The organism is Flavobacterium sp. LHD-85, from assembly GCF_030929595.1.
Classification (GTDB): Bacteria; Bacteroidota; Bacteroidia; order Flavobacteriales; family Flavobacteriaceae; genus Flavobacterium.
Window position 1 is genome coordinate 115,343 of the sequence record NZ_JAVFVR010000007.1, and the last position, 57,671, is coordinate 173,013.

General features: G+C 33.5%; 41 protein-coding genes (2 of these 41 running past the window's edge). 25 read left to right on the plus strand and 16 right to left on the minus strand.

The genetic code is table 11. From position 1 onward, the window contains the following. Both RB618_RS13495 and RB618_RS13500 read right to left on the minus strand, forming a co-directional pair. Positions 1-358, minus strand: partial view of an RsmD family RNA methyltransferase gene (locus RB618_RS13495; RefSeq protein ID WP_111377221.1) — the 5' portion only. Its footprint begins 248 nt before the window's first position; the window shows 358 of its 606 coding nt (coding positions 1-358); it begins with the start codon at positions 356-358; its stop codon lies beyond the left edge, outside the window. Continuing rightward, positions 355-1,176 (minus strand): DUF3822 family protein, encoded by an 822-nt coding sequence (locus RB618_RS13500; protein WP_308069206.1) that lies wholly within the window; start codon positions 1,174-1,176, stop codon positions 355-357. Before RB618_RS13500 ends, RB618_RS13495 begins: the two co-directional genes overlap by 4 nt. A gap of 347 nt (positions 1,177-1,523) precedes the next feature. Between RB618_RS13500 and RB618_RS13505 the strand changes: the two genes are divergently transcribed. Then, positions 1,524-2,933 (plus strand): AAA family ATPase, encoded by a 1,410-nt coding sequence (locus RB618_RS13505; RefSeq protein ID WP_308069207.1) that lies wholly within the window; start codon positions 1,524-1,526, stop codon positions 2,931-2,933. 85 nt (positions 2,934-3,018) lie between these two features. Then, on the plus strand, positions 3,019-3,849 hold the full coding sequence (gene ygiD, locus RB618_RS13510; RefSeq protein WP_308069208.1) for a 4,5-DOPA dioxygenase extradiol: 831 nt from the start codon (positions 3,019-3,021) through the stop codon (positions 3,847-3,849). Between the two features lie 53 nt (positions 3,850-3,902). On the opposite strand, the gene RB618_RS13515 is transcribed toward ygiD, so the two are convergent. Beyond that, positions 3,903-5,243: a PQQ-binding-like beta-propeller repeat protein gene (locus RB618_RS13515; protein ID WP_308069209.1), complete on the minus strand. Its 1,341-nt coding sequence runs from the start codon at positions 5,241-5,243 to the stop codon at positions 3,903-3,905. 131 nt (positions 5,244-5,374) lie between these two features. On the opposite strand from RB618_RS13515, the gene kdsB reads away from it, so the two are divergent. Both kdsB and RB618_RS13525 read left to right on the plus strand, forming a co-directional pair. Beyond that, positions 5,375-6,109: a 3-deoxy-manno-octulosonate cytidylyltransferase gene (gene kdsB / locus RB618_RS13520; RefSeq protein WP_308069210.1), complete on the plus strand. Its 735-nt coding sequence runs from the start codon at positions 5,375-5,377 to the stop codon at positions 6,107-6,109. A gap of 212 nt (positions 6,110-6,321) precedes the next feature. Further along, entirely contained in the window at positions 6,322-6,741 is a 420-nt protein-coding gene (locus RB618_RS13525; RefSeq protein ID WP_308069211.1) for a hypothetical protein, read from the plus strand. 83 nt (positions 6,742-6,824) lie between these two features. Here RB618_RS13525 and RB618_RS13530 read toward each other — a convergent pair whose 3' ends face one another. The 10 genes from RB618_RS13530 to RB618_RS13575 form a co-directional block, all read right to left on the minus strand. Beyond that, entirely contained in the window at positions 6,825-9,239 is a 2,415-nt protein-coding gene (locus tag RB618_RS13530) for a thiamine pyrophosphate-dependent enzyme (RefSeq protein ID WP_308069212.1), read from the minus strand. Positions 9,240-9,429: 190 nt separating this feature from the next. After that, complete coding sequence (locus RB618_RS13535; RefSeq protein ID WP_308069213.1) at positions 9,430-12,177, minus strand: aminopeptidase; 2,748 nt, start codon at positions 12,175-12,177, stop codon at positions 9,430-9,432. A gap of 300 nt (positions 12,178-12,477) precedes the next feature. After that, positions 12,478-13,206: a TIGR00730 family Rossman fold protein gene (locus RB618_RS13540; protein ID WP_111377213.1), complete on the minus strand. Its 729-nt coding sequence runs from the start codon at positions 13,204-13,206 to the stop codon at positions 12,478-12,480. A 10-nt stretch (positions 13,207-13,216) separates the two neighbouring features. Next, positions 13,217-13,396 carry a hypothetical protein gene (locus RB618_RS13545; protein WP_308069214.1) on the minus strand — a complete coding sequence of 60 codons (180 nt, stop codon included), beginning with the start codon at positions 13,394-13,396 and terminating at the stop codon, positions 13,217-13,219. A 252-nt stretch (positions 13,397-13,648) separates the two neighbouring features. Next, positions 13,649-14,515: a hypothetical protein gene (locus RB618_RS13550; RefSeq protein WP_308069215.1), complete on the minus strand. Its 867-nt coding sequence runs from the start codon at positions 14,513-14,515 to the stop codon at positions 13,649-13,651. A 24-nt stretch (positions 14,516-14,539) separates the two neighbouring features. After that, positions 14,540-17,371, minus strand: coding sequence for an excinuclease ABC subunit UvrA (uvrA, locus tag RB618_RS13555; RefSeq protein ID WP_308069216.1), 2,832 nt, complete (start codon positions 17,369-17,371; stop codon positions 14,540-14,542). 101 nt (positions 17,372-17,472) lie between these two features. Beyond that, the gene (locus RB618_RS13560; protein ID WP_308069217.1) at positions 17,473-18,426 is read right to left on the minus strand and encodes a Fic family protein; all 954 of its coding nucleotides are present in this window, start codon (positions 18,424-18,426) and stop codon (positions 17,473-17,475) included. A gap of 63 nt (positions 18,427-18,489) precedes the next feature. Beyond that, on the minus strand, positions 18,490-20,274 hold the full coding sequence (locus tag RB618_RS13565) for a chloride channel protein (RefSeq protein WP_308069218.1): 1,785 nt from the start codon (positions 20,272-20,274) through the stop codon (positions 18,490-18,492). A gap of 73 nt (positions 20,275-20,347) precedes the next feature. After that, the gene (ggt, locus tag RB618_RS13570) at positions 20,348-22,036 is read right to left on the minus strand and encodes a gamma-glutamyltransferase (RefSeq protein ID WP_308069219.1); all 1,689 of its coding nucleotides are present in this window, start codon (positions 22,034-22,036) and stop codon (positions 20,348-20,350) included. Positions 22,037-22,057: 21 nt separating this feature from the next. Next, positions 22,058-22,642, minus strand: coding sequence for an ACP phosphodiesterase (locus tag RB618_RS13575; RefSeq protein WP_308069220.1), 585 nt, complete (start codon positions 22,640-22,642; stop codon positions 22,058-22,060). 204 nt (positions 22,643-22,846) lie between these two features. Between RB618_RS13575 and glmM the strand changes: the two genes are divergently transcribed. Continuing rightward, on the plus strand, positions 22,847-24,235 hold the full coding sequence (glmM, locus tag RB618_RS13580; RefSeq protein ID WP_198856239.1) for a phosphoglucosamine mutase: 1,389 nt from the start codon (positions 22,847-22,849) through the stop codon (positions 24,233-24,235). Positions 24,236-24,873: 638 nt separating this feature from the next. On the opposite strand, the gene RB618_RS13585 is transcribed toward glmM, so the two are convergent. Beyond that, a complete protein-coding gene (locus RB618_RS13585; protein ID WP_308069221.1) occupies positions 24,874-25,746 on the minus strand; it encodes a lysophospholipid acyltransferase family protein in 873 nt (290 codons plus the stop codon). A gap of 112 nt (positions 25,747-25,858) precedes the next feature. Between RB618_RS13585 and RB618_RS13590 the strand changes: the two genes are divergently transcribed. Next, positions 25,859-26,497, plus strand: coding sequence for a rhomboid family intramembrane serine protease (locus tag RB618_RS13590; RefSeq protein ID WP_308069222.1), 639 nt, complete (start codon positions 25,859-25,861; stop codon positions 26,495-26,497). A 51-nt stretch (positions 26,498-26,548) separates the two neighbouring features. Continuing rightward, positions 26,549-27,241, plus strand: a complete 693-nt coding sequence (locus RB618_RS13595) for an SIMPL domain-containing protein (protein ID WP_308069223.1) — start codon at positions 26,549-26,551, stop codon at positions 27,239-27,241. 172 nt (positions 27,242-27,413) lie between these two features. Here RB618_RS13595 and RB618_RS13600 read toward each other — a convergent pair whose 3' ends face one another. Further along, positions 27,414-28,784 (minus strand): HAMP domain-containing sensor histidine kinase, encoded by a 1,371-nt coding sequence (locus RB618_RS13600; RefSeq protein WP_308069224.1) that lies wholly within the window; start codon positions 28,782-28,784, stop codon positions 27,414-27,416. A 249-nt stretch (positions 28,785-29,033) separates the two neighbouring features. On the opposite strand from RB618_RS13600, the gene RB618_RS13605 reads away from it, so the two are divergent. After that, a complete protein-coding gene (locus RB618_RS13605; protein ID WP_308069225.1) occupies positions 29,034-30,011 on the plus strand; it encodes an alpha/beta fold hydrolase in 978 nt (325 codons plus the stop codon). Positions 30,012-30,018: 7 nt separating this feature from the next. On the opposite strand, the gene RB618_RS13610 is transcribed toward RB618_RS13605, so the two are convergent. Continuing rightward, positions 30,019-30,786: a DUF2490 domain-containing protein gene (locus tag RB618_RS13610; protein WP_308069226.1), complete on the minus strand. Its 768-nt coding sequence runs from the start codon at positions 30,784-30,786 to the stop codon at positions 30,019-30,021. A gap of 258 nt (positions 30,787-31,044) precedes the next feature. Between RB618_RS13610 and RB618_RS13615 the strand changes: the two genes are divergently transcribed. From RB618_RS13615 to RB618_RS13695, 17 genes are all read left to right on the plus strand, one after another. Beyond that, entirely contained in the window at positions 31,045-31,671 is a 627-nt protein-coding gene (locus RB618_RS13615; protein ID WP_308069227.1) for a TetR family transcriptional regulator, read from the plus strand. 28 nt (positions 31,672-31,699) lie between these two features. Further along, entirely contained in the window at positions 31,700-32,941 is a 1,242-nt protein-coding gene (locus tag RB618_RS13620; protein WP_308069228.1) for a TolC family protein, read from the plus strand. Between the two features lie 12 nt (positions 32,942-32,953). Next, the gene (locus RB618_RS13625; protein WP_308069229.1) at positions 32,954-33,856 is read left to right on the plus strand and encodes an HlyD family efflux transporter periplasmic adaptor subunit; all 903 of its coding nucleotides are present in this window, start codon (positions 32,954-32,956) and stop codon (positions 33,854-33,856) included. A gap of 11 nt (positions 33,857-33,867) precedes the next feature. Beyond that, positions 33,868-34,818 carry an ABC transporter ATP-binding protein gene (locus RB618_RS13630; RefSeq protein ID WP_308069230.1) on the plus strand — a complete coding sequence of 317 codons (951 nt, stop codon included), beginning with the start codon at positions 33,868-33,870 and terminating at the stop codon, positions 34,816-34,818. Then, positions 34,808-35,551 (plus strand): ABC transporter ATP-binding protein, encoded by a 744-nt coding sequence (locus RB618_RS13635; protein WP_308069231.1) that lies wholly within the window; start codon positions 34,808-34,810, stop codon positions 35,549-35,551. Before RB618_RS13630 ends, RB618_RS13635 begins: the two co-directional genes overlap by 11 nt. 1 nt (position 35,552) lies before the next feature. Beyond that, positions 35,553-36,659, plus strand: coding sequence for an ABC transporter permease (locus RB618_RS13640; protein ID WP_308069342.1), 1,107 nt, complete (start codon positions 35,553-35,555; stop codon positions 36,657-36,659). After that, on the plus strand, positions 36,656-37,780 hold the full coding sequence (locus tag RB618_RS13645; RefSeq protein ID WP_308069232.1) for an ABC transporter permease: 1,125 nt from the start codon (positions 36,656-36,658) through the stop codon (positions 37,778-37,780). Before RB618_RS13640 ends, RB618_RS13645 begins: the two co-directional genes overlap by 4 nt. 333 nt (positions 37,781-38,113) lie before the next feature. Continuing rightward, positions 38,114-40,102 (plus strand): fibronectin type III, encoded by a 1,989-nt coding sequence (locus RB618_RS13650; RefSeq protein ID WP_308069233.1) that lies wholly within the window; start codon positions 38,114-38,116, stop codon positions 40,100-40,102. Positions 40,103-40,106: 4 nt separating this feature from the next. Next, positions 40,107-45,260, plus strand: a complete 5,154-nt coding sequence (locus RB618_RS13655) for a T9SS type A sorting domain-containing protein (RefSeq protein WP_308069234.1) — start codon at positions 40,107-40,109, stop codon at positions 45,258-45,260. A 3-nt stretch (positions 45,261-45,263) separates the two neighbouring features. After that, the gene (locus RB618_RS13660; protein ID WP_308069235.1) at positions 45,264-50,012 is read left to right on the plus strand and encodes a fibronectin type III domain-containing protein; all 4,749 of its coding nucleotides are present in this window, start codon (positions 45,264-45,266) and stop codon (positions 50,010-50,012) included. Then, positions 50,009-50,452, plus strand: coding sequence for a hypothetical protein (locus tag RB618_RS13665; protein ID WP_308069236.1), 444 nt, complete (start codon positions 50,009-50,011; stop codon positions 50,450-50,452). Before RB618_RS13660 ends, RB618_RS13665 begins: the two co-directional genes overlap by 4 nt. Positions 50,453-50,633: 181 nt before the next feature. Then, positions 50,634-51,263: a hypothetical protein gene (locus tag RB618_RS13670; protein WP_308069237.1), complete on the plus strand. Its 630-nt coding sequence runs from the start codon at positions 50,634-50,636 to the stop codon at positions 51,261-51,263. Between the two features lie 212 nt (positions 51,264-51,475). Further along, on the plus strand, positions 51,476-51,889 hold the full coding sequence (locus tag RB618_RS13675; RefSeq protein WP_308069238.1) for an SMI1/KNR4 family protein: 414 nt from the start codon (positions 51,476-51,478) through the stop codon (positions 51,887-51,889). 139 nt (positions 51,890-52,028) lie between these two features. Continuing rightward, positions 52,029-52,871 carry a hypothetical protein gene (locus RB618_RS13680; protein WP_308069239.1) on the plus strand — a complete coding sequence of 281 codons (843 nt, stop codon included), beginning with the start codon at positions 52,029-52,031 and terminating at the stop codon, positions 52,869-52,871. 30 nt (positions 52,872-52,901) lie between these two features. Beyond that, entirely contained in the window at positions 52,902-54,203 is a 1,302-nt protein-coding gene (locus tag RB618_RS13685) for an IPT/TIG domain-containing protein (protein ID WP_308069240.1), read from the plus strand. An 80-nt stretch (positions 54,204-54,283) separates the two neighbouring features. Beyond that, entirely contained in the window at positions 54,284-55,627 is a 1,344-nt protein-coding gene (locus RB618_RS13690; RefSeq protein ID WP_308069241.1) for a PKD domain-containing protein, read from the plus strand. A gap of 7 nt (positions 55,628-55,634) precedes the next feature. Continuing rightward, positions 55,635-57,671, plus strand: partial view of a hypothetical protein gene (locus tag RB618_RS13695; protein ID WP_308069242.1) — the 5' portion only. It continues 420 nt past the right edge of the window; only the first 2,037 of its 2,457 coding nucleotides appear in the window; it begins with the start codon at positions 55,635-55,637; the stop codon falls past the right edge of the window.

Genomic DNA, 57,671 nt, shown 5'->3' on the forward strand with positions numbered 1-57,671 from the left:
AAGGCGGGTCTGCGAAAATAATATCGTAAGTGGTTTTAGAATTTTCTAAGAATTTAAAAACATCACTTTTAGTTGCAGCAATATCAAAATCATATTCTGATGAAACTTGTTTGATAAATTTAACGCATCCAAAATCGCCATCTACAGAAGTAATTGGTGCGCTTCCGCGTGAAGCGAATTCATAGCTTATGTTTCCAGTTCCCGAAAAAAGATCTAAAACCTTTAAACTGTCAAAACTAAAATGATTATTCAAAACATTAAACAATGCTTCTTTACTCATATCAGTCGTTGGTCTTACAGGTAGATTTTTTGGCGGAAAAATTCTGCGTCCTTTGTATTTTCCTGAAATGATTCTCATGATTGAAATAAGATATAATGTTTTTGATTTTGAGCGGTTGTAAAGCTGTTTCTTTCTTTTAGGTTTGAGACATCCATGAAAGAAATATGGCGCACGTATTTGTAAGCTATGGCATAAAATGGATCGTTTTCTGAAATTGTTCCTAATAATTCTAATTTAAAACTTTCCGGATTCATGCTCATTTGCTCTGCCGTAAATAAAATATAGTAGATAAAATCTTCTGGGGTATTGTATTCAAATGAATTAAACAGCAAAAGTTTTTGATTCTGCACGACGATAATCTCGAAATTTCCTGAATTGAAGTTGACAATCATTTTTTTGTCGTCGTTATTTCTTGAGCTATCTAAGATTTTTTCAACCAAAATACTATTGGCGTGTTTAGAATTAAAAGAACCTACATTATCAATCAGAAAATTGTTGATATTTACATACGGAATATAAACGGAATTCATTTGATAATTAGGGATTTGGTCAAAAGTAAAGTGATCTGTTTCAAATACTTTTGTAGTATATTGCAGATAACTTCCTAAATAATTCTCATCAAATAAAGCAGTTGGAACAAAAGTCGAAAGATTATTATTGTGAATAACCATTACCTCGTCGTAAGTTTCTTTTAATTCAGGATTAGTCTTGAAAGCGTTGCTGAATAAATCTTCAATTCGAGCTGTTTTACTAGTGGTGTCAAACTTTATTTCTTTGAAAGAAGTGATGATATTATTTAAAGTGTCAAAACAGCAAAATGAAAATCCAGTCAGGGAAACCTGAATAGAAAGTTTTTTGTAATTTTTTGAAGTAATGTTAGTATTTTGTAATGACATAGTTGATTTACAATTCGTTACCTGTTTTAAATCAAGAAAGAATTTAAGCGACCACAAACTTACAAATAAAAAAAATAACAATGTCAATTTCAATATCAATGAAAAGGACTTAAACAATATGCAATTTCAAAATTTAATATTGCAAAAAAGTTAGCAGAATGTTATCATTTTGTTTATTGTCAGTTATTTATGAGTATAATTAAAATTTAAGTTTAGAGATTGTTTTTAATTTTCATATTAAACTTGATTTTGTCATTGAAATTGATTTTTGCTGTTGCAATTGCAATTGCAATTGAATTTTGTCATTGCCATTAAAAAGAACGACCTTTGTATTTCAATATTACTTTATGAATTCTGCACAGTTTTACGGTACTTTACAAAAACGATTTCCTTTTGCTCCAACTTACAAACAGGATATTTTTTTTCAGAAAATTGCAATTTTCCTAACCGAACCCCAAAACGACACTATTTTTGTTTTGAAGGGATATGCAGGAACGGGAAAAACTACCGTTATTTCTACTATCGTAAATAATCTTAGCGATATTAATAAAAAGTACGTTTTGCTTGCCCCAACAGGGCGTGCGGCAAAAGTAATTGCCAATTATTCTAATAATCCAGCATTTACAATTCATAAAAAAATATATTTTCCGAAGAAATCATCGGGCGGAGGAGTCGCTTTTACCAAACAAGTCAACAAACACAAAAATACCATTTTTATCGTCGATGAGGCTTCGATGATTTCCGATAGCACATTAGACAGCAGTTCACTTCTAGATGACTTGATTAATTATGTGTATTCGGGGCAAAACTGCAAAATGATTCTTTTGGGAGATACGGCTCAGCTGCCTCCAGTAAATTTAGATATCAGTCCTGCGCTTGATATTCAGACTTTGGGTATTCATTATGATAAAGAAATCGAGCATATCGAGTTGGACGAAGTAATGCGTCAGGAAGAAAGCTCAGGAATTTTGTACAATGCTACAGAATTGCGTGAATTGCTGAAAGAGAGTTTTATAACCGAATTCAAATTCAATGTAAAGAAATTTAAAGACATTGTTCGTCTGACAGACGGTTACGATATTCAAGATGCGATTAACACGGCATACAGTAATTATAGCATTGAAGATACCGCTTTTATTGTTCGTTCTAATAAACGTGCCAATCAGTACAATGAGCAAATCAGAAGCCGTATCTTATTTAAAGAAAGCGAACTTTCGGTTGGTGATTTCTTGATGGTGGTTAAGAATAATTACTTCTGGCTGAAAGAAACTGATGAAGCTGGATTTATTGCCAACGGAGATATTATTGAAGTTTTGGAACTTTTCGGAATCAAAGAATTGTACGGATTTAAGTTTGCGAAAGTAAAAATCAGAATGGTCGATTATCCAGAGCAGAAGCCTTTTGAAACGGTTTTGATTTTAGATACTTTAACAAGCGAATCACCTTCTTTAACGTACGAAGAATCGAATCGTTTGTATGAAGAGGTGATGAAAGATTATGAAGACGAACCGACTAAATACAAGAGATTCCAAAAGGTAAAAGAAAACGAATATTTTAATGGACTTCAAGTTAAATTTTCATACGCTATAACCTGCCATAAATCGCAAGGTGGACAGTGGAATACGGTATTTATCGAACAGCCATTTTTGCCAAACGGCATTGATACTGATTATATTAGATGGTTGTACACCGCTATGACACGTGCCAAAAATAAGTTATATTTGATAGGATTTAAAGACGAGAGTTTTGAGGAATAAAAACACTAATTTCACGAATTAGCACGAATTCTTTTCGATTTAGATTTGTGTAAATTTGTGTAATTCGTGTTTAAATACTTTTACAATGACAACACTAAACGACTTACATTCGATTTCATCAACGTTTTCGAACACAGATAAAATGCCAGTTCTGTTTCTAGGACACGGTAGCCCAATGAATGCTATTGAAGAAAATCAGTTTGTGACTGGTTTTCGCAATCTGGCCAAAACACTGCCACAGCCTAATGCTATTTTATGTGTTTCTGCACATTGGTTTACAAAAGGAACAAAAGTGACTTCTATGGAAATGCCAAGAACCATTCATGATTTTGGAGGTTTCCCGCAAGCGCTTTTTGATGTTCAATATCCGGCAAAAGGTAGTCCTGAATTAGCAGTTGAAACGCAGAAGATTTTAGATCCTGTTATGGTTGAATTAGACGAGCATTGGGGTTTAGATCATGGCGCTTGGAGCGTAATTAAACATTTATATCCAAATGCAGATGTTCCGGTAATTCAATTAAGCATCGATTATACCAAATCGGGACAATATCATTTCGATTTGGCTCAAAAACTGCAGGCACTTCGTTATAAAGGCGTTTTAATTATTGGAAGCGGTAATATTGTCCACAATCTAAGAATGGTTGATTTTAGAAATTTTGATAAAGACAATTACGGTTACGATTGGGCAATTGAAGCACGAGAAACAGTAAATAATTATTTGCTGGATGGAAATTTTCAGCCTTTAATAGATTTCGAAAAAATGAATAAAGCTGTTCAATTGGCGGTTCCAACACCAGAACATTATCTTCCGTTATTATATACTTTAGGGCTAAAAGATAAAACAGACGATTTAAGTTTGTTTAATGATAAATTGTTGGCAGGGTCATTAAGTATGACTTCGGTAAAACTTATGTAATAATCTTTGCGAATCTCTGTGTTATAATTTTTTCAGAGAGATTTGCAAAGGGATTATTTTTCTTTTTTCAAATTATAAGCATAAAGATAGCCATCTGCACTTCCATAAAAAATAACATTATTGCTGATGAATGGAGAAGAAAGAATTGAACCTAATTTGTAAAACTCATCCATTACTTTTTGATTTTCGGCATAAATGGACAAGTCGGCTTTTTTGGCTGCGAATCCAAAATCTAAAAGATTGTTGTTTAGAATGCTTCCAGCAAATTTATTTCTATTTTCTGTTGGAATTATATGCGATTCTTTACCATCAGAAAGCAGATTTAAGTCAAAGAAATTCCCTGAAAAATCTCCAAAATATATTGTGTTTCCAGCAATTGCTGGCGAAGAATAAACATATCCGTTTCCTTTAAATCTATATTTTTCTTTTCCTGTTTTGGCGTCCAATGCTAATAGGGCATATGTGTCTGAAGTTCCAACATAAACTGTATTATCTTTGATAACAGCAGAACTTAAAATCCATGAATTTTCGGCATTATATTTCCAGATTAATTTTCCTGTTTCGATATCAAGCGCAAAGAAATACGGATCTCTTGCACCAAAATAAACGATACCGTCAGATATAGTTGCAGAAGCTTGAATTCCAGTGAAACCTGTTTTGATTTCAGTAGAAAATTTCCATTTCTCTTTGCCAGTTTTACAATCCAAAGCATAAAAAACACCGTCCCATCCGCCAAAATAAACTATGTTTTTTTCTAAAATAGGAGTGCTGTGTATGGCAGCTTTGGTCTGGAAATTCCATTTCAGAGTTCCATTTTTAGCGTCAACAGCGTACAGATTCCCGTCACTGCTTCCAAAAATTGCCAAAGCCGATTTATTATCTAAATAAATAACGGGTGTTGAAAGATAAAAGTCCCATAAATCGGCCATGAGTAAATCGTTGGGTTTCATGCCCCACATTCCAACTTCGCTATACCAATGTTCGCCTTTGGTTTTAAAACGCCAAATTTCTTTACCTGTTTTAGCATTTACAGCATAATAATGGCCATCAAAGCTTCCGAAATAAACAATGTTATTGTAAATACTTGCGGAACTGTGAACAGCTCCATTGGTTTTAAATTTCCATTTTAAGCTTCCAGATTTTTCATCGACAGCATAAAAATAACCATCTTCGCTGCCAATACAGGCGATTCCGTTTTGTACAATTGGAGATGAAAAGATTTTGCCTTCAGTCTTAAATTTCCATTTTAAATCTTGCAAAGGCTGATATCCTTTTCCTGAAAAAAATCGATTAGAAAATGGATTTAAGGCATTTGAATTTTCAGTTTGTGAGAAAGCATTCGAACTTAGAATTAAAAAGAAATAGAGCAGAAGTGAAGTAAAGTTTCTTTTCATGTTTTTCTTATAAAAGTAAAAAATCTATAAGAGATTAAAATGCAGTGCTTTAATAAATATGTTATAAATATATTTTTGAAAGCTCTTGGTGTATAGTATATTTGTTAGACTCTTTAAAATTGAATAATCAAATGAAAATAATAGCTGTAATTCCGGCGCGATATGCTTCAACTCGTTTCCCTGCCAAATTGATGCAGGATTTGGGAGGCAAAACAGTAATTCTAAGAACTTATGAAGCAGCAGTTTCGACAAAGCTGTTTGATGATGTTTTTGTAGTAACCGATTCTGACTTGATTTTTGATGAAATTGTTTCTAATGGCGGAAAGGCGATTATGAGCATCAAAGAACACGAATCTGGAAGCGACCGAATTGCTGAAGCAGTTGCAAATCTAGACGTTGATATTGTGGTAAATGTGCAAGGTGACGAACCTTTTACAGAAGCAGAGCCTTTGGCGCAGGTTTTATCTGTTTTTAAAAATGATCCAGATAAAAAAATAGATTTGGCTTCGCTAATGCGTGAAATTACAAATGAAGACGAAATCAATAATCCGAATAATGTTAAAGTGGTTGTAGATCAATCACAGTTTGCATTGTATTTTTCAAGATCTGTAATTCCATATCCTAGAGAGAAAAATGTTGGAGTAAGATATTTTCAGCATATCGGAATCTATGCTTTTAGAAAACAAGCATTATTAGACTTTTACAGCCTTCCAATGAAATCTTTAGAAGCTTCTGAGAAGTTAGAGCAATTGCGTTATTTAGAGTTTGGAAAACGTATCAAAATGGTTGAAACAACTCACGTTGGAATTGGAATTGATACGGCTGAGGATTTGGAAAGAGCGAGAGCGATGTTAAGAGATATTTAATTACTCATAGTCTGAACGCGGATTAAACAGATTCGCTTTCGCGAAGACGCTGATTTAAACGGATTTTTTATACTTGCAAAGTTGTTATCCTGAGGAACGAAGGATCATACTTGTAAATCGACAACGGTTGCATAATGATATGATAAAGGATTTAAAAAATGCAAGGGCAATTTTGCTTCTAAAAAAAATATTAATTACTTTAATTCTGTAAAATGACTTCTATAATTTCAATATTAATTCCGTTTTTATCTGCTATTTTTGGGGGTTATATTACTTTTTATTTTGCTTCTAAATCTAAAAAAGAAGATGCAATAATTAAATTCAGAGAAGAAAAATATGCTAATCTTTTAATTCTTCTAAAAGGTTTTGTTGGAGAAACAGCTAATTATCAAACTAAATTAGATTTTTTTGATGAACAATATAGATCTTGGATTTATTCATCAGACGAAGTTGTTATTGCACTCAATGAATTAGTGCAGTTAATAATTGATCAGGATGGTAAAGCGCCTGATGTTGATAAAGGGAGGAAAGCTATAGGGAAGATTGTTTTGGCAATGAGAAAAGATTTGTTGAAAAACACTTCACTAATAGAAAAAGATTTTAGATATACTGATGTGAGAGTTAATACATAATTTTATAATCTTTCATAATTCTCTATACAAAAAAAAAAGCTCCAAATTCTTGGAGCTTTTTTTAATATCTAAAACAATCAAAATTATTGATATAAAGCAGGATATTTTGAAGGATTAACTTCGTGCATCATATCGTAAATTTTCTCGTAAATATCTTCTGCAGAAGGTTTAGAGAAGTAATCACCGTCAGTTCCGTATGCTGGTCTGTGTGCTTTTGCAGCTAAAGTCTGTGGTTTGCTGTCTAAATGTTTGTAAGCATCTTGCTCTTCTAAAATCTGCTGTAAAATGAATGCTGAAGCTCCTCCAGGAACATCTTCGTCAATTACTAAAAGACGGTTTGTTTTAGCAATACTTTTTACGATGTCTTTGCTAATATCAAATGGAAGTAAAGATTGAACATCAATAACTTCGCAATCAATTCCTTTTTCTGCTAATTCATTAGCAGCTTGCATAACCAATCTTAAAGTTGATCCGTAAGAAACTAAAGTAATATCAGAACCTTCTCTTAGCGTTTCTACAACTCCAATTGGTGTTTTGAATTCACCAAAATTCAAAGGCGTTTTTTCTTTTAAGCGGTATCCGTTCAAACATTCAATAACCAAAGCAGGTTCGTCACATTCTAACAAAGTGTTATAAAAACCAGCCGCTTGTGTCATATCTCTAGGAACCAAAACATGGATTCCACGAATAGCGTTGATGATCATTCCCATTGGAGAACCAGAATGCCAGATTCCTTCCAAACGGTGTCCACGCGTTCTAATGATTAATGGCGCTTTCTGTTTTCCAACAGTTCTATATTGTAATGTAGCTAAATCGTCACTCATGATCTGAATAGCGTACAGTAAATAATCTAAATACTGAATTTCAGCAATTGGGCGCAAACCTCTCAAAGCCATTCCGATTCCCTGACCAATAATAGTCGCTTCACGAATTCCGACATCGGCAACACGAAGTTCTCCGTATTTTTCCTGCATGCCTTCAAGACCTTGATTTACGTCTCCGATGTTTCCAACATCTTCACCGAAAATTAAAGTTTCAGGATATTTTGCAAATAACGCATCAAAGTTATCACGAAGAATCATTCTTCCATCCAAATCTGGTTTCGCATTTTCTGCATATTTAGGAAGAACTTTTTCTACTGAAAATACATTTTGAGCAGATTCAGAATGAAGATTACTGCTAAATTTTTCTTGAGTTTCATTCAAGAAACTTGTAATCCAATTTGATAAAAGAACTTTGCTATTTGGAACTTCAATAAAACGAAGAATTTTTCTAGCATAAACTAATAATTCTTTCTTTAAAGGCGCTTTAATTGCGGCCAATTCAGAAATTAATTTTTTGATTCTTTCTTTATGGTTGATGCTTGCTTCAGCAATTTGCTCCAATAAAGCTAAAAGATTCTTTTGCTCATCAATAATTGGATTAATGAAGTTGTTCCAAGCTTCTTTTTTAGCTTCTAAAACTTCTTTCTTTAATTCGAAATCAAGTTCTGCCAATTCTTCAGGAGAAGCAATATTAATTGCAATCATCCATAAACGCATTTGACGAATACAGTCAAAATCTCTTTCCCAAGCTAGTCTTTCTGCACTTTTGTAACGTTCGTGAGAACCAGAAGTAGAGTGTCCTTGCGGTTGAGTCAATTCGTTTACGTGAATTAAAACTGGTATATGTTCTTCGCGTGCAATGGCTCCGGCTCTTTCATAAGTAGAAACCAGTTCGGCATAATCCCAGCCTTTAACTCTAAAGATTTCATAACCTTTAGAATCTTCATCGCGCTGATATCCTTTTAAAATTTCAGAAATATTTTCTTTTGTAGTCTGATGTTTAGCATGAACAGAAATTCCGTATTCATCATCCCAAACACTCATTACCATCGGAACTTGTAAAACTCCCGCAGCATTTATGGTTTCAAAAAATAAACCTTCAGAAGTACTCGCGTTACCAATAGTTCCCCAAGCTACTTCGTTTCCGTTTACCGTAAATTTATCTTTAATTGTAATTCCGTCAACGTTTCTGTAGATTTTTGAAGCTTGTGCTAATCCCAATAATCTTGGCATTTGACCAGCAGTTGGAGATATATCTGAACTTGAATTTTTTTGTTTGGTTAAGTCTTTCCAAGAACCGTCTTCATTTAAACTGTGCGTTACAAAGTGTCCGCCCATTTGTCTTCCTGCAGACATCGGATCAAAAGCTAAATCGGTATGACCGTATAAACCGGCAAAAAACTGTTTAGCATCCAATTCACCGATAGCCATCATAAAAGTTTGATCGCGATAGTATCCAGAACGGAAATCTCCGTTTTTAAAAGCTTTTGCCATTGCCAGCTGCGGAACTTCTTTTCCGTCGCCAAAAATTCCAAATTTAGCTTTTCCTGTTAATACTTCTTTTCGACCTAAAAGACTACATTCACGGCTTGTTACCGCAATTCTATAGTCATTCAATACCTCAGTTTTGAAATCTTCAAATGTCAGTGTAGTATTGTTTTTTTCTTTTATCATAATCTTGTAGGGTCATGTTGTTTATGTCGCGAAATTACTTAAAAACAATCAATAATCATAATTCTTTGAAATAAATATAATTTAATTATTTGTATTCAAATCTATAAACTAAGTATTTTATTTGTGTTATTTTTATGTGAAGTTTAATTTTATTAATAATTTCGCAAGTTTTTGTTTAAAATTCATTTGATTAAAACCATTTTCTAGTAAAAAGTGTGACTAATGTTTTTGGTGAGAAAGTGATTATAAATCGTATTTTTTCATTGTATTTTGGTTGAGATATTTCCCATCCATTATTAGAATAAACAGGGAAATAGAGTTCAAAGTAGTCAGGAACTAGATTTAAACGTACGCCAGAATCGTAAGCAAAGAACTCGCTTTGATGTTTATTTTTCAAGAAACCAATATCTCCGTAAAGTTCTACCCAGTTCCATATTGCGTAGCTAGCATTTAAGGTCGTCATCCATTGGTTAGCGTATGAAGGTTCTAATTGCGATTTAAAACCTCCTTCAGCAATAACGTATTGTTGGCTGAAAAATCCTGTACTTTCAGATCTTCCAAATAAATTATAATCAAATAAATAATCAGTTGGGCGGTCTAAACCAAAACTAAAATAATCTGAGTTTGTTGTGTTATACAAGAAGCTTCCAACGTATAATCTTAAATTTAGCTTTTTATTATTCTCAAATAACCTTCTATACTCTACTTCTCCAGAAACTTTTCCAAATCCGCTAGAAAACTGCAAATCGGTCATAAAACTAAAATGATCGATTAATTCAGTTTTTGTGTTAGAGTAGCGGGCATTAAAAATAGAATAATTAGGAGACGAATTGTCCGTAATATAATCGCTCGCTTCACGGTTTACAATTACCTGTCGGAACATAAACATTTGCTTTCTATTGTCTCTAAAATCTTTTTCGCGAATGCGGAACACTACCATCGGATTTAATCTCAAATAAGTAGCCTCTGGGGCATAATGAAAATAATTCTGGCTAATAGAATATCGAACATTATATAAGGTGCTATTTCTATAATACTGATTCCATGAAAATGCTGATGAGCCTGAAATCGTTCCTGCTTTTATCGAATAAGCCGGATTGATGTCAAAATTGAATGGTTTGTCTAAAATGGTTTTATTGTGAAAACGAATTCCAGGAGTAAAACCATCATAATAATTATAATTTAATGTGGGGATGTATAAAATCTGATTGTAATCTGGATCTTCTAAATCTTTAGCAAAATTAAATTTGATAGGACGATTTAGTGAAACATTTTTTAAAGATCTCCAGTTGTTTCGCTGGTTGTATTCTGGAACTTCGTTATTGTAATTAATGACGATTTTGTCAGCATTTTTTCGACTGAACTCATAAACAGAGTCTTTTTTAGTAGGCTCAATCCATTCTTTAAACACGACTTCTTTCTTTTTAATTCCGTAAATAGGAATAGGAGCATAGATTCCAGTTTTATTTTTAACCGAAAACGTAATGCTGTCTGCAGTTCTCGAAACATTCGAAAATTTATAATCGATAATATCTCTTGAATCAATAATGGTTTTAAAGAACCAGTCTATATTTTTTGGACTTTTTTGAGTTAAGATTTTTTCGAAATCATATCTGTTGGATTGCCCAATTTGGTTTAGGTTGTAAAACTCTTTTACACTTTTAGGAACAATATCATGATTAAGATAATCATCTAAATAGCTCAAACTTAAACCAGCGCGATATTTGCTGGCAATTTGCTCGTTAAATTTTATTAATGTGTTTTTTGGATCTCCCAGTGGCTGGTCTAGGTTTTTACGCGCCATCAGCATATAATAATAGCTGTATTGCTCATTAAAAGTCAGATTTGTGATATTATAACTTTTAAAGAGCTTCATATCCGAAAGTCTTCCCAGCATTTTTTCATCCTGATGATGTTCTTCCATGTATTTCATCATGGTATAGATCTGGATTCCGTCATAAATCCAATTGTCTTTTCTTGGATCTAAACGCAGACTGTTTTTGAGATAATTATTTAAAAAAGTCTTTAAAAATTGAATCTCAAACATAAAATCATCTTCAAACGGACTGATAAACGATGGCAATTGATTTAAACCATAAAATGGATTTCTATCATAATCTGCTTGAGAAACCGTAATTTTTTCATGCGGATATTTGCCAATAAATTTCTCAGCATAAGAAACCACACGGTTAATGATAATGGCCTTCTGAAATTCGTCTATTCTTTTGTTTTTTAAATTGGTTTCAACCTGTAGCGATCCGTTATCATAGGTTCTAAAACTATTTTGTTTTTCGATGTAAAGGCTAAAATCAGTTCTGTTTCTTCCAGAAAAAGAGTAAATATTGTAGCTTTCGTTGCTTGTGTCTTTGGCAACCGAATTTAAATCTGTAGTAATAAAATACTGATTTGGGATTTTAATTTCGACTTCATAATCACTCACTGCATTGGCAATATCATCTAGATTGTAATTGTTGTATTTTACAAAAAATCCATTTTCAAAACGGGCAGGACTTAAAAACCAGTTTTTTAATAACATGCCACCATTTTGATCAAAGCCAAAATGAGTAAACTTATCATTTGGAATTTTTACAATATAATTAAGGTGCAGATCTATTTTTTCGTTTGGAAGAAGTTTGCGATTCAGCTTAACTATAATGTAATCGGGATCTTGAACATTTCTTTCCCATTCTAGAGCAGAATAATTGGTTTCAGTTAAATTTATGATGGTTGTTTTTCCTCTGTCAGCAGCCTTTGCCAAATGAAAACCTCTGTAAAATTCATCCGAAAAGCGTTTTGCCAAAGGCGTATTTTTGTCAACAAAAGCGTTGTTCCAGTCGTTTAAAACAATCGAAACTAAAGTATCATTTGTAGTATTATGATACGTAATATCCTGTTTTACGTTCAGTGTTTTAAGTTCAAGATTAACCGCCACTTCCATCTTAGATTGATGTTGTGCAGCTAGTTTTATCGAAAAGGATAAAACTAAAACGAGGCAAATAATTTTATAAAGTGCTTTCAAATAGTGGCTTAAAAATTATCAGAAATGCTTATGTTGCGGACATATTGAAGTTACGGATTTTTGTAAAAATAGTATAAAAAAAGCTGTTTAAAAAAACAGCTTACAATTTTTGTGTATTTGCAGTATAATTTAACCATATAAGTGATATAAGTGTATTTAAACGCAAAGCTTAAAATAATGCTTTTAGATGAACTTATATCACTTATCTGGTTTTGAAAATTAGAAATTCGGACTTAAATCGTACTTTTTGTAGAATTTATCTAATGCCTCAACAACTTCGTCTTCTGTGTCTACAATTTTAAATAAATTCAAATCTTCAGGGCTTACCGTATGCATTTTTTCAACCAAAACAGTTTTAACCCATTCAATCAAGCCAGACCAGAATTCAACTCCAACCAGAATAATCGGAAACTTTCCAATTTTCTTAGTCTGAATCAAAGTGATCGCTTCAAACATTTCGTCTAAAGTTCCAAAACCTCCTGGCATAACCACAAAACCTTGCGAATACTTTACGAACATTACTTTTCTCACAAAGAAATAGTCGAAATTCAAGTTTTTATCATGATCAATATACGGATTAAAATGCTGCTCAAACGGAAGCTCGATATTTAAACCAACCGAAGTTCCTCCGCCCAAATGTGCGCCTTTATTTCCAGCTTCCATAATTCCGGGACCACCTCCTGTAATCACACCGTAACCTGCTTTACTGATTTTATAAGCAATTTTTTCTGCCAATTGATAGTATTTGTCGTCTGGTTTAGTTCTTGCAGATCCAAAAATAGAAACGCAAGGACCAATACGTCCCATTGCTTCGTAACCATTTACAAACTCAGACATAATCTTAAAAATTGCCCAGCTGTCATTGGTTTTAATTTCATTCCACGTTCTTTGTTTCAAACGATCCTGAATTACTTTATCTTCATCATTATCAAAATCTTCTAATCTCATTTTAGGTATTTTAATTTATTATTTTATTTATGTTTTTGTCCCATTTTGTCATTCTGAGCGTAGTCGAAGGATTAGGAGCTGATTCCTGCTGTCCGCTATATTCCCGATAAACAAAAACTACGGCTAAAAAGCCTTGTTTTTCTAAATCGGGAGATGCCGCTCCCATCAGGGCTAGGGCAGTTGGTTTCAAATAAACAATCAGTTTAATCGAAACATGATTTCTTTAAAAAGCTTGATTTTTTCAGAAAAAGCGGATACTAAATTAACGCTTTTTTCTAGAATTGTTATAAAAAACGGGAATTATAATCCAAAAGTAATGTTGTGATAATAATCAAATTCTGTTTTTTGATTCATTATCAGTTGATTGGGTTAAATAATTTTCTTAAATTATTATAAGAATCCACGAAACTTGTACAATAGCTTAATTGTTTGAAGCTACAATTTAATCTAGGTTTTCTTCTGTTTTTTTTCCATTCTCATCCCATTGTGCAAATGTATTTTTGACAGCATCTCGGATAAAATAGATTTTTCCATTTTCGTAATATTGTTTGTAGTAAAGCTCTTTTCCATTTTCGACTTTACTTTCAAATTTTAAAATTCCATTTCCGTAATAACTATAAAATTTGCCAACTGGAATTCCATTAAGAAACTCTTCAAAATGTGATATTTTACCATTCTTGAAATAGCAAATTATTTTTCCGTCGAATTTTTTATTTTCCTTGTATAATAGATTTTGTTTGTATTTTCCCGAGAACTTAATTTCTCCGTTTTCATCATAATATTTAACGATGTATTCGTCTTTATTAATTGGATCGAATTTTTCCTTTAAACTACCGCTCTGATAGAAATAATAATGCGAACCATTTTCGATAAATTTTAATTTTGGCTTACCATTTTTCCAATAAGTTGTTGATTCGTTTGTTGTATTGTCAAATTGTTGTTTGAAATTTCCATTTTCATCGTATTCAATGCTTTTTCCAATTTGATTTCCGTAATTGTACTCTCTTGTCCATTTAAGTTTGCCATTTTCATACCAATCAATGTATTTTTCGTGACACTGATGATTTTTTACAGGACCAATTGATTTTTTCTTTCCAGACTCATAAAACGACATATCGATATATTCAGTTGGTGTTGTAATTAATCGTAAAGATTTTATGTTATGATTTTTATAGAATACCGTATCTATATTAGTAAAATTCGCAGGTCTGATTTCTAAACTTTCTATTTCTTTATCAATGACGGTTTTTTTATTGCACGAGATGAATGTAAATATCAGAAAGAAAATTAAAGCTATATTTTTTTTCATATTGATGTATTGGGTGTCTAATTTTTACTCCAATTCTTTTTTCAAAAACTTAGCCGTATAGCTCTTTTTATTTTGCGCCACTTCTTCTGGTGTTCCTTTTGCAACCAATTGTCCACCGCCTTTTCCGCCTTCTGGACCAATATCAATAATATAATCAGCAAGTTTAATAACATCCATATTATGTTCAATAACTAGAATCGTATTTCCTTTATCAACCAGTTTATTGATTACTTCCATCAAAACGCGAATGTCTTCAAAGTGTAGTCCTGTTGTCGGTTCATCCAGAATATAAAATGTATTTCCAGTATCTTTTTTAGACAATTCTCCTGCCAGTTTTATACGCTGCGCTTCACCACCAGAAAGCGTTGTGCTTTGCTGACCAAGCGTAATGTAACCTAAACCAACATCTTGAATGGTTTTGATTTTTCTATAAATCTTTGGAATATTTTCAAAAAACGGAACAGCTTCATCAACCGTCATATCCAAAACATCAGAAATTGATTTTCCTTTGTATCTGATCTCTAAAGTTTCTCTATTAAAACGTTTTCCCTGACACGTTTCACATTCTACGTAAACGTCTGGTAAAAAGTTCATTTCGATAGTTCTCACACCAGAACCTTCGCAGGTTTCGCAACGTCCGCCTTTTACGTTAAAACTGAAACGACCCGCTTTATAACCACGAATCATACTTTCGGAAGTCATCGTAAATAGATTTCTAATTTCGGTAAAAACCTCCGTGTATGTTGCTGGATTAGAACGTGGCGTTCTTCCAATCGGACTTTGGTCAATATCAATTACTTTGTCGATATGTTCTAGACCTTCAATCTTTTTGTAAGGTTGCGGTTTTTTTACGCCATTAAAATAATACGCATTTAAAATAGGGTACAATGTTTCGTTAATCAAAGTCGATTTACCGCTTCCAGAAACTCCCGTAACGCAGGTCATTTGTCCTAACGGAATTTCTATGGTAACATTTTTAAGATTGTTTCCTGTTGCACCAGTCAGTTTCAAGAATTTGCCATTTCCTTTTCTTCTTTTCTTCGGAATATCAAATTTCATTTTACCATTCAAATATTGAGCGGTAATAGTGTTTGAAGCTAAAGTTTCTTTCGGAGTTCCGATACTGATGATTTCTCCACCATATTTCCCTGCTTTTGGTCCAATATCAATTACATAATCAGCCGTTTCGATCATGTCTTTATCGTGTTCCACTACAATTACTGAGTTTCCAATATCGCGTAATTGTTCTAAAGAATGAATTAACTTCTCGTTATCTCTTTGGTGCAAACCAATACTAGGTTCATCCAAAATATAAAGAACTCCAACCAATTGTGAACCAATTTGTGTTGCCAGACGAATACGCTGTGCTTCACCACCAGAAAGTGATTTTGAACTTCGGCTTAAAGCCAAATAATTCAAACCAACATTCATAAGGAAGTTCAAGCGGTCTTTGATTTCTTTTACGACTTCAGAAGCAATTAAAAGCTGCTTGTCTGTTAAATGGCTATTTAAATCTTGAAACCAAGCTGTTAAATCTGAAATATCCATATCACACAATTCGGTGATATTTTTTTTATTTACTCTAAAAAACAAAGCTTCTTTTTTAAGGCGTGAGCCATCGCAAACAGGACAATTAATTTCGTCCATAAAATCTTTTGCCCAACGTTTTATGCTGGTTGTAGCGCTTTCATCATATTGATTTTTGATGAAATTAGAAATTCCCTCAAAATCGATTTTATATTCTCTCGTAACGCCAAGATCTTTTGAGTTGATTGAGAATTTATCTTTTCCGCCATACAAAATCATTTGCATTGCTTCTTCATGGATTTTCTCAATCGAATCGGTAATTTTAAATCCGAATTTTTCTCCAATAGTTTCCAATTGTTTAAAAATCCACGAAGATTTGTATTCGCCAAGCGGAGCAAAACCTCCAGCTTTTATAGATAATTTCGGATTCGGAATAATCTTCTTGACGTTGATTTCGTGCACAGTTCCCAATCCGTTGCAATGCGGACAAGCTCCTTTTGGAGAGTTGAAAGAGAATAAATTCGGTTCTGGATTCTGATAAGATATTCCAGTTGAAGGACACATTAAATTTCTACTGAAATAACGTACTTCGTTAGAATCTTGATCCAAAATCATTAAAACATCTTCACCATGATGCATGGCTGTATTGATGCTTTCAGATAATCTTTTTTGTGTATCTGGATTATCTTCAATCACCATCCTATCTACTACAATCTCAATATCGTGTGTTTTGTAACGATCCAATTTCATTCCAGCAACCAAATCCTGAACTTCTCCGTTTACGCGAACTTTCAAAAATCCTTGTTTGGTTATTTGTTGGAAAAGTTCCGCATAATGACCTTTTCTGGCTTTAATAACCGGTGCTAGAATATTGATTCGTTTTCCGTTATAATCCTGAATAATCAGATCTTTAATCTGTTCGTCAGAATACGAAACCATTTTTTCGCCAGTGTTATAACTGTAGGCATCTGCACCACGTGCGTACAAAAGCCTTAAGAAATCGTAAATTTCAGTAATAGTTCCAACTGTAGAACGCGGACTTTTACTGGTTGTTTTTTGTTCAATCGCAATTACGGGAGAAAGTCCGTCGATTTTGTCAACATCAGGACGTTCCAATCCGCCAAGGAATTGTCTTGCGTAAGCTGAAAAAGTTTCAACATAACGGCGCTGTCCTTCAGCATAAATCGTATCAAAAGCCAAAGAAGATTTTCCCGAACCTGATAAACCGGTAATTACAACCAGTTTTTCACGCGGGATAGATATATCGATATTTTTTAGATTATGAACTCTTGCACCAAGAACTTCAATAGTATTGTCTTTATCTAGCATAATTTTGAGCAAAAACGCAAAGTTACCACTTTGATTTGTTCTTTTAGTGCTCGATAGCAAAACTTTATGTTACAATTAGTAACAAAAAACGCTAGTTTAAACTAGCGTTTTCTTTTTCGAGTTGCCATATAGTTTTCTATAGCTTCTTTTGTAGTGTACCAATTTCGACCTTCTTTGTAAGCGTCGATTTTTCCTGTTCGAGCCAATAAACTGACATATTCTTGGCCGTAAGGCGTGTCAGGTTCACTAACGATGTTCTGAATCGATTGATAATCATAAGGGCTTCCTGGCATTGCGCCTAGATAAATATTAAGTGTTCTTTCTAGCGCTTGGCACATTAAAAGAGTTAGTTTCTGATAATTGCCATTATTAGCTTGATTGAGTGCTTCGTAATATTTTTTTCTGTCATTTTTTAGAATAATCGCTGGCGGAAAACCACATCGCATCAATAGTAAATTCATGCTTAATCGAACCGTGCGCCCATTTCCATCAAAAAAAGGATGAATCCAGACTAATTTGTGATGATAAATTGTTGCGAGTTCAATATCGTTTAACCCTAACGGATTTGTATTGATAAACTCGATTAATTCGTCTAAATAATCGGATACTTTATTAGCATTTGGTGGCATAAAATTAGCTCCTGAAATTCGAACACCTCCATTACGAATTCTTCCTGCAAAATCTTCCTCGATAGAACGCATTACCAAGCCATGAACAGAAAGGATGTCTATACTTCTTAGTTTATAATTTTCGTCAACGATGGAGTAGAGATAATCGATGGCTTTGTCATGATTATGAGTTTCAAAATGTTCACGCAGCGATTTTCCTTTAATGGTAATTCCTTCTTGAATAACCATTTGGGTTTCTCTCAAACTAAGTGTATTTCCTTCAATGCTATTTGAGTTATAAGTCCATTCTAAAGAAAGACTTTCTCGTATTTTATTCAAGGCAATATTAGGCAATGGTCTGCTGTTTTGCAGTTCTTGCCTTTTTTGGTACAATCGATCAAAGGTTGATTGAAATTCTTCTCTGTATGTTAGGTCAATATTAAACATAATCCTACAAAGATACTTCTTAATATCGGATAAATAAAATTTTTAACGTATCCGATATTAAGGCTATTCAATAGTCATGGAGCGAAGTTTTGTTCTATAAGCTTCAAGTGCTATCGATTTGGAAATGAATCCGTGGTATTTTCCGTCTCGTAAAACAGGAAGAAAAGCAGATTTTGTGGTTTCAAATTTACGCATTACAATTTCCATGCTGTCGAGTGTAGAAATTGTGGCAGCAGGCGCTTTCATAACATCTTTAATAAAAGTATATTTAACTCGATAAGAGTTAAAAATGATCTCTCGAATATCATTAAAATGGACAACTCCAACCAAATCTTTATCATGATTTACAACTGCAAAAACGACTTGGTTAGAATGTGAAATAAGATCAACCAGTTTAGTCAAGTTTTCATCTGGATGCACTGTTAAATAGTCGCATTGAATAATTGAGTCGATATCTAAAGTTGATAAAATGTTTGAATCTTTGTTGCTTGTAAAAGCGTGGCCTTTTTTCACCAATCCTTTTACGTCAAGCGAATATTTTTCGTAGCGCTTAGAAATGGCAAAACTGATTGAAGAAACGATCATAAGCGGAATCATTAATCCGTAACCTCCTGTAATTTCTGCAATTAAGAAGATTGCAGTTAAAGGCGCATGAAATAAACCGCTTAGAATTCCAGCCATTCCGACCATTGTAAAATTACTGATAGGAAGTTTAGATAAACCTATCATCGTAACTAGTTTAGAAAAGAAATATCCCAAATAAGATCCCAAGAATAGAGAAGGAGCGAAGTTTCCTCCATTTCCGCCGCTTCCAAGAGTTAACCCCGAAGCAAATACTTTAACCATCATAGTAGCGCCAATGAATAAAAGCAAAACCCATTGGTTGTTTCTAAAATCGGCAAATAAAGTATTGTCTAGCAATTGTCCCGGATCTGTATTAGACAGGGTTTTGATGCTCTCATATCCTTCACCAAAAAGTGTTGGAAAAATAAAAATCAACAGTGCCAGTAACGATGACCCAATCAACGCTTTTTTATATGGATTGATTTGCTGTTTGGCAAAATAATGCTCTACTCTCTGAAAATTTCTTGAATAGTAAATAGCAGCTAATCCAGTTAGCACACCTAAAATAACATAAAAAGGGATGTTGTGATAATCAAACGTTTCTTGCTTTTTGAAACTTAAAAGTATGCTTTCGTCTAGCACAATTGCAGAAACCAAAGCACCTGTTGCAGCCGAAATCATTATTGGGGTAAAAGCAGAAATGCTGACATCTACCAATAAAACTTCAATAGCAAAAAGAACGCCGGCAATTGGAGCGTTAAATGCTGCTGCGATTCCAGCTGCGACTCCGCATCCAATTAATAAAGTTCGATCTTTATATTGCATCTTATAATTCTGGGCATAATTTGAACCAAATGCTGCTCCAGTAATTACGATGGGACTCTCTAAACCTGCCGAACCTCCTAAACCAACCGTTAACGAACTGGTCACAATCTGCGCGTACATTTGTTTTTTTGGGATAATGCTGGCTTTTTTGGCAACAGCATAAAGTATCTGAGAAGTTCCTTTTTGTATACTTCCGTTAAGAACTTTGTTTACAACAAAAACGGTTAATGTAATACCAATAATGGGCAAAATACTGTTAATGAAGCTTAGTTTTAGAATTCCATTGATGTATGTGGCAAAAGAGAAGACGCTGTGTGCGAATGTTTTAAGGGCAATCACGGCAAAAGCACATGATATTCCAGTTAAAACGCTAGATAAAAAAAGGAACTGTTTTGGAGTCATTAAAGATTGAGCCAAAGCAATTATACTTTCAAGTCGTCTGAAATATTTTTTTATCATTATGTTTTAAAAATTATCTGTCTTACAAAATTAGATTATAATGTTAGATTAAAAAAATAAAAACTTCGGACTATTAAAAACCAATAGCTTTATCATCGCCTCTAAAATCGGCTCCTCCTTCTAATGTATTGTCTGGCAAAACCAAAATAGCATCTACTTTTCCGATAATTGGAGTTGGTTTTTCGTTGATAATGTAACTCTTAGCTTTTAACTTGTCAATAGTTTTGGTTTCAAAAGTGTTAGGTTCGAAAGTAATTAAATCTGGCAGCCATTGATGATGAAAACGCGGTGCATTAACCGCTTCCTGCATGCTTAAATTGTATTCGTAAACATTTAGAATCGTCTGTAAAACAGAAGTAATAATCGTTGAACCCCCTGGAGTACCCACTACCATAAAAAGTTTTCCGTCTTTTTCTACAATGGTTGGCGTCATTGAGCTTAGCATTCGTTTTTGCGGAGCGATGCTGTTGGCTTCATTTCCAACCAAACCGAACATATTTGGAGAACCTGGTTTTGCACTAAAATCGTCCATTTCGTTATTTAAAAAGAAGCCTAGTTCGTCACAATAATATTTAGAGCCGTAACCGTCATTCAGCGTTGTTGTGGCTGCAATAGCATTGCCGAATTGATCTACAATTGAATAGTGAGTAGTTTCTGTACTTTCGGCATAATTTACTTTTCCTTCTTTTATTTCGCTAGATAAAGTTGCTTTTTCCGGATTAAAACTGGCCATTCTTTCACGAAGGTAATTTTCGTCCAACAATTCTTTCATAGGAATTTTGACAAAATCTGGATCTCCTAAAAAGTAGCTTCTATCAGCATAGGCTCTTCTTTCTGCTTCAACAATTACCTGAATGGCATCTGCGGAATTATGACCCATTTTGGCTAAATCATAAGGTTCTAGCATTTTTAAGATTTGAGCCAGACAGATTCCGCCGCTGCTTGGGGGAGCCATTGATGTAATTTTTAAACCTTTATAAGTAAACTGTAATGGTTTTCTCCATTTGGCTTCGTATTTGGCTAAATCCTGCATCGTGATAATACCGCCTTTTTCCTTAAGATAATTGACTAAGATTTTTGCCGTTTCACCCTTATAAAATTCGTTTCTTCCTTTCTTTTGGATTCTTCTTAAAGTTTTGGCTAAAGCTGGATATTTGATGGTGTCGTTTTCTTTGAAACTGCCAGATAAGAGCGAGTTTTCTCCATTTATTTTCACAATGCTTTCATGATAATCTTTTAGGCTTTTTTCTTGTTTTTTGGTCACGACAACGCCCCTTTCTGCTAAGACAATTACAGGCTCAAGGATTTTAGAAATAGGCATTGTGCCATATTTTTTATGTACAGCAAAAACGCCTGCAATAGTTCCAGGAACGCCAATGGCAAGTGCTGTTTGAGTGCTTTTTCCTTTTATTACATTTCCTTCGCTGTCCAAAAACATATCTTTTGTAGCAGCCAGGGGAGCTTTTTCACGATAATCCAAAGAACCGACTTCGCCATTTGCTTTTCTATACACCATAAATCCGCCACCGCCGATATTTCCTGCAAACGGAAAAGCAACTGCAAGAGCTAATTCTGTTCCGACCATGGCATCAAAAGCGTTTCCTCCATTTTTCATAATATCAGAACCAATTTTTGAGGCTTCTTCACGAGCAGAAACCACCATTGCTTTTGTAACAACTAGTCCAGTCGGATTTGGCGTTGTCTGTTGTGCATTGCTGCTGCTTATATATAAGAGGGCGATTAAAATCGTAATTTTTTTCATGTGTAATAAAATTAAATTCGCTTAAAGAGAAAGTAGTTTTTCTTTGGCTTGTGCTCTCATTTCTTCAAAGAAAAGTGTGAATTCTTCTTCAAATTCATCGTAGAATTCAGTTAGCTCTTCAACAGCAAACTGCATTTGAGAGATATTTTTAGATCTTCTGTCCATTTGGGTCAAAATGTTCTGGATTCCTTCAGTGGTTCGATAACTCAAAAGCCAGTTTCTTTCAATCATATAAGGCATTAAACCTTGTGTTTTTTCGGTTAAAATATCATAATTATCGTGTAAGGAATGATAAAACCGTTTAACAAAAAGCTCTAATTCTTCGTCAGAATATTGCGTCCAGTTTTTGGCTAAGAAATGATCGTAAACAATATCTACAATAACTCCCGCATAATGATGGTATCGCTCGTGAAGGCGTTTGGTGCTTTTTCTAAAAATATCGTGAGAATCAGTATAAGTGTCAATGAATCGATGGAGTAAAATTCCTTTTTGTACATCTTCGGGAAAATGCTCAAACTGTTTACCGCGAATTCCATCCGCCATAAAATTCCCGATTTTAATTAAATCATTGTCTCCAGAAAGATATATATGGGCTAAGAAATTCATTTTTTGTAAGTTTCTAAGAATCGAAATTTCTAAGATTCTGAGTTATTTTAGTAAATGTATAAAAACTTTTTTAAATCATTTTGTTATAAAATTGAGTCTTTTTGGCCTGAAACGGTATTATAATTTGAAAATCTTAGAGTCTTAGTAACTTAGTAACTCAGCAACTTTTTTATATTTGTAAAAAAATAACCCTAACTCACAAAAATGACTCTAATAAAATCTATTTCTGGAATCCGTGGGACGATCGGAGGAAAAGTAGGAGATAATCTAACTCCTGTTGATGCAGTAAAGTTTGCGTCGGCATACGGAACTTTCTTAAAAAACAATATTGCTAAAGATAAATTGACTGTTGTAATTGGCCGCGATGCTAGAATCTCTGGGCCAATGATTCATAATTTAGTTGTGAATACTTTAATTGGTTTAGGAATCGATGTAATTGATCTTGGGCTTTCTACAACACCAACTGTTGAAGTGGCTGTTCCGTTGGAAAAAGCTGACGGAGGAATTATCTTAACAGCATCTCATAATCCAAAACAATGGAATGCTTTAAAATTATTAAATGCTAAAGGTGAATTTTTAAGCGGAGCTGACGGAGCAAAAATCCTTGAGATTGCTGAAGCAGAAGCTTTTGATTTTTCTGATGTAGATAGTTTAGGCGAAGTGATTTCAAATGACGCTTATATGGATATTCATATTGATGAAGTTTTAAACTTGCCATTGGTTGATATTGAAGCGGTTAAAGAAGCTAAGTTTAAAGTAGTTGTTGACGGTGTAAATTCTTCGGGAGGAATTATCATTCCGAAACTTCTAAAATTAATGGGAGTTGAAGTGGTTGAGTTATACTGTGAACCAAACGGACATTTCCCACATAACCCAGAACCATTAAAAGAGCACTTAACTGATATTTCTGAGCTTGTTGTAAAAGAAAAAGCTGATTTTGGTATCGTAGTAGATCCAGATGTAGATCGTTTGGCTTTTATTAGCGAAGACGGCGAAATGTTTGGTGAAGAATATACTTTGGTTGCCTGCGCAGATTATGTTTTAAGTAAAACTCCAGGAAATACGGTTTCTAACATGTCATCTTCTCGTGCTTTAAGAGATGTTACTAAAGCGCATGGCGGAAGTTATGAAGCAAGTGCAGTAGGAGAGGTGAACGTGGTAGAGTTGATGAAGAAAAATAACGCAATAATCGGTGGTGAAGGTAATGGAGGAATTATCTATCCTGAATTGCATTACGGACGTGATAGCTTGGTTGGAGTTGCTTTGTTCTTAACGCATTTGGCAAACAAAAAAATGCCAGTTTCTGCTTTGAGAGCTTCTTACCCAGAGTACTACATGAGTAAAAATAAAATCGAATTGACTCCGCAAATTGATGTTGATGCAATTTTAACTCAAATGACAGAGAAATATAAAAACGAAGATATCTCGACAATTGATGGTGTAAAAATTGATTTTGCTACAGAATGGGTTCATTTAAGAAAATCGAATACAGAACCAATTATTCGTATTTATACTGAAGCGCCTTCTCAAGATGCAGCAGATAAATTAGCACTTAGAATTATTGATGAAATTAAAGTAATTGCTGGAATCTAATATTTCAGTTTTGAAATAAATAAAGCCTCTTTGGAAATTTCTAAAGAGGCTTTTTTATAAAAAACATTCCGTAGGAATGTCTCGTTGGTAGAAAAAAAATGGCGATGTTTGAATTTGTGTCCTGTAGGGACACCTGATTTTATGAATGGAATTCATTTCGTAATTAATCAGACGTTCCTACGGAACGATACCTGATGTGTATAATCTGGTTCTACCAACGAGACATTCCTATGGAATGAATTTATTTTCAATATCTAGGGAGTTTTTTTATAAAAACATTCCGTTAGGAATGTTTCATCGGTAGAAAAGAATGATGTTGTTTGCGTTTACCAACGAGACATTCCTATGGAATGAATTCGTTTTAAATATCTAGAGAGGTTTTATAAAAAAAAAACATTCCGTTAGGAATGTCTCGTTGGTAGAAAAAAATGGCGATGTTTGAATTTGTGTCCTATAGGGACACCTGATTTTATGAATGGAATTCATTTCGTAATTAATCAGACGTTCCTACAGAACGATACCTGATGTGCATAATCTGGTTCTACCGATGAGACATTCCTAACGGAATGAATTTTAATAAAAAATCCGAAAAAGCAAATGCTGCTTTTCGGACTTTCGATTAAAATATTTTCAAAATATTATTCAATTCTGTGCTTCCATCTTTTGTGCGTCCACAAATAAAATTCGGGAGCTTCTAGAATTTGTTTTTCTACTTCTTTAAGATACATTTCAGTAATTTTAAAGTTTTCAAATTCTTTCGGATTATCAGCAAGAGGAATAAATGTAGCCTCGTAATAACCTCTTCTAACTTTTTTAACCTCTACAAAAAGTACCGCCAAATCATATTTTTTTGCTAATGTTTCGGCGCCCGTATGCACAGGAACTTCAACACCCATAAATTTCATCGAATGAAAAATTCTTTCCATCTTTGGCGATTGGTCGCTTGCTAAACCATACAGACTTAAAATACCCTCACGCTGGTTTTTGGCCATTGTTGGAATTGCTTTTCTGGTTTCGATCATCTCGGTGTTGTATTTAGAACGAATTTTTCGAACCAATTTATCAAAATACGGATTAGCCAGTTTTTTATAAACAGCAACTCCTTGAAATCCAAGTTTAGGATTAATTGTTAAAAGCCATTCATAACTGGCATAATGAGAAGCCACAAGAATCACGCTTTTTCCTCTTTTAGCATAATCAAGCACAAGATCAATGTTTGTTACATGAAATCTTCTTTCCATTTCCTCAGGAGACATGCTCATGGTTTTTACCATTTCCAGAAACAGGTCGCACATATGTTTGTAAAATTTCTTTTCGATTGCTTTTCTTTCCGCATCATTTAAATGAGGTAAAGTAAGCGCAAGATTCTCGCGAACTACTTTTTTACGATATCCGATCACTCTGTATACCAGAAAGCAGACAAAATCTGAGAATAAGTAAAATATCGGAAAAGGAAGTATAGAGATAAGCCAAAGTATTGGGTAGGCTAAAATATAAACAAGAAACTGCATGCAAATTTTTTTTACAAAGATAAATTAAAAATGATTAGCGATCGATATTTTGCATTCTTGCTAACTTATCTTTAAGAATGACTATATTTACAATTCACAATAATTAATACTCATGAATATTATTTTAATAGCGATTATCGTTGCGAACGTTGTTATTAGTTACAAAGGTTTTAATGATCTTTATTTTTTTAGAAAATACGAGTTTCACGTAGGAAGCATTCGTTCCGGAGAGCAAATCAGAATGTTGTCTTCTGGTTTTCTGCATGTAGACATGATGCATTTGATTTTTAACATGCTGACTTTGTATTTTTTTGCGCCAGTAGTTTTTAATTGGCTTGGTAATTTTTCTTTTGTTCTGGTTTATTTTGGAAGCTTAATTTTCGGAAGCCTTCTTACTATGTTGTTTCATAAAAACGATTATAGTTACAGAGCCGTTGGAGCATCAGGCGCTGTCACTGGTGTTTTGTATTCGGCAATATTGCTGCAGCCTGACATGATGCTCGGAATATTTTTTGTCATTCCGATGCCGGCTTATATTTTCGGAATTTTGTATTTATTGTACTCAATTTACGGAATGAAAGCCAAAAATGACAATATTGGGCATACAGCACACTTTGGAGGCGCTATAGGCGGTTATTTGATTACTTTGATAAAAGATCCATCATTGTTTACAGACCATACATTGATGGTCATACTTCTTGCGATTCCGATTTTGATCCTTTTTGGAATGGCAAAATTGGGGAAACTGTAAGCTTGGCACAACTTTTGGAATGCTCTTGTCAAACATTAAAATTTAACAAAAATGAAAAAACTAGTATTATTTTTAACAATCATGTTTATGACTATGTCTTACGGCCAAGAAATCAAACAAGTTCCTTTAATTAATGTTAATGGAGAAGGAAAAGTAAAAGTAGCACCTGATCAGGTTTGTATTTCAGCTTCGGTTGAAACAAAAGGGAATAATGCTAAAGACGTTAAAAAACAAAATGACGAAAAGATGGATGCTGTTTTAAAATTCATCAAAAAAATGAATATCCCAACAGCAGATTTCAAAACAAAACAAGTAGCTCTTAATCCGCAGTACGATTATGAGAAAAAGAAAACTTCTTATAATGCTACACAAACGGTAGAAATCGTAGTAAAAGATTTGGCTAAGTATGATGAATTAATGGAAGGTTTGGTTCAGCAAGGAATTAACAGAATCGACAAAGTTTCTTTTGAAACATCTAGATTAGCGCAATACGAGTCTGAAGCTAGAAAATTGGCGATGAAAGATGCTAAAACAAAAGCAGAAGAGTACGTTTCTGTTTTAGGACAAAAAGTGGGTAAAGCGTTTACAATCTCTGATAACTCTCAAATTTACCGTCCACAGCCAATGTACGCAGCTATGAGAATGAAAGAAGCAGACTCAATGGGAGGAGCTTCAAATGAAACTTTAGCAATTGGTGAAATCGAAATTACAGCAAATGTTAGCGTAAGTTTTGTGTTAGACTAAACGTTTCTAAAATTCCAAATATTTTAAATTCCAAATTCCAAGTTTGAAATTATAAAATCCAATATTTAAAATCCAAATTCCAATTTATACTGGGATTTGGATTTTTTTTATTTTGTTATTGCGCTTGGAATTTGGAATTTCAGCATTGGAATTTAATTTAAAATATTGGAATTTAAACAATCTTTAGTGGAAGTGTAAACCTAAATGTACTTCCTTTTCCTTGTTGGCTTTCTACCGAGATTTCTCCTTTATGGATGTTTACAAACTCTTTGCAAAGTAGCAATCCGAGTCCGCTTCCAAGTTCGTTTTCAGTGCCTTTCTGCAATACCTTTCCGTTGATTTTAAATAATTTTTCTTTGATGTAATCAGGAACTCCGATTCCGTTGTCTGTAATAGAGATTTCTGCTTTCTGATTGGTTTTGATCAGTTTAAGTTTAATTTCTCCATTCTTATCTGTAAATTTAATGGCATTGCTCAATATATTACGCAAAATGGTGCTAATCATATTTTTATCGACTTCTGCCTCAACTAGAAAAGCCGATTCAAATGTGATGTTTATATTTTTATTTAAAGCTGCATTTCTGCTTAGTTCTATATTCTCCTCAATTAAAGCATTTAGCAGTATATTTTTAGGATGAAAAGTAATCATTCCGGTTTGGACTTTAGACCATTCTAAAAGATTTTCGAGCAGTTTATAAATGTTTTTATTAGAATCATGGAGCAGTTCTGATATTTCTTTAATCTCTTCACGGCTGTATTGGTCAATATTTTCGAGCAGAATTTCAGACAGAGAAACCGATGATCCTAAAGGACCTCTCAAATCGTGTGAAATAATAGAGAAAAACTGGTTTCTATCACTTAAAAGTTTCTTGATTTTATTATCCTGTCTTTCTTTAACCAAAAGCAAAAAACCTACGATTCCGATTAAAGTCAAAAGAAACAAACAGATGCTGTATAAGCTATCGAAAGTATCATTGGAAATAATAAGATTTTGAGGATGCAAGTATCTGTGAACTATTCGTATTGCAATTAGAATTTCAAATCCTGTATAACACAAAACATAAAAAGTTTTGAAAAAGCTTTTTTCCTTCTCTATAAAATAAATAATTGTAGGCAATAAATAGATGGCAAAAACACCAATACCGCCAATGATAACACGAGTATTCATTGAGGCATCAAAGAGTGTCGAAATATTAAAAAGCAATATTGACGCAACTGTAATAGCTATTTGGATTTGAAATTGCCTTTTTGCATGTGTTTTAATGAGCGACAGCATTGCAATGGTTTCAAAGCAACAGGCGCCAAAAATCATAGAATTGGCAATATTGATAGAGGCAAAGTCTGGGATGATATTTCGTAGAAGGGCCAATATCCAAGCAAGAGTCAGCATTAATTTACCTAATCCAAACCATTTTAATATTTTTTTGTTATCACTATTGGCATATGAAAAAGAAAAACTGAAAATGAGGAGGCAGGTAAAAAAATTACCCCAGAAATAAAGCAGAAAAATGGTTTTTGGATCTACTGGTAAAAGTTCAAACATTAAAAGGATTTTGCTTTTTGGAAATCGATTTTACAAATATATAAATAAACTAAACATTTAGACCAGAGTTGGTGCTTCAAGAGCTGTGTTTCTGCATATTTAACAATTAGTTTTCTTTAGAATTGTTCCTGTTTTTTTAAATTTACATAAAGTTAAATTATTCAAAAAAGGAAATAATTAAAAGAAAGAATTAAATTACATATTGAATGATTTCTTAGATTTGTAAAAAGTACCACAAAACTCTTTGTTATGCCACTAATTGAACAATCAGAATATAATTCTCCTTCGATTATTCATCGCAACAGGCATGTTTCTACCATTTATGCTGCCTTGATAAAAAAGTTCGAAGTGCCTGAATATACAAGAGAAAAGCATGAATTGAGTGACGGAGATTTTATCAACATCGATTATATTTTAAATGATTCTAAGAAAGCGGTTATTTTGTGCCACGGTTTAGAAGGTGATTCTCGCAGAACGTATAATAACAGCTGTGCGGCTTATTTTCTGCAGAAAGATTTTTCGGTTTTTGCTTGGAACAATCGTACTTGCGGAGGAGAAATGAATCGTCTTCCGAGATTGTATCATCATGGAGCTGTTGACGATCTTGATGAAGTGGTTCGATTTGCTTTGAGTAAAGGGGTTGAAGATGTTTATTTAATAGGATATTCAATGGGAGGCGTTCAGCTTCTTAATTATCTCGGCTGGACAAAAATCGATCAGCGTATAAAGGCAGCGGTTTCTATTTCGGTGCCAACTCATATTGCTACAAGTGCAGAAGTGCTTAAGCAAGGTTTTAATAGGGTTTATCTAAAGAATTTTACAATAGATATTAAAAAGAAACTGAAATACAAAGCGGCGCAGTTTCCTGATTTTATCAACCGTGATCAAATTGATAATATTTCTACTTTTGATGAAGTCGATCAGTATTTTACGGCACCGCTTCACGGTTTTGCGAGCCGTGACGATTATTACGAACGTGTTTCTCCAGAGTTTTCACTTAAAAACATTACAACTCCAGTTTTAATAATTAATTCGTTAGACGATCCTTTTTTGGGCGAAAGATGTTATCCGAGAACTATTGCCAAAGACAGCGCCTATGTTTATCTGGAAACGCCTAAGTATGGTGGGCATTGTGCTTTTCCGCTTCGTGATTCTGAATATTCTTATGCCGAGAAAAGAGCTTTTAAGTTTTTTGAATCTTTCAGATCAAACAATACTTTGGTTTAAAAAAAATTTATTCATCGCCAGAATTCTCAATTTCAGAAGGCGCTTTTTTTCTAATGCTGGTACTCAGATAAAAAAACAATCGTATCGTATGATTCATGTCATATTGATATCCGGTATATTTTTGCTGATAGACATTCATATAGCCAAAATCGTAGCTCCATTTCGGATTAATATTTTTTTTGATTCCGATGAAAAAACGGTTTTGATCAAAAGTATTGTAGACAACTTCTTCTCCAAAATGCAGCAAAATCTCATCTGAAAGAACCATTTGCGGCCACGATTTTTTATCAGAAATTCGGAAAGTGAAACTCATCAGATAGCGAATTCGATTGGTAAAACGCCAATCGCCGCTGGGTTGATCATTGACTATTTTTTCCTGCCAGCGCTGTTCATTTCGTAAACGCTGTAAAATGCTAACATTTCCAAATTTTGTATTTAACTGTGCTTGTTGATAAATCCTGTTTTCATCAGAAAAAGTGCTCCAATCTGGATTTGACGGAGCAAGCCACATATGCGCATATCCTAGATTCAAGGAAATATTTGAATTTGGAATATAGCTGATACCTCCTCTTATAAAATAAAAACTCGGGTCGGAGACAAAATCATTCCGTCTGATATGGAAATCGCCAATCACGCCCCAATGGTCTGCAAATTTGGTAACAGTATTTATAGAAACCCAGGTTTGAAGCTGCTGGTTAATTTCTTTTTCCTGTCCTTGTCCAAATACACTTATAGAAAGCAAGAAAATCAGGATTCCGATAAAATATGTCTTCATAAAAAGCACGATAGAAATTAATTAAAAAAGGTAAATTTCTTTAAAATCGGTAATAAGCAATCAATTGTTAGAGTAAAGATATTCTTTTTTAACGAGAAATTATATCGTATATTTAAGTTTTAATTTGTTTTATATCAGGTTTTTATGTGTTTTGAATCAAGAAGTTGAATACGTTAAACAAAATTTTTAATCAAATGATTAAAAATTTTGTTTAACGTATTTATAAAAAACTTAAATTTGCCTTTAAAAATAATAAATATGAGTGCTTCAGCATCTGAGAAAAAAGATTCTTCTACAGAAGAAAAGATAAAAACAGCAGCTAAAACTGTTTTTTATAAAAAAGGTTTTGCAGCAACGCGAACGAGAGATATTGCTGAGGAAGCAGGTTTGAATCTTGCTTTGCTTAATTATTATTTTAGAAGCAAGGCTAAACTTTTTGAAATCATAATGGCAGAAACTTTTTCTGGTTTTATAGGAAGTATGAAAGTGATTTTGGATGATGAGAAAACTTCTTTGGAACAAAAAGTAATAACTATTGCCGAGCGATACATTGATTTTATCACCGTAGAACCTGAAATTCCAACCTTTATTTTAACTGAAATTCGTAATAATCCAGAAGAACTTTTAAAAAAACTGCCCATTAAAGAAATCGTAAATGATTCTGTTTTTATTAAACAATTTCAAGAAGCAGTTCAAAATAAAGAAATAACAGAGCCTAATCCGTTGCATTTTTTGATGAATCTGTTGGGGTTGGTCGTTTTTCCATTTATAGTCAAACCTATTATTATGGGAAGCAGAAATCTGGAGACAGAACAGTTTCATGCGCTAATGCAAGAGCGCAAGAAAAAAATTCCGATCTGGATCAATATGATGTTTAAAGCCTGATACTAACCAGAAGTTAATTTATACTGTAATGAGAAGGAAATTATACTTTAAATATATTGGAATCTTGTTTTTTATAACAGCTCAAGCTCAGACTTTGACAATTGACCAAAGTTATCAGTTGGCTGTTGAGAATTATCCTTTAATAAAACAATATGAACTTATTGAAAAAAGTAAAGAATATACTTTGAGTAATGCCAATAAAGCTTATCTGCCTCAAATAAGTCTAACCGCAATTGAAGGATACGTTTTTGGAGATTTTCCGACTTTGGGAAGTTCAGGAAACGACAGCAAATTTAAGTTTATTGGTCTCGGGCAAGTCAATCAGACTATTTGGGATGGAGGCGCTACTAAAACGCAGAAAAAGATTATTGAGGCATCTTCAAACGCAGATAAAGCTTCTGTAGAAGTTTCGCTTTACGATTTACGTTCTCGAGTAAATCAGCTTTATTTTGGCGTATTGCTTATTGACGAGCAATTGAAACAGCTTCAAATTCAAAATGCCATTATTGCCAATAATATTGATAAGGTTAAAAAACTTCATGAAAATGGTTTGGCATATAAAACGGATGTTGATGAAATGAAAGCCGAACAGCTAAATCTTAGCAGACAGAAAAAAGATTTTGAATATACTAAGAAAGGTTATCAAACGATGCTTTCTTATTTGATAGGGAAAAACATCAGTCAGGAAAAATTTGGAAAACCTTTTAATTCTTCTAGTCTAGACACTATTATCAAACGTCCAGAACAATTGCTTTTTGCTAGTCAGCGCAATCTGGTAAATGCACAATCCGAAATGCAGAAAGTAAGTCTTATGCCTAAAGTTGGATTATTGGGTGCAGGCGTAGTTTTGGCACCTGGAATTAATTTGGGAACCAATAAAATTTCTACTGTTGGAGTTGCAGGAGTAAGTGTTGGCTGGGATATAAAGGGATTGTATAAAAATTCAAACGAAAAACAGCTGACACAGCAGAATTTGAAAAAAATAGAAGTTCAAGAAGAGACCTTTTTATTTAATACTAGATTTCAGATGAATCAAAAAACGGCTGATATAGAACGACAGAAAGCTATTTTGAAAGATGATGATGAAATTGTAAAACTTCGTCAGACTATTCGCGAAGGATATCAGCTGAAATACGACACTGGAGCAGGCCCACTAATAGATTTATTGAATGCGACAGAAAAAGAAGGAAACGCGCGAGCAGAAAAAGCCTTGCACGAAATTCAGTTGCTTATGGCAGAATACGAGTATCAAACAATCAAAGGAAATTAACACTTATACACTATGAAAAAGATAACGCTTTTATATTTTCTTATTCCAGCAATATTCATGTTTTCATGCAATAATAAAGAAAATGATTTTGATGCTTCGGGGTCTTTTGAAGCTGTTGAAACCATTCTGTCAGCAGAAGCAAACGGTCAAATTTTACAATTGAATGTAGAAGAAGGTCAGCAATTAGAAGCAGGACAAAAAGTAGGTTTTATAGACAGTACACAGCTTGCGATAAATAAAATGCAATTACGCCAGAATGAAAAAGCAATTCTGAGCGGAAAACCACACATAGAAATTCAGACTGAAAGTTTAAAACGACAGCTTGATAATGCCATTTTAGATCGTAATAGAACTGAAAAATTAGTAAAAGGCGGAGTAGCTTCTCAAAAACAATTGGATGATATAAATTTTAAAGTTGCCGCTTTACAGGCTCAGATAAAGGCTCAGAAAAGTTCGTTGGAAACTACAAATGAAAATTTGACTCAACAAGGAAATACAGTTGGAGTTCAGCTAAAAGGAATTGAAGATCAATTGAGTAAAAGCGTAATTGTAAATCCGATAAAAGGAACTGTTTTGGCAAAATATGCAGAACAGTATGAAATGGCTGTAATTGGAAAACCATTATACAAAATTGCCAATCTAGAAACACTTGATTTGAGAGCGTATATAACAGGAACGCAACTGCCTCAAGTTAAAATCGGTCAGCAGGTTAAAGTGCGCATTGATCAAGGCGAAAAGAAACACAAAGAATATCAAGGTACAATTGCTTGGATTTCAAACAAATCTGAATTTTCTCCAAAAACAATTCCGACCAAAGATGAAAGAGCCAATTTGGTTTACGCCATAAAAGTACGAGTGAAAAACGATGGCTATCTGAAAATTGGCATGTACGGAGAAGTGCTTTGGACCAAATAAAACAATAGTTTATGCCTGCAGTTACATTAAAAAATATTACTAAAAAATATGGTGATTTTGTCGCTGTTGATGAGGTGTCTTTTGAGGTGAAGAAAGGAGAACTTTTTGGGTTAATTGGTCCTGATGGTGCTGGAAAAACTTCTATTTTCAGAATCTTAACGACATTGCTACTTGCCGATAGCGGAACTGCTTCTGTTGAAGGACATGATGTTGTAAAAGAGTTTCAGCAAATTAGGAATAAGGTAGGCTATATGCCTGGAAAATTCTCCTTATATCAGGATTTGACAGTAAAAGAAAATCTCGAGTTTTTTGCTACTATTTTTGGAACTACAATTGAAGAAAACTATGATTTGATTAAAGATATTTACGATCAGATAAAACCTTTTAACGACAGACGTGCTGGAAAACTTTCTGGAGGAATGAAGCAAAAATTGGCATTATGTTGTGCCTTGATTCATAAACCTGAGATTTTATTTTTGGACGAACCCACAACAGGTGTTGATGTAGTTTCAAGAAGTGAATTTTGGGAAATGCTGGCAAAACTTAAAAAGCAAAATATCACAATAGTAGTTTCGACTCCGTATATGGACGAAGCAAAATTATGCGATCGAATTGCGCTTATCCAAAACGGAAAAATAATGACTGTCGATGAACCGCAGCAAATTATAAACAGTTTTCCAAAGCCGATTTTTGCTGTAAAAGCAAAGAATATTTATAAGCTTTTGCAAAATCTTAGAACTGAAAAAGAGGTGGAGAACTGTGATGCCTTTGGAGAATTTCTTCATCTTACTTTGGTTACAGAAAAGGCAGATGAAGAGAAAGTTCAAACTATCGTTCAAAAATACAATCCCGAAGATTTAGAAGTAAAAAAAATAGAGCCAACAATTGAAGACAGTTTTATTCGTCTAATGCGGGAACAAAATCATTTGAATGAACCAAAAGAAATGCTGAATGGAAAATAAAGCTATAGTTTGTAAAGACCTAACGAAACAGTTTGGTGATTTCAAAGCGGTTGACAAAATTAGCTTTGAAGTGAGCGAAGGCGAAATTTTTGGATTTCTAGGAGCAAATGGTGCTGGAAAAACAACCGCTATGCGCATTCTCTGCGGACTTTCTTTTCCAACTTCTGGAGAAGCCAGTGTAGCCGGTTTTGATGTGTACAAACAACAGGAAAAAATCAAGAAGAATATTGGTTATATGAGTCAGAAGTTTTCGTTATATGATAATCTGACCATTCTAGAAAATATTGAATTTTTTGCCGGTGTGTATGGAGTTTCAAGACCTGAAATAAAGGAAAGAAGCAAGGATTTGATTTTGACTTTAGGTTTAGAAAAAGAAGCCAAAAAACTGGTTGGTGGATTGCCTTTAGGATGGAAACAAAAACTGGCTTTTTCTGTTGCGGTATTTCATCGTCCTAAAATTGTATTTTTAGACGAACCCACAGGCGGTGTTGACCCAATAACAAGACGACAGTTTTGGGAAATGATTTATCAGGCAGCAGCTGACGGAATTACGGTTTTTGTGACCACTCATTATATGGACGAAGCCGAATATTGTGATCGAATCAGTATTATGGTTGATGGACATATAGCCGCAATAGATTCTCCTTCGGCCTTAAAAAACCGCTTCAATGCTGTTTCTATGGATGCCGTTTTTTATGAATTGGCGCGAAATGCCCAAAGAACATCAGATTAGTATGAAAAGATTATTGGCTTTTATTCGAAAAGAATTTTATCATGTTTTCAGAGACCAAAGAACGCTGCTGATTCTCTTTGGACTTCCTGTTGTGCAGATTATTCTTTTTGGTTTTGCTTTGAGCAGCGAAGTCAAGAATATCGGAATTGCCATTCAGGATAATTCACACGATATTCATACCGAAAAAATGATTCGAAAGATAGAATCCAGTTCTTATTTTCATGTAGAAAATCCAATCTTGAATTACACTGATATTGAGAACAGGTTTAAAGATGGAAGCATAAAATGTGCAGTTATTTTTCCGTCCAATTTTGGCTCTGATGCGCAACGTCTTGGAGGAGCAAAAATTCAGGTGATTGCAGATGCATCAGATCCCAATACGGCAACAATTGTGACCAATTATTTAAATGCCATTATTAGAGATTATCAGCAGGAATTAAATCCGACTGCGAAGTTAAATTATCAAATAGTTCCAGAATTAAGACAGCTTTATAATGAACAGCAGAACGGTTCGCTTAACTTTATTCCCGGCGTAATTGCCTTGATTTTTATGATTGTAAGTACAGCTTTGACTTCTGTTTCTGTTGTACGAGAAAAAGAACTTGGAACTATGGAAATTTTGCTCGTGTCGCCTTTTAAACCCATTATGGTTTTAATCGCAAAAGCAATTCCGTATTTAGTGCTTTCCATAATTAATTTTGTTATTATAATATTTCTTTCAGTATATCTGCTAGATGTCGAGATTAAAGGAAGTTTTCTGCTCCTTTTTGCAGAAAGCATTTTGTTTATCATCACTTGTCTTTCTCTCGGTTTGCTTATTTCAAATGTAACCGATTCGCAACAGACTGCTATGCTAATATCCATGATGGGAATGATGCTTCCGACTTTACTACTTACAGGATTTATGTTTCCGTTAGAAAACATGCCTTGGATATTTCAAGCTATTTCGCATTTAATTCCGTCGCGCTATTATTACATCATTGTAAAAGCTGTTATGCTCAAAGGTTTAGGTTTTTCATACATCTGGAAAGAAACTCTAATATTGGCCGGAATGACAGTTTTGCTGCTAACAGTCTCTTTGAGAAAATTTAAAATTAGATTGTCATGAAAGTACTGCGTTTTATATTACAGAAAGAATTTCGCCAGATATTTCGAGATAAGACGATATTGGCCATGATGTTTTTTGTTCCGATTTTTCAGCTCATTATTTTGCCTTTGGCAGCTAATTTTGAAGTGAAAAGTGTGAATATTGTTTATGTGGATCACGATCATAGTTCGTATTCTCAAAAGTTAATTAATAAAATCGGTTCTTCAGGATATTTCCATATTGTTGGAACTCCATCTTCTTATCTCGAAGGCTTGAAATTTATTGAAAGAGCAGATGCTGACTTGATTTTAGAAATTCCTTCTGGATTTGAACGAAACCTGATAAGAGAAGGCAGTCAGAAAGTAAATATCGCCGCAGATGCCATTAACGGAACGAAATCCAATATCGGAAATGCTTATTTAAATGTTGTGCTGGCCGATTTTAGCAATGATTTGGATATACGGTTTAAATTGCCACCACAATCGGCTTCTGTTTCGCCATCCTTAATTACTTTAAATAGTATAAATTGGTACAATCCGAGAGCAGAATATAAATACTATATGGTTCCTGGAATTCTAGTTTTATTGCTCACTTTGATTGGAGGATTTATTACGGCATTGAATATTGTAAAAGAAAAAGAAATTGGTACAATTGAACAGATTAATGTAACGCCAATTCAGAAATGGCAATTTATTCTGGGTAAACTTATTCCTTTTTGGATTGTCGGAATGATCGTATTTACAGTTGGTCTTATTGTAATGTATTTGATTTATGGAATATTTCCGCAAGGCAGTTTCTTAGTCTTATATCTTTTTGCAGGAGTTTATCTGACTGCTTTGTTAGGATTAGGACTTTTGATTTCAACATTTGCCGATACGCAATTGCAAGCTATGTTTATTGCCTTTTTCTTTATGATGATTTTTATGCTCATGAGCGGTTTCTTTACCAGTACCGACAGCATGCCGAATTGGGCAAGAACCATTTCAGAATTTACTCCTGTAACGCATTTTATAAAAGTGGTTCGGCTTATTGTTTTAAAAGGAAGTGGCCTGCAAGAAGTTGGAAGGGAGCTTTTATACTTATTTATTTTTGCAATTGCCTTGAATGCTTTGGCGATTTATAATTACAGAAAGACAAATTGAATGAATTTAGGACTTTGTTTTTATCAAAAGTAAGCGCTTCCTCAGTAAGAAATATTATGGAAAAATATTTAAAATGATATTTTTTTTGATTTTATATTGTAAGGATAAAACTATAAGTGTTTGATGTATGTTCTTGTTTTTTAGTGTATTATCTTTTTCTGTTTGCGTGTTGTTACTTCGTAGTACGGGAAACCGTAATTAATTCATAATTAAAAAGATTACTTTTGTTTTTTAACATGGAAATAATTACATCTTATGTCCCCAAATAAGTTTATTTTTTTCTTTTTATTATTCTTATCGGTATCCTATTCACAGACTAAACGTGCTGCTGTTATGGTTAATGCCAGAGCACAAAAAGATAAAATTTTAGTTCGCTGGGCTGTTAATTCTGCAGCAGAATGGCAGAAAGCAAATAAAAAAGGATTTATAATTACCAGAACCACCGTTTTACGTGATGGTAATGTGTTACCTAAACCTGAAAAAACACTTCTTACTTCTAAACCATTAACTCCTGAACCATTAGATTCTTGGATTGATTTTGTTCAAAAAGACAATAATGCAGCAATTATTGCGCAATCTATTTACGGTGATAGTTTTGAAGTGACAGATGCCAAAGAAGGTGATTTGTCAAGAATAGTTAATATGGCAGATGAATTGGATCAGCGTTATACTTTTGCGTTGTATGCCGCAGATATGAGTTTTGAAGGAGCAGTAAAAGCAGGCTGGGGCTACGTTGATACTAATGTTAAACCGAATGAAGTATATGCTTACCAGGTAAGCGTTTCTGAAAGTCCACAAGTAAAAGAATCGTCTTATATGATTGGTTTAAAAGACTACTCTGTTTTGCCGGCTCCAACAGATTTTATTGCAGTTCCCGACGATAAAAAAGTATTGCTTTCTTGGGATTATGAAACCTTCAAAAGAATCTATACTTCGTTTATGGTAGAGAAATCTTCTGATGGAATTAATTACGCGCCAATCTCAAATACGGCGATTGTTAATTTGAATGATAAAGACGACCATCCGTCTAAAAATATGTATTTTGTAGATACACTTAGTGTCAACGATAAAGTCTACCATTATAGATTGTACGGAATAACTTCATTTGGAGAAAAAGGAGAATTTACAAAACCCATAACAGCAACTGGGATTGCCGCTATCGTAACTGTAGCTAGACTTGTAGACTACAATATTATAAACACCAATGAAGTAAATCTGGAATGGGATTATCCTGTAGCATCAGAAGGTTTTATTCAAGGTTACGAAATTAATTTGGCGAATAATGATAAAGGACCTTATAAGGTTGTATCTAAACTTATCCCGCCATCACAAAGAAAACTCAATTTTAAGGAAAATCTCTATCCCTCAAATTATTTTACAATTTCGGTTGTTGGAAAAAATAATCAGAGATTAACTTCTCAAAGCATGCTTGTGCAACCTGTCGATTCTATACCGCCAGCCAAACCAATTGGCCTAGAAGGAGTAATTGATAGTCTTGGAACGGTACGACTGAAATGGAAGCCAAATCTAGAAAAAGATTTACGCGGATATCGAATATTAAAAGCAAACACCGAAGGTGAGGAGTTTGTAGATATTTACCATCAATCTTACATTGGAACTGAGTATAAAGATAGCGTGAGCTTAAAAATGACCAATAGCAAAGTCTACTATAGAATTGCTGCTGAAGATATGCGTTTTAATGTTTCAGAACCATCTGATATTTTAATTTTAGATAAACCCGATAAAATTCCGCCAGCAGCTCCAATTTTCAAGGATTATGAAAATAAAGATGGAAAAGTACACTTAAAATGGATACGAAGCTATAGTGAAGATGTAGTAGGCTACAGTCTGAGAAGGAGAGAAAAAGGACAGGAAAAGTGGTTGGAAATAAAACAGATTAATGATACTATTCAGGAGTTCACAGATGATAGAGTAGAGAATAGAAAGATATATCAATATGCCATTTTAGCTAAGGATAAAAGTAATCTTTGGTCATCATTAGATCATTCTACCATAACAGTGAATGTGTTAGACTTTACACCGGTAAAAGTTATTACATTCTTGCAGGGAACCGCTGACAGAGAAAACAAAAAAATTCTCCTTTCTTGGGATTATGCAAAAAATAAAGGCAAGATTTTAGGACTTAGCATTTATAAAAATGAGAAAGGGATTCCGCCCTCTTTATGGAAGGAATTAAATGGGGATGTTTTTACTCTAGAAGATAAAAACCTAAATATTAATAAAGAATACGAATATCATTTAGTTCCAAATCTAGAAAGTGATAGTCCTGCCAAAGCAGAGACTTTAACGGTTATTTATTAAGCCTATGAAAAAAATTTACTTATTAGTTGTTTTATTGTTTTCGGGGTTTGGATTTGCACAGGTAAATTTGACTGGGAATGCTACATATGCATTAAAAATTAGTGGTGAGGTAGGTGCAGATGGAAGCTCTTGTGGAAATAATGTTACAAGAGGTTTGCAATGGATCGCTTCAAATGATATAAATAATAACCCCAAAACAATAGTTCAGGGAACTGCTTCATATCCAAACAACGGACACGGATTAACTGCACAGACATTTGATCCTGCAATTGTTTATTTTACAGATACTGATAAAATAAAAGAACTCTTTATTGGAACTACAAAAAGAGATCGAGGAACTACAGGCTGTAAAGATGTGCAATATAGTACTGCTACTATTCCTGTTACCACAGATAACTTTAGCCAAAATTTCGTTTTTTCAGATTTAGCATTGAACCAATCAGGGAATGTTCAAGTAGACGTATATCCTATAATTAATTTAGTTAATCCAAATACCCTGAATAATATTATTGGTACCGAAAGCTCAATTAATGTACCCGCAATTTCGGGCATTAAGAATGAATATTTTAATTGGATGTATCATATTGAGGGAGAGCAAGATCGTATTAGATTTGGTTTTGGATGGCGTATGGTAGACAAGTGGAGAAGTTTACCAGCAGCTTATCAGGGTAGAAATGAATTAAATATACTATGTAAAGACTTTTTACCTTATGAAGCAGTTGGTAAAAAAATATGGTTAAGAGCTAATACGAATGGAAGTACAGTTGAATTACTTTATGTAAAATCTGCGCCACATATTTTGTCAGTAGAACCTATACAAACAAGTTGTTTTGATACCAATGATGGAAAAGTAAAGATAAACTTTAGTAGACCTTTGGATGATGGGGAAATTTTATCGCTTGATTTTGATGGAGTGAATGGAACAGATGTTCCTAACATTACTAAAGATGGAGTTCTTGACGGAAAAAAGTTAGAAGCTGATAATTCCTATACAGTTAAAAATTTAAACAAAGGTTTAACAACTCTTAAATTGCTGGGGTATTTTCAGCAAGGTGCTTTTAAGGCTAATACCTATGTAATGGATCCTCAGCATCAAACGAGTTTCACCATTACTTCTCCAGCACCCGTAGATTTTTCTCTTGACAAGAGAGATATTAATTGTCATGGAGGATCAGATGGTGAAATTTATATAACAGCTACAGGAGGAATTGATAATGGCATTTATCAATATTCAAAAGATGGAGGCGTAACTTGGGTCTCTTTTTTAAATAGTGACAAAACTACGATAAGTAATCTTGGTCTTGGAGAATATTTTATTAAAGTTAGAAAAATAATAGATGTTGATGACGAGATAGGCTGTATAGCAAAAACACCACAGGATAAAGATAAAGTATTATCAAAACTAATTGAGCAGCCCTTAAGCCCTCTTGCTCTTTCAAGTAAAGTACTTCTTAGTGACCCTACTTTTTATAAAGCAGAAGATGGTAAGGTTATAGTTTCAGTAAAAGGTGGTTCTCCTATTGATGGGAATAGCTATTCTTATGAATGGAGAAATGAAAAAAATGAAAAAATTGCTTCCGAAAAATCTGAAGGAGAATTTTTCGATGGAATATTTACAATTACACTTCAAAAAGTTCCTGAGGGAACGTACACATTGACAGTAACTGACAAATTTAATTGTGTATTAACACCAAAACCTGTTGGTATTTTAGACGATCCTGACCCTATTGAAATTAAACTGAAAATTAGACAGAATATTTTTTGTAATTCAGCAAATTTAGGCGAGAAAGGACTTGAGGATGAGACTTTAGCTGCCAATGGAAGTTTAGTAGCTTTAGTTAAAGGAGGAAAAGTATTAGAAGGATCAGCTAATAAAGGCTTACCGTATTATTTTTACTGGAAAAAGCAAGTTTCTAAAGATGTTTGGGAAGATTTAGAAATAAATGATTCAATAGCAGTTGACCTTCCTCAAGGGACTTATTCTGTCAATGTCAAAGATGCTAACGAAATTATGCATGGAACATATACCATAACTGAGCAGACGCCTGTAGATGTTGAGCAGACGCTTATAGAACCAGACGAATTAAAAGTTGAAATTACTTTTGGAGGTGTTTCTTGTTTTGACGGTACAAACGGCTGGGCTAAGGCGAGTATCAAAGATGCAAAATCGACTTATAAGTATACTTGGTACGGACCAGATCATAATGGGGTTTTAGGAGAAGAAATAACGAAATTAAAAGTAGGAACTTATTACGTAAATGTTGTAGATACAAAAAAAGGTTGTTTTGTAAGAGATAGTATTGTCATAAAAGGACCAGATGAAGAAGTAAAAATTAATTACTCAACCATTTCAACTCCTACTTTTTCAGGAGCAAGTAATGGAAAAATTGTAGCTCAGATTACTGGAGGAACAGCATTTGACCCAGCAAAGAATAATGGCAGATTGTATGATTACGAATGGACAAATAAGGCGGGAGATATTCAAAATCCAACTGCCGAAATAGTAAACGGAATTTATACCATTACTTTAGACAATGTGCCAGCAGATATTTATTCTTTAACTATAACAGATAAAAATTTCAATGAAGCTGCGGGACAAGTTGTTAATTGCTCTGTTTTAAAATCTGAAATAAAACTGACAGAACCAGATCCTTTAAAGGTAGTTTTTGAAGTTGTTAAGACTATTTCGTGTAATGCTAAGAATGAATATGGAAATAAGGCAGATGCAAATCCAAATGATGGACAGCGTGACGAATCTCAAGATGGAGTATTGAAAGCACATGTAACAGGAGGAACTCCACTTGAATTACAAACGAATAAGGGACTTCCGTATTTCTTTTATTGGAAAAAACAGGAAGATGGTGGGACATGGAAAGATTTGGAAATACAAAATCCTACAATTTCAAACCTTTCTTATGGAAATTATGCCCTGAATGTCGAAGATAGAAATGGCGTTATTTTAGGCACTTATACAGCAGGAAAATGGGTGGCAAAAGATTCAATTCAGTTTATGGACCAACCTCCAGTTTTATCAGTAAAGATCGATAAAGGAGATGTTTTTTGTAATGGAGGTAATGACGGATGGGCAACTGCAACTGCAGAAGGTGGAAGTGGAGATTACAAGTACGTATGGTCTAATGAAGTTGAATCGGATAAAAATACCATTCTAAAAACGGGGACTTATTGGGTAATCGCAACAGATAAAAAAGGCTGCACAGCTTATGCCGAGGTTTTTATTGATGAACCTAAAAAACCGCTTGCTATAAACTACAAAGAAGTTTTTAATCCGACCTTCTATAAAGCAACAAATGGGAAAATTGTAGTTGAAGTTACAGGTGGAACTATATTTAAAGATAACACCTATTGGTTTGAATGGAAAAATAGTAAAGGAGTAGTGCAAACGGCAACTACAACTAGTTTTGCAAATGATATTTATACTATTTTCTTAGAAGGACTTGGCGAAGAAACGTATACTCTGACCGTTCGTGATGCTAATTACAATCTGGCAACAAATAAAGCAAGCTGTACAGTAGCAAATGTAGTTACAGAATTAGAAGATCCAGATCCGCTTGAGGTTACTTTTGAGGTAATTCGCGGTGTTTCTTGTAACGTAAGTAATGAATTTGGAAATGAAATTGATGCTAATCCGCAAGACAGCCAAAGAGATGAATCTCAAGATGCTATTTTAAAAGCACATGTTACAGGAGGGATTCAGCTTCCAGCAGAAAAAAATAACAGATTGCCATACTTCTACACTTGGAAGAAAAAACAAAAAGACGGTTCATGGACACTTTGGAATAATACAGGTGACACAGCAGAATATCTTTCAGAAGGAACTTATGCGCTAAACATTGAAGACGCCAACGGTATAAAATTAGGAACTTATGTAAATAACGTTTTGGTTAAAGAAATAGATGCTGAAAAGTATATTCCGCAGCCAGATCAATTGAAATTAAGCTTTACCAAGTTTGATGTGGGCTGCACAACCGGTGATGACGGATGGGCAGAAGCGCATGTAACAGGAGGGACTCCACCTTATACCTACGAGTGGACCAATGGAGAAACTACTCCTAAAATAGAAAACATTACAACCAACAATTATTTTGTAATCGTAACCGATGATAATGGATGCGTGGTTCAAGGAAGCATTTTTGTGGGAGATCCTAATGGAATATTAACTACAGAAACAGTAAAAAATCCAACTTGTTTTCAAGGAAATGATGGATCGATAGAGCTTAATGTTACTGGTGGAAACTTGCCTTATTCATATTTATGGAATACAGGCGCAGTTACCAAAGATTTAAATAATCTTACCGCTGGTAACTATGAAGTTACAATTACCTGTCCAGATTGCTGCGTTTACAAAAAGAGATTTGTTTTAAAAGATCCAGAACCTGTTATTGTCAACGTTGGAAAAGATAGAACTTTATGTATTGATCAAAGTTTAGATTTAGATGCTACGATTAAAGATCCTCTTGCAAAATACAACTGGACATCTACCAATGGATTCACTTCAAATGAAGCAAAAATCAATGTGTCAAAAGCGGGAACTTATCATGTAAAAGTGACTACGGCTTTAGGCTGTATTGGCGAAGACGATGTTGTAATTAAAACGAGTCAGATGGCTATCAGCGCAGAATTTTTATTGAGTTCTCAAGCGTATTTAGACGAAGAAGTAATTTTGGTTAATACGAGTAATCCTTTTGGAGAAAGTACAGACTGGGTTGTCCCGAATGGAGTAAAAGTTGTAGAACAAAAGGAAAAATACATCACCTTAAAGTTTGATGCAATTGGCGTTTATTCAATTGGTTTGAAACAGACACAAGGCGAATGTTATGCAGTATATACCAAAAATATTACGGTTGAACAACGTAGCACAATGCCAAGTACCGAAACTGCGTCGCAATTTATTATAGATTTTATTGTAACCCCAAATCCGAGCAATGGTAATTTTAAAGCAATTGTAAATTTAGAAAACATTAGTGGCATAAATTTAAGATTGTTCTCGTCTTCCGGACAAAATACGATGATTCAAAAGCAAGAATCAGGAAAGAAAAAGTACGAAGTAGATTTTAATACTTCATTACAATCTGGAGTATACATAATTGTATTAGAAACGGGACAACAAACATTGGTTAAAAAAATTATCATCAATTAAAAAATGAAGAACCTTTTCCATAACATATATTTCTTTGTTCTATTTCTGTTTTTTAATGCAGTTGGATATGCACAATTATATCCAGTTCAATTAACACCAGTATTCAATAGTCCATATAGTGTCAAAATATCCGATTATGCTACAAGCATGGATACTAAGATGCAATTATTGATTAATCCCACCGATATTTCGATATCGCAGAGAAGAGTACGCTTAAAACTGTACATACAAGGTAACGGATTAAATATTCAAACCTCTGATTATGCTCAGGAACAAAGACCAATATATATTAATGGTGGAGAACTTCAAACGTTAACCAATGTTGATATTGCATCGCTTTTTAGATTAGAAAATCTTCAGGGAATTACTCCGGCGCAATATGCCAATCCTTTGCCGGAGGGAATGTACAATTTCTGTTTTGAGCTATACGATTTTGTAACCAATCAGAAAATATCGCAGAAAAGCTGTGCCAATTTATATCTGATATTAAATGATCCGCCAATATTAAATACGCCTCAGAAAAACGAACAAATCGCGGCAACGGAGTTTCCTAATATTCTTTTTACTTGGACGCCACGCCAGATTAATGCGACAAACGTATCGTATAAATTTGAACTGAAACAGCTTTTGGATCCAACATTAGATCCACAGATTGGGTTTCAAATGTCGCCAACTTTATATGAAGAAACCTTATTTGGTACAGCTCTTTTATATAATTTAAGCATGCCTATTCTTACTCCAGGACTACGCTATGCTTGGAGAGTTAGAGCGATTTCAACAACCGGGCTTTCAGAAAATTCCATTTTTAAAAATGACGGATATAGCGAGATATATTCCTTTAAATACACTGCCTCTTGTGCTGCGCCAACATTTTTGTTAAGCGAAAGCCAAACCTCCAAAAGTGTAAAAATTACTTGGGAAGGAATACCAGAACATACCCGCTATCAAGTACAGTACAAAAAACAAGGTGTTCGTAATGCACAATGGTTCTCTTCAAATAGTTTAAACAAACAAAGTTTAATAACCAATCTAGAGCCAGGAGTTACCTATGAATTTAGAGTTGGATCAAGCTGTGATCCAGCAGAAGATGGGATACAATCGTTTACCTACTCCAATACAAGTACTTTTACTACACCTACGGAAACCAGTGGTGTTCCTGCTTACAATTGCGGTATTGTGCCTCAGATAAATATTCAGAATCAAAAACCGCTTACCAATTTAATTCAGAGCGAAACGTTTAAGGCGGGCGATTTTCCTGTAACTATTTTAGAACTGCAAGGCGAAAACAGTCCGTATTCTGGACGAGGATATATTGTTGTGCCTTATTTGGGAGATACTAAAATTGCAGTTGAGTTTAATAGCATTGTAATCAATACCGATTATCAATTGATAAGTGGTATTGTGGAGACGAGTTATAATCCGGATTGGAAGAATATTACAGATACAGAAGATTTTACTGGTGAAGGAGAGGGAGGACAGATTGAAGAAACTGTTCCGTTTGTAATTAAGGATATTGTAATTAACCCAAATGGTGATATCCTTGTAAATGGTGTAGATGGTGAGCAGGTAACTATTCCAGGAGGAAAAGATACTGTAATTACAGATAGCGGTGTTAAAGATGAAAACGGAAAGGTCATTGTACCTCCAAAAGTTTATAACGTAGATAGTCAAGGAAATGGCAGTAATGAAGGTGTTACAAGTGCTCAAGGAGGAAAACCAACGCCAGAAAATACCGATGGTGTAGATAAAAACGGTCAGGCTACAGCATTTACTGCCAAAGGAGTTAGTATCATTTTTTCAAACAATGAAGACCCAAATAATGGCTCTAAGACTAAATACGCTTTTGACGTAATATCGGAAGGGGCATCTGCAACTTTGAAAAAGTTATACAAACAGGTTGATAACGTTGCCTTGCCATATAAAGCAGTTTTAAACGGTGATTCTGATACAATGTTGGCTACAGTAACTCTTACAGATGCCAAAATAAATCTGGATAGCATTGTTTTTAAAACGCAGAATGGAGCAAAAATTGACTTTAAAAGAAAAGATAAAGTTTTTGTGCTAACTGTAAAAGGAAATCAAAGTTATGCTGAAGAGCAGGTCTTAGCCACAATAAAACAAGGTGATAAATGGAAGGTTATTGGCGCTTTTATGCTGGTGCATATTTCACCAAAAAATGTTAATGTTGCCTTAGTGCCTACTTATGATATTTCAAAAGTTAAAGCTGATGCAATTATCTCAAGTACCCAGTCAATTTATGATAAAGTTGGAGTAAAAATTAATTTTACTAAAGAAAATGTACTAAAAATCGACAGCGTAGTTCCTGATGATGTAGATGAAATCCAAACTGAAAAAAATACACTAACATCAACCTATAGTTCAGAACAGCAAAGGATAAATGCTTTGTATCAAGGTTCAGCTTTTAGTTATGTGTTGTTTGTTACCGATAAAGCTTCAAGCAAAAAGCAGCAGGGGTATATGCGTTTGAATGGACAGTTTGGTTATGTGTTTAATTCAGCTGACGATAAAACACCTGCTCACGAGCTAGGCCACGGAATCTTTAGATTGGAACATCCTTTTGAAACTTATAAAACCTCAGAATCAGGTACTGATTTATTGATGGATTATGGATCAGGAACTGTTTTAAACCATCTGGATTGGAAACAGATTAATGATCCTGCCCTTAAATTGTATGCGTTTCAGAGTCAGAGTAGTGGGGAGTTTGCAAATTATGTGATAACCCCAGATTATCGAATTGTTAGTTTACCAACACCAAATAGTTTGATTTATGAGGCATGTAATTTTGATAGCAATAAAAAAGGACTATTGTATGGATTCAGTGAAAAAGGAATAGTCTATTGCTGGAAGGAAAATTACTATTATGAAAAAGATGGTAAGGCTAGATATTCTGGTACTTTGAAATATATCGAAAATATTGGAAAAGAGGATAAAGTGACTTTGTTTTTTGATATCGAACGTCCATGCCCATCAAAAGAGTTACATGTAACTTACGGAGAAATTAAAGACAAATTAAATACCGAAAAATTAAACAAATTTATTGATGATAATATTAGTAGAGCTTTGGATGTTCCATGTAATGCTAATACTGAAGGAGATGATATTAAAGGATTGATTGCCAACATCAAGATTTGTAGCGGTTCTTTATCAAGTATAAATTTTTCAGATGAAAATGCTAAAAAATATTTATCAGCGGATAATAGATTTGATTTGTTGAAATGTGTTTTGCATGGACCTGTTACAAATAATGAAGAAAATTTAATTATTAGAGTTTTGCAAACTGCTCCAGCAGAACAATCTAAAAGTTTGCTTAATCTTTTTGCTAAAGATCAAACTGGTATTTTAAAAAATATCCAAAATGGATTTCAATTAGGTAATTATAGAGAAATATATAGATTACTAACAAAAATTTATTACGAGGGTTCAGATCCGTTAGTTGTTAAAAATGAGATTGAGGAAATCAAAAAATTATATGATAATAAAAGTAAAAATGGAACAGTAAAAATTTCTTATTCCGATTTACCTCTAATAAAATCCGTTGTTTGGTTAAATAAGGGCTTTCTGGAACGACTTGTAGAATTTGATTTAAATAGTATTCATTTTTTAAATGATGAAGCAATATTTAATGATAAAGGAGAAGTAAGTTTTGAAACGGAATGGTCAAATTTACTTTTGAGTTCGGGGAATGCAAAATATACTAATATAAAACCGTTTAGTATTCTAAGCTTTAAATTGGTAAGTGATGAACCTAATTTGTCTGCAAAAAAAGGAGACATTCTATATGCACCAGCTTTTATGGTGCCCTTTTTGGTTAACGAAAAATTTAATAAAGAAGCGGCAGATGCAGTAAATGTTGCTGTAATTATTGGGACTGCTGGATCTGGTACACTAGTTGCAGGAGGTGCTACATCCGCTTGGGCAACATTTGACATTGCATTCTCAGCAACAGCCCTTACAGTTGATAGTTATCGATCACAAATAGAGGCAACAGAGTATGGAAAAACTTTTTTAAATGGCTGGGAAGTTTTCAATAAAGCTTTTATTGGGTATATGGCTTTAAAATTATCTTTTGCCACATTTAAATTTTCAATTAATACATTTAAAAATTCATGGCGTACATATAAAACCTCTGATGGTTTTGTTAATTTTAAATCTTTGAATCCATCTGCTGCAGGTCGTTTTGAAAATGAAATGGAAACCTTACTTAAGGAAGCGGAGAAGGCAGAAAAAGCAGAAGTTATTAGTAAAGCAGATGAAGTCGGGGAAGTTGCTGCCACGACTGAAAGTAAGTTGTGGACAGAGATTGATGAATTTGATGGGATTTTTAATGATAGAGAGGCGACATATTATGATGTTAGGGTAACATATCAAATTTATCGTGAAAGAGCCGGAGTCGCTATGTTAGATAAATCGTCTGTATTAGAATTCCATTTGAATATTCCTGAAATATTACAAAAACAAGGTATTGGAACAGAAATATTTAAAAGAGCAATTTCTGATTATTATCCACTAAAAGTTAAAGGATGGTGGAAGAAATTAGATATTTATTCAAAAGGAGAATCCGTTAATCTTACTGTATTTAGAGAAAAAATTGCAGCTGGAAAAACTCCTGCTGAAGCAGCGTTTGAAACACCAACAGGAAAAATATTGAAAGCAAATGGTTTTGATGGTGTTCCTGAGATATTCAAAAATGAGGCAGATGAGGTAATTATTTATTTTAACAGATCTGAATGAGAAAAGTTTATATTTTATCGGAGAGAAATAAAATTATTGAAATAGCGAAAGTTAATTCGGATAGATTTACTCTTTTAATCGAATTAATTCACTTAGATGTAAGTGATATTAATAACAATCAATTTTTTAATATAGAGTTTAATTTAAAAGATATTAAGAAAAGAATTATCGAATTATTAGATGAAAGATCAAACTTACCGTTAGATATCCCAAATTACATTGGAAGATTTAGCGAAGAAGAGATTTTTATCAATTTTGATTTTGAAGAAAGTTCATATAAGTTATGTACTACAGGTTTTGACAATAAAATTATATTTCTCTTGAACATATATATGTTTATGCGAGAAAATAATTTAATTGATAAAATGAAATGTAAGTTGTTGATAGTGAATAATACGAAGGAATTTAGAGATTGGCTTGATGAAAATCCCCTGTCTTAAAGAGAGTATCTTGCTCATAAGTACAAAGTGATATATGCAGATTGTATACGTTCATTGAAATAAAATAGCTACAGTTTTGTAAGAGATTGGAAAAGAGTACGAAGTCGGGAGACTTCTCATAGCGGGGTAATGGATTTGTAGTAGGTGCTAATCCAAGTTCATTATAATAAATAAGAAAAAAATGTTTGAAGTAAAGTATAAATTTGAGTTTTTCTGTTTTCCGATATGGATTAAGGAAACTAATAACGATCCAATATTTAGGAACATTTCTACGGATGATTTACCTATAAATATTGATTTAAAAGAACAAATTAAGAATTTGGATTCAATTTATCAATCTACATATAATGATGAATATCCTCCAGAACCGCTTAAAATGTCTTTAGAAGATGAAAATAATTTTTGCAACGAAGTAATTAGTTCAGCTTTAAAATTAAAAGAATCTTTACCTTATAATTATCAATTATTATTTGACATTTCTTATTGGCAAAATAGGGTAAATGAGAATATTGAAAAGGTAGACATAAAAGGTATTGAAAGTAATGAAAATATTATTTTGTCTAAGGATATTAAAATAAAATATGAAATCATTTCTCGTGGAGAAATGATTGTAACTTATAACAACAAATCAGTTCGAGTTACGGGAGAGCTTATTTTTGACCCACCAACATTTTGTGCTGATATAATTGCTTTGAAGGCATGGGAGACGCCAAATTATCAGGAAATAACAGAAGAAGAGAAAGATTTTATAATTAATTATATTACAGACAATAGTATCAGCGAAATAAAGACAAAAATAATTTTTGATTAGGAAGTGGTATGTTTTTTTAGAATTAATACATTTTAATTATTCTCCTGTTAGCTTGAGCATACTGTTATTAGACGCAAAGTGATAATTAAAATGTAAAAAAGTTCATTGGAATAGAATAAATACAGTTTTGTAAGAGATTGGAAAAAAAAATATAAAGTCGGGAGATTTCGTATAACAGGAAATTGTTCAAATATCAAATAGGAGATTTTACTATGAGTTTTGAAAAAGAATTAGATTTTCTAAAGAAAAATGAAAATCAATATAAATTAGTTAATAATAAGATTAAAAGGACTGTTTTTGAAATTAATAGTTTAAAGGAAAATTATCCAAAGTTGCCTGAGGATTTTTTTGATTATTTATTAGAAGTTGGTGCTAGTAATCTAATGGAATCCCAGTTAAAAGTAATGGATGACTTATTTGATTTTAACGATTTAGGATTAGAAGACATTTATGATTTACCAGATAATATTAAGCTGTTTGGAGATAATTATTCAGGCGATTTTGCAGGATTTGATATATTAAGTGATAAAGATGAAGTTATTGAATTTTGGCATGATTCAAACGAGCTTTATTATACTGGAAAAACATTTAGAGAATATATCAGAGAGAAAATGCTGATGAAATAGATTAATGATAATAAAAGGCAAATTATATTCAGTATTGAATAATGCTTAAAGATAAAAATAGTATAGATAATACACGATGAATTATCCTTGCTAGGAAGCGAAAAACATTTAAAAAAAAACAAAAACTAAAAATTTACACATGAAAAAAAATCTTTTAACCCTATTAGTAATATTAATTGGAACATGCAGTTTTGCACAAAAATTAAAAATTGATAAAGGAGAATTAAAACTAGACGAAAAAACGATAGGTTTTGTAGAGGGAAAAAAACCGCTTTTTACCATTTTTAGCTTAGATAAAAATTATTCAATTACAGCCGAACTAAAGAAAGCACCAAACGAAGAGTCTTTGGTATTGCCATGGATTGAACTTAAAGATCTAGCGACAGGAAAAACTAACGAATTAGAATTTAAAAACAAAAGCAGAAAATTCAGTGCTTTCAATTATGATCGTAGTATTATCTATGAATTATTAGACAGAGGTATGGTAGGCACAGAAGGTTTAAATAAAGAAGCAATTGAAAGTTTTATCAACGGAGAATCAGCAGGTATAGCCGCGAAGCGTTTGGGAGTTCAAGGTGAAGTGGATAATGCTAATAAAATTGCAGATACGTACCAATTAGCAATTGACGATTCAGGGACTATTTATAGCATCAAAGCACAAAATCAAAATACAGATGACAAAAGAATTGGGTATGTAAAAATGACTTCGCCTTCTTCAAATGGAGATTTAAAGTATGAAGTTACCGACCTTAATAATAATTTAATAGGAACATGGTTTGCCAGAGGAGGAATGTTTTCAGGGTATGATAAACTTCTGAACGAACAGGTAATCACTTTTGACAAAAAAGTATTGAAAGCAAATTTTGATAATAGTGGAAACCCTATGGGTTATAAAATGAGTAAAGATGTTACAGCGATGAATATTGTTAGGGTATTAGTTGGAAATGGCTATACTTTAGGAACTCAGTCTAATGGAAAATAAAATTAAGAATTAATATATAAAATGGTAAAAATGAAGAAAAGAGTTTTATTAGTAGCGATGCTCCAGCTTTTTATGGTGTTGGGTGGTTGTAGTTCAGATTCTGGAGATGAGGCAACACCAGAACCGCCAGTTGTGGTGGTAAAAACACCAAAAATGATTTCGTATTCTAAAAACTCTGGTGAAGTTGGTGAAACAATTACAATCAATGGAGAAAATTTTCCGGATAAAGTTAGCGAGATCAAAATAACTTTTGATGGGGTTTCAGCAACAATTGTTTCATCAACAGCTACTGAAATTAAATTTGTTTTGCCACAAACCGAAAAAATATTACCAAAAATTATTTTAACAATTCAAGATAAAGAGGTTTATAATGGGATTACAAATGGTTATGGTGCAAGTATTGCTATTTTACCAGCTCGTTCGCTGACAAATTGGGTAACGCAGGAAAATACATTAAAAGAGGATGGAGGAATACCACGCATTCTGGTTGTTAACGATAAAGTAATTTATTTGAATTCTGATAGAACTGGGGCTCGTGTTTATAGAACATTAGATGGTGGAGTTACCTGGAATCAATGGGCAGTTAATGGTTTTGGTGCGGGATTCTATGCAACTAAAAATGATGAAGGATGGTCGCACACAGGTTTTGGAATTTCAAAAATTGCAAAAGGAGGCTATTTAGGAATTGACACCTTTGGAAATTTTGGTGGAGCAAAGGATATTCAGACTCCGTACTGTTTATATGTTGATGATAGTATGACAAAGGGAACAATGGTTACTCAATTTGGAGATGTATATGTAACCTCTAATGGAGTAGACTTTACAAAAGCTTATGATGCACATTTAGATGAACAAGGCTATGACCGTGGATCTGCTAATAAATCTATCGAAATTGATAATGATCATATTTGGATAGGTGGACAAAAAACAGTAGCAACAATAAAATATCCGTATGTTTTGTTTAAAAATAATGAAACGGACGGTTGGAAAGAACACTACTTACAAAACGAACCAAATTCTTCAGCTGTAGAAATAGCTTTTGCAGATAAGGCAAATGGTTTTGTTTTAATTAGTAATGCAGCAATCTATAAAACCATAAACGGTGGCGATACTTGGGAAAAAATTTACAGTGGAGAGAAATTTACAAAATTCACGTTTAAAGATGCCAATACTGGTTGGGCTGTTTTAGAAAACAAGATTTATAAAACAGTAGATGGGGCTAAAACATGGACTCTCGATTACACACACAATCAATCGATAAAAACAATTGTTTTTAAAGACAATGTTGTTTGGGCTATCTCTACAGATAAAATCATCAAGCGTTACTTATAATTTTTTAACTGACAGAAATTCAAAATATACAATAAAAACACTGCAGTCTTTAATAACTGCAGTGTTTTAAAATGCCCTGAATGAAAAAAACTTTACTCTTATTCTTACTTATTGTTGTTACTTCTTGTTATCAGGAAACTGCTATAGCCATAGAAGGTGATTTTACGACTTCATATGTTGATCAGGATGAATCAATACCCGTTATTATTAAAATTGATAATAAAATAACGGGTGCAGATACGTATGAATGGACATTTGAGGGAGGAAATCCTTCTGTTTCTAATTCTAAAAATCCTGGCGAGATTTTATACAGTAAGCAGGGAAGTTATACCATTAAGCTAACAGCAAAAAATGTAGATGGCGAGAGTAGAGAATTTACACAAACTGTAGTAATTAAAGACGGAATTAATATTGAGTTTGAACATGAAATCATAAAGAGCAATTATTCTCCTGTTGAGGTAATTTTAAAGAATAATACCGTTGGAGAAGGACTGACTTTTAAATGGGAATTTCAGGACGGCGCACCAGCTTCTTTTACAGGAAAAACTCCGCCCAATGTTGTATTTACGACTCCAGGCGAACATACTATAACTTTGACAGTTTCAAATGGTTTTGAATCTGATAAACAGACTAGAACCATTACGGTTGCACCATATTTGGTCAGTTTGTTTACCTATGAGCCAAAGTTTGAAGACGACGATTACGAAGCTTCTGTAACTATTAATTTTACTAATAAATCTATTAGCGCGACAAGTTATAAATGGAGTTTTGAAGGCGGAAATCCAGCCATTTCTACAGAAGAAAATCCAACAGTTGTTTTTACTAACGCGGGCACTCATGAAGTTACCTTGGAAGCTATTAATGACAAAACAAGCCAGATTTTTAAGTCGACAATCACAGTTCTGCCAGATACAAATTTGAGAACATTTACTAATATTAAATTAGGGATCAACTCAGCACACAATGGCAATAATATTGGAGCCATGTTCTCGACAACTACGCGTGAAGTTTACAAAGCAAACGAAATTAACGACCAGAACAGCAGTTTAATAGATATTGTATTTCAAGGGCTAAACAGCAATTTTACCTATAACAGATTTATTTCTCCAGATCAAGCAAACAATTATGGATTTTTGGCATTAAAGAATGCACAAAGCACCATTTTTGTAAACTCTCAAAATTTATGCAATTGTGGTTTGAATTTTACAGAAGCTCAGTTTGATGCGATGATAAATGACACACCAATAAAATCGCTAAATATAAATTATACCGCAGGAGGTGCACAAGAGTTTGGTTTTACCTACCCGAGAATCATTTTGTTTAAAACACAAGACGGTAGAAAAGGGGCCATTAAAATTAAAGAAATGGTAAAGAACGGAACAAGCTCTTATATTTTATGCGATATCAAAGTTCAAAAACAATAACCACTAAATGAAGATAAAAAAGAATAAAATCTTGTTTTGGTTATGTATTGTTTTTGCCTGCTGTTTTTGCAGGAAAGGATATGCACAAGATGTAGATTTAGAGAATTTTTATAAGCCAAACTTTAAAGTAACCGGTAACATTAATGCCAATATGATGTACTACACTTCAGATATGCAAAACTCACGTGAGCCTTTTACGTATCTGTTTTCGGGTAGTTTAAATATTAGCGCTTTTAATTTTAGTGTTCCGTTATTTTATAGTTTCACCAATCAAGGAAATAATTTAGGCTACACCGCGCCATTTGATTTTAATAGATTAAGCATTATGCCCAAGTATAAATGGGTAAAAGCTTATATAGGAAATGTAAATATGACATTCTCACCGTATACATTAAGCGGTTATCCTTTTAAAGGAGTCGGATTGGAACTTACTCCTCAAGGTCCGTTTAAAATTGCCTTAATGGGAGGACAGCTGCTAAAAGCTGTTTCTGAAGAAAATGCTATGGGAGGAGTTCCTGTATATCAGCGTTTTGGTTATGGAGCTAAAGTAGGTTTCGAGAAAGCGCAATATAAATTGGGCTGGATTGGTTTTTATGCCAAAGACGATGCGAACTCACTAAACATGGTAAATGACAATGGAGTTACACCAAAAGAAAACTTTGTAAACAGTTTGATTTTTAGCACTTCTTTAGTCAAAAACTTGAATCTTAATGTGGAGTATGCTTTGTCTGTGCTAACAGATGATACAAGAAGTGAAAGAATTTCTGGTGGAGGTTTTAGAGATAAAATATTCTCTAGTAAAGAAAGCACAAGTTATATGAATGCCTTGAATGTTAATTTTGATTATAATATTCAAAAAAGTACTGTCGGGTTAACATATGAGCGCATAGATCCAAATTATAATACTCTTGGAGCATTGTATTTTAATAATGACTTAGAAAATATTGCATTGCGTTTTGCGAGGCCTTTTTATCAAGATAAAATTACGGTTTCAACTAGTTTAGGATTTCAAAAAGATGATTTGGATAAAGTAAAAAAGCAAGATACAAAACGTGTGGTTGGTTCGATTAACATGAATTATAGAGTAACTGATCAACTGAATATTACCGGTAGTTATTCTAATTTTTCAACCTACACAAACAAAAAATTAGATCAGTTTGAGCTTATAAACAATCCAAATGTCGTGCAGGCAGATACGTTAGATTACAGGCAATTATCTCAAAATGCCAATGTAAATATGTCCTATGCTTTTGGAAAAAAGAGAAACCAAAACTTAAATTTCAATTACAGCATTGCAGGTCAGGCCAATGAGCAAGGCGGGATAATACGCAAAGGACAGGCAAGCACAGTTCAGAATTATAACTTAGCGCATACAGTTAGTTTTCTGGCCACAAAAGTTGCTTTAAACAGTTCGCTTAATTATACCAAAAATGAAGTGAGCCGAAACAACAATTCTGCTATGGGAGCTTCGGTTGGAGCATCTAAGAAATTGTTTAAAGACAAACTGAATACTAATCTTGGTGTCTTATACAATAATTCGCAAGGAAATATGAATTCAAGTTCTGTTTTTGGAGTTAAGTTCAATAATAGTTATGTAATGTTAGAAAGACATAATTTCAGTTTGAATATTATTTCAATGTTTAGAAGCAGTACAAACACTCAGAAGTTTAACGATTTAACAGCAACCCTAAATTACTCTTGTTCGCTTGACAAGATTAAATTGCCGGCTAAAAAAGAGCCTAAAAAAGAAAAAGAAGAGGTCCTAAATCCTATTCTAAAAATAAATCATAAGGACAAGACTTACGAAGGAACAAGGGACGAAATTATAAAACAGCTTCAAGATATGCAGCTGGCACTTCGCCCAATGCCTACTGAAGATGTTGATGAGCTTCAGCATTTGCTGACACTTACAACTTTGACTCCTGATGACGATAGCTTCAAAGAAAAAGCTTTAACCTATCTTAAAGCGTATGATGCCAATAATGATATTTTAAATAAATACGACAATTATATTCTTGAGACAACCAAAAGTTTAAAAGAAGAA

Bases quoted from the DNA above. Each gene is read 5' to 3' on its own strand.
- RB618_RS13500 (WP_308069206.1), bottom strand. From the start codon at position 1,176: ATGTCATTACAAAATACTAACATTACTTCAAAAAATTACAAAAAACTT.
- RB618_RS13505 (WP_308069207.1), top strand. From the start codon at position 1,524: ATGAATTCTGCACAGTTTTACGGTACTTTACAAAAACGATTTCCTTTT.
- ygiD (WP_308069208.1), top strand. From the start codon at position 3,019: ATGACAACACTAAACGACTTACATTCGATTTCATCAACGTTTTCGAAC.
- RB618_RS13515 (WP_308069209.1), bottom strand. From the start codon at position 5,243: ATGAAAAGAAACTTTACTTCACTTCTGCTCTATTTCTTTTTAATTCTA.
- kdsB (WP_308069210.1), top strand. From the start codon at position 5,375: ATGAAAATAATAGCTGTAATTCCGGCGCGATATGCTTCAACTCGTTTC.
- RB618_RS13525 (WP_308069211.1), top strand. From the start codon at position 6,322: ATGACTTCTATAATTTCAATATTAATTCCGTTTTTATCTGCTATTTTT.
- RB618_RS13530 (WP_308069212.1), bottom strand. From the start codon at position 9,239: ATGATAAAAGAAAAAAACAATACTACACTGACATTTGAAGATTTCAAA.
- RB618_RS13535 (WP_308069213.1), bottom strand. From the start codon at position 12,177: ATGGAAGTGGCGGTTAATCTTGAACTTAAAACACTGAACGTAAAACAG.
- RB618_RS13540 (WP_111377213.1), bottom strand. From the start codon at position 13,206: ATGAGATTAGAAGATTTTGATAATGATGAAGATAAAGTAATTCAGGAT.
- RB618_RS13550 (WP_308069215.1), bottom strand. From the start codon at position 14,515: ATGAAAAAAAATATAGCTTTAATTTTCTTTCTGATATTTACATTCATC.
- uvrA (WP_308069216.1), bottom strand. From the start codon at position 17,371: ATGCTAGATAAAGACAATACTATTGAAGTTCTTGGTGCAAGAGTTCAT.
- RB618_RS13560 (WP_308069217.1), bottom strand. From the start codon at position 18,426: ATGTTTAATATTGACCTAACATACAGAGAAGAATTTCAATCAACCTTT.
- RB618_RS13565 (WP_308069218.1), bottom strand. From the start codon at position 20,274: ATGATAAAAAAATATTTCAGACGACTTGAAAGTATAATTGCTTTGGCT.
- ggt (WP_308069219.1), bottom strand. From the start codon at position 22,036: ATGAAAAAAATTACGATTTTAATCGCCCTCTTATATATAAGCAGCAGC.
- RB618_RS13575 (WP_308069220.1), bottom strand. From the start codon at position 22,642: ATGAATTTCTTAGCCCATATATATCTTTCTGGAGACAATGATTTAATT.
- glmM (WP_198856239.1), top strand. From the start codon at position 22,847: ATGACTCTAATAAAATCTATTTCTGGAATCCGTGGGACGATCGGAGGA.
- RB618_RS13585 (WP_308069221.1), bottom strand. From the start codon at position 25,746: ATGCAGTTTCTTGTTTATATTTTAGCCTACCCAATACTTTGGCTTATC.
- RB618_RS13590 (WP_308069222.1), top strand. From the start codon at position 25,859: ATGAATATTATTTTAATAGCGATTATCGTTGCGAACGTTGTTATTAGT.
- RB618_RS13595 (WP_308069223.1), top strand. From the start codon at position 26,549: ATGAAAAAACTAGTATTATTTTTAACAATCATGTTTATGACTATGTCT.
- RB618_RS13600 (WP_308069224.1), bottom strand. From the start codon at position 28,784: ATGTTTGAACTTTTACCAGTAGATCCAAAAACCATTTTTCTGCTTTAT.
- RB618_RS13605 (WP_308069225.1), top strand. From the start codon at position 29,034: ATGCCACTAATTGAACAATCAGAATATAATTCTCCTTCGATTATTCAT.
- RB618_RS13610 (WP_308069226.1), bottom strand. From the start codon at position 30,786: ATGAAGACATATTTTATCGGAATCCTGATTTTCTTGCTTTCTATAAGT.
- RB618_RS13615 (WP_308069227.1), top strand. From the start codon at position 31,045: ATGAGTGCTTCAGCATCTGAGAAAAAAGATTCTTCTACAGAAGAAAAG.
- RB618_RS13620 (WP_308069228.1), top strand. From the start codon at position 31,700: ATGAGAAGGAAATTATACTTTAAATATATTGGAATCTTGTTTTTTATA.
- RB618_RS13625 (WP_308069229.1), top strand. From the start codon at position 32,954: ATGAAAAAGATAACGCTTTTATATTTTCTTATTCCAGCAATATTCATG.
- RB618_RS13630 (WP_308069230.1), top strand. From the start codon at position 33,868: ATGCCTGCAGTTACATTAAAAAATATTACTAAAAAATATGGTGATTTT.
- RB618_RS13635 (WP_308069231.1), top strand. From the start codon at position 34,808: ATGGAAAATAAAGCTATAGTTTGTAAAGACCTAACGAAACAGTTTGGT.
- RB618_RS13640 (WP_308069342.1), top strand. From the start codon at position 35,553: ATGAAAAGATTATTGGCTTTTATTCGAAAAGAATTTTATCATGTTTTC.
- RB618_RS13645 (WP_308069232.1), top strand. From the start codon at position 36,656: ATGAAAGTACTGCGTTTTATATTACAGAAAGAATTTCGCCAGATATTT.
- RB618_RS13650 (WP_308069233.1), top strand. From the start codon at position 38,114: ATGGTTAATGCCAGAGCACAAAAAGATAAAATTTTAGTTCGCTGGGCT.
- RB618_RS13655 (WP_308069234.1), top strand. From the start codon at position 40,107: ATGAAAAAAATTTACTTATTAGTTGTTTTATTGTTTTCGGGGTTTGGA.
- RB618_RS13660 (WP_308069235.1), top strand. From the start codon at position 45,264: ATGAAGAACCTTTTCCATAACATATATTTCTTTGTTCTATTTCTGTTT.
- RB618_RS13665 (WP_308069236.1), top strand. From the start codon at position 50,009: ATGAGAAAAGTTTATATTTTATCGGAGAGAAATAAAATTATTGAAATA.
- RB618_RS13670 (WP_308069237.1), top strand. From the start codon at position 50,634: ATGTTTGAAGTAAAGTATAAATTTGAGTTTTTCTGTTTTCCGATATGG.
- RB618_RS13675 (WP_308069238.1), top strand. From the start codon at position 51,476: ATGAGTTTTGAAAAAGAATTAGATTTTCTAAAGAAAAATGAAAATCAA.
- RB618_RS13680 (WP_308069239.1), top strand. From the start codon at position 52,029: ATGAAAAAAAATCTTTTAACCCTATTAGTAATATTAATTGGAACATGC.
- RB618_RS13685 (WP_308069240.1), top strand. From the start codon at position 52,902: ATGAAGAAAAGAGTTTTATTAGTAGCGATGCTCCAGCTTTTTATGGTG.
- RB618_RS13690 (WP_308069241.1), top strand. From the start codon at position 54,284: ATGAAAAAAACTTTACTCTTATTCTTACTTATTGTTGTTACTTCTTGT.